At 71.4% G+C, this 55,078-nt stretch carries 53 protein-coding genes and 1 pseudogene; 27 read left to right on the plus strand and 27 right to left on the minus strand.

What is annotated here, in order from left to right; all coding sequences use genetic code 11:
- Window positions 1-64: 64 nt before the first annotated feature.
- Together ACFY3C_RS29975 and ACFY3C_RS29980 are read right to left on the minus strand one after the other, a co-directional pair.
- The gene (locus ACFY3C_RS29975; protein ID WP_390773133.1) at window positions 65-691 is read right to left on the minus strand and encodes a hypothetical protein; all 627 of its coding nucleotides are present in this window, start codon (window positions 689-691) and stop codon (window positions 65-67) included.
- A gap of 114 nt (window positions 692-805) precedes the next feature.
- Window positions 806-1,019, minus strand: a pseudogene (locus tag ACFY3C_RS29980) (UvrD-helicase domain-containing protein); the annotation flags it as partial.
- Window positions 1,020-1,634: 615 nt separating this feature from the next.
- Between ACFY3C_RS29980 and ACFY3C_RS29985 the strand changes: the two are divergent.
- Window positions 1,635-2,192, plus strand: a complete 558-nt coding sequence (locus ACFY3C_RS29985; RefSeq protein WP_390772970.1) for a hypothetical protein — start codon at window positions 1,635-1,637, stop codon at window positions 2,190-2,192.
- Window positions 2,193-2,429: 237 nt separating this feature from the next.
- On the opposite strand, the gene ACFY3C_RS29990 is transcribed toward ACFY3C_RS29985, so the two are convergent.
- Complete coding sequence (locus tag ACFY3C_RS29990) at window positions 2,430-3,608, minus strand: acyl-CoA dehydrogenase family protein (protein ID WP_390772971.1); 1,179 nt, start codon at window positions 3,606-3,608, stop codon at window positions 2,430-2,432.
- Between the two features lie 83 nt (window positions 3,609-3,691).
- Window positions 3,692-4,066, minus strand: coding sequence for a ferredoxin (locus tag ACFY3C_RS29995; RefSeq protein ID WP_386578513.1), 375 nt, complete (start codon window positions 4,064-4,066; stop codon window positions 3,692-3,694).
- A 191-nt stretch (window positions 4,067-4,257) separates the two neighbouring features.
- On the opposite strand from ACFY3C_RS29995, the gene ACFY3C_RS30000 reads away from it, so the two are divergent.
- The gene (locus ACFY3C_RS30000; RefSeq protein WP_386578512.1) at window positions 4,258-4,623 is read left to right on the plus strand and encodes a DUF6479 family protein; all 366 of its coding nucleotides are present in this window, start codon (window positions 4,258-4,260) and stop codon (window positions 4,621-4,623) included.
- A gap of 105 nt (window positions 4,624-4,728) precedes the next feature.
- On the opposite strand, the gene ACFY3C_RS30005 is transcribed toward ACFY3C_RS30000, so the two are convergent.
- Window positions 4,729-5,184, minus strand: a complete 456-nt coding sequence (locus tag ACFY3C_RS30005; protein ID WP_390772972.1) for an RpiB/LacA/LacB family sugar-phosphate isomerase — start codon at window positions 5,182-5,184, stop codon at window positions 4,729-4,731.
- 882 nt (window positions 5,185-6,066) lie between these two features.
- Between ACFY3C_RS30005 and ACFY3C_RS30010 the strand changes: the two genes are divergently transcribed.
- The gene (locus tag ACFY3C_RS30010; RefSeq protein ID WP_390772973.1) at window positions 6,067-7,239 is read left to right on the plus strand and encodes a globin domain-containing protein; all 1,173 of its coding nucleotides are present in this window, start codon (window positions 6,067-6,069) and stop codon (window positions 7,237-7,239) included.
- Window positions 7,240-7,398: 159 nt separating this feature from the next.
- On the plus strand, window positions 7,399-8,532 hold the full coding sequence (locus ACFY3C_RS30015) for a nitric oxide synthase oxygenase (protein WP_390772974.1): 1,134 nt from the start codon (window positions 7,399-7,401) through the stop codon (window positions 8,530-8,532).
- 55 nt (window positions 8,533-8,587) lie between these two features.
- On the opposite strand, the gene ACFY3C_RS30020 is transcribed toward ACFY3C_RS30015, so the two are convergent.
- The 7 genes from ACFY3C_RS30020 to acsA all read right to left on the minus strand — a co-directional run bounded on the left by ACFY3C_RS30020 (window position 8,588) and on the right by acsA (window position 14,967).
- Window positions 8,588-8,920 carry a hypothetical protein gene (locus tag ACFY3C_RS30020; RefSeq protein WP_390772975.1) on the minus strand — a complete coding sequence of 111 codons (333 nt, stop codon included), beginning with the start codon at window positions 8,918-8,920 and terminating at the stop codon, window positions 8,588-8,590.
- A 110-nt stretch (window positions 8,921-9,030) separates the two neighbouring features.
- A complete protein-coding gene (locus ACFY3C_RS30025) occupies window positions 9,031-9,351 on the minus strand; it encodes a hypothetical protein (protein WP_390772976.1) in 321 nt (106 codons plus the stop codon).
- Window positions 9,352-9,454: 103 nt separating this feature from the next.
- A complete protein-coding gene (locus ACFY3C_RS30030) occupies window positions 9,455-9,700 on the minus strand; it encodes an acyl carrier protein (RefSeq protein ID WP_386578506.1) in 246 nt (81 codons plus the stop codon).
- A complete protein-coding gene (locus tag ACFY3C_RS30035; RefSeq protein WP_386578505.1) occupies window positions 9,697-11,085 on the minus strand; it encodes a 2-oxo acid dehydrogenase subunit E2 in 1,389 nt (462 codons plus the stop codon). Before ACFY3C_RS30035 ends, ACFY3C_RS30030 begins: the two co-directional genes overlap by 4 nt.
- Window positions 11,086-11,087: 2 nt before the next feature.
- A complete protein-coding gene (locus ACFY3C_RS30040; protein ID WP_390772977.1) occupies window positions 11,088-12,083 on the minus strand; it encodes an alpha-ketoacid dehydrogenase subunit beta in 996 nt (331 codons plus the stop codon).
- Window positions 12,084-12,085: 2 nt separating this feature from the next.
- Window positions 12,086-13,180, minus strand: coding sequence for a pyruvate dehydrogenase (acetyl-transferring) E1 component subunit alpha (pdhA, locus tag ACFY3C_RS30045; protein WP_390772978.1), 1,095 nt, complete (start codon window positions 13,178-13,180; stop codon window positions 12,086-12,088).
- Window positions 13,177-14,967 carry an acetate--CoA ligase gene (gene acsA, locus ACFY3C_RS30050; RefSeq protein WP_390772979.1) on the minus strand — a complete coding sequence of 597 codons (1,791 nt, stop codon included), beginning with the start codon at window positions 14,965-14,967 and terminating at the stop codon, window positions 13,177-13,179. Before acsA ends, pdhA begins: the two co-directional genes overlap by 4 nt.
- A 625-nt stretch (window positions 14,968-15,592) precedes the next feature.
- On the opposite strand from acsA, the gene ACFY3C_RS30055 reads away from it, so the two are divergent.
- A complete protein-coding gene (locus tag ACFY3C_RS30055) occupies window positions 15,593-16,030 on the plus strand; it encodes an archease (RefSeq protein ID WP_390772980.1) in 438 nt (145 codons plus the stop codon).
- 52 nt (window positions 16,031-16,082) lie between these two features.
- Window positions 16,083-17,510, plus strand: a complete 1,428-nt coding sequence (locus ACFY3C_RS30060) for an RtcB family protein (RefSeq protein ID WP_390772981.1) — start codon at window positions 16,083-16,085, stop codon at window positions 17,508-17,510.
- Between the two features lie 168 nt (window positions 17,511-17,678).
- Here the strand turns inward: ACFY3C_RS30060 and ACFY3C_RS30065 are convergent, their stop codons facing one another.
- Together ACFY3C_RS30065 and ACFY3C_RS30070 are read right to left on the minus strand one after the other, a co-directional pair.
- Window positions 17,679-20,423, minus strand: coding sequence for a cation-translocating P-type ATPase (locus ACFY3C_RS30065; protein ID WP_390772982.1), 2,745 nt, complete (start codon window positions 20,421-20,423; stop codon window positions 17,679-17,681).
- A gap of 189 nt (window positions 20,424-20,612) precedes the next feature.
- Window positions 20,613-21,716 (minus strand): hypothetical protein, encoded by a 1,104-nt coding sequence (locus tag ACFY3C_RS30070; RefSeq protein ID WP_390772983.1) that lies wholly within the window; start codon window positions 21,714-21,716, stop codon window positions 20,613-20,615.
- Window positions 21,717-22,007: 291 nt separating this feature from the next.
- On the opposite strand from ACFY3C_RS30070, the gene ACFY3C_RS30075 reads away from it, so the two are divergent.
- The gene (locus ACFY3C_RS30075) at window positions 22,008-22,235 is read left to right on the plus strand and encodes a DUF1918 domain-containing protein (protein WP_386575503.1); all 228 of its coding nucleotides are present in this window, start codon (window positions 22,008-22,010) and stop codon (window positions 22,233-22,235) included.
- Between the two features lie 402 nt (window positions 22,236-22,637).
- On the opposite strand, the gene ACFY3C_RS30080 is transcribed toward ACFY3C_RS30075, so the two are convergent.
- Window positions 22,638-23,276 carry an MBL fold metallo-hydrolase gene (locus ACFY3C_RS30080; RefSeq protein ID WP_390772984.1) on the minus strand — a complete coding sequence of 213 codons (639 nt, stop codon included), beginning with the start codon at window positions 23,274-23,276 and terminating at the stop codon, window positions 22,638-22,640.
- A 135-nt stretch (window positions 23,277-23,411) separates the two neighbouring features.
- Here ACFY3C_RS30080 and ACFY3C_RS30085 point away from each other — a divergent pair, with 135 nt between their 5' ends.
- The 4 genes from ACFY3C_RS30085 (at window position 23,412) to ACFY3C_RS30100 (ending at window position 27,164) form a co-directional block, all read left to right on the plus strand.
- Entirely contained in the window at window positions 23,412-24,908 is a 1,497-nt protein-coding gene (locus ACFY3C_RS30085) for an ATP-binding protein (RefSeq protein WP_390772985.1), read from the plus strand.
- A 202-nt stretch (window positions 24,909-25,110) separates the two neighbouring features.
- A complete protein-coding gene (gene dhaK / locus ACFY3C_RS30090; RefSeq protein ID WP_386575499.1) occupies window positions 25,111-26,103 on the plus strand; it encodes a dihydroxyacetone kinase subunit DhaK in 993 nt (330 codons plus the stop codon).
- Window positions 26,104-26,149: 46 nt separating this feature from the next.
- Window positions 26,150-26,761: a dihydroxyacetone kinase subunit DhaL gene (gene dhaL / locus ACFY3C_RS30095; protein ID WP_390772986.1), complete on the plus strand. Its 612-nt coding sequence runs from the start codon at window positions 26,150-26,152 to the stop codon at window positions 26,759-26,761.
- Window positions 26,754-27,164, plus strand: coding sequence for a PTS-dependent dihydroxyacetone kinase phosphotransferase subunit DhaM (locus tag ACFY3C_RS30100; protein ID WP_390772987.1), 411 nt, complete (start codon window positions 26,754-26,756; stop codon window positions 27,162-27,164). The genes dhaL and ACFY3C_RS30100 overlap by 8 nt, the downstream gene beginning before the upstream one ends.
- Window positions 27,165-27,232: 68 nt before the next feature.
- Here the strand turns inward: ACFY3C_RS30100 and ACFY3C_RS30105 are convergent, their stop codons facing one another.
- Both ACFY3C_RS30105 and ACFY3C_RS30110 read right to left on the minus strand, forming a co-directional pair.
- Window positions 27,233-27,994 (minus strand): glycoside hydrolase family 75 protein, encoded by a 762-nt coding sequence (locus ACFY3C_RS30105; protein WP_390772988.1) that lies wholly within the window; start codon window positions 27,992-27,994, stop codon window positions 27,233-27,235.
- A gap of 266 nt (window positions 27,995-28,260) precedes the next feature.
- The gene (locus ACFY3C_RS30110) at window positions 28,261-28,509 is read right to left on the minus strand and encodes a hypothetical protein (RefSeq protein WP_390772989.1); all 249 of its coding nucleotides are present in this window, start codon (window positions 28,507-28,509) and stop codon (window positions 28,261-28,263) included.
- An 845-nt stretch (window positions 28,510-29,354) separates the two neighbouring features.
- Between ACFY3C_RS30110 and ACFY3C_RS30115 the strand changes: the two genes are divergently transcribed.
- The 3 genes from ACFY3C_RS30115 (at window position 29,355) to ACFY3C_RS30125 (ending at window position 32,482) form a co-directional block, all read left to right on the plus strand.
- Window positions 29,355-30,470 (plus strand): glycosyltransferase, encoded by a 1,116-nt coding sequence (locus tag ACFY3C_RS30115; RefSeq protein WP_390772990.1) that lies wholly within the window; start codon window positions 29,355-29,357, stop codon window positions 30,468-30,470.
- A gap of 302 nt (window positions 30,471-30,772) precedes the next feature.
- Entirely contained in the window at window positions 30,773-31,759 is a 987-nt protein-coding gene (locus ACFY3C_RS30120) for a fibronectin type III domain-containing protein (RefSeq protein WP_390772991.1), read from the plus strand.
- A 183-nt stretch (window positions 31,760-31,942) separates the two neighbouring features.
- Entirely contained in the window at window positions 31,943-32,482 is a 540-nt protein-coding gene (locus tag ACFY3C_RS30125; protein ID WP_386575489.1) for a hypothetical protein, read from the plus strand.
- Between the two features lie 10 nt (window positions 32,483-32,492).
- Here ACFY3C_RS30125 and ACFY3C_RS30130 read toward each other — a convergent pair whose 3' ends face one another.
- The 4 genes from ACFY3C_RS30130 to ACFY3C_RS30145 all read right to left on the minus strand — a co-directional run bounded on the left by ACFY3C_RS30130 (window position 32,493) and on the right by ACFY3C_RS30145 (window position 36,616).
- A complete protein-coding gene (locus ACFY3C_RS30130) occupies window positions 32,493-33,065 on the minus strand; it encodes a PadR family transcriptional regulator (protein WP_386575488.1) in 573 nt (190 codons plus the stop codon).
- A gap of 30 nt (window positions 33,066-33,095) precedes the next feature.
- On the minus strand, window positions 33,096-35,111 hold the full coding sequence (locus ACFY3C_RS30135) for an FAD-dependent oxidoreductase (protein ID WP_390772992.1): 2,016 nt from the start codon (window positions 35,109-35,111) through the stop codon (window positions 33,096-33,098).
- Between the two features lie 115 nt (window positions 35,112-35,226).
- Window positions 35,227-35,595: a hypothetical protein gene (locus tag ACFY3C_RS30140; RefSeq protein ID WP_386575486.1), complete on the minus strand. Its 369-nt coding sequence runs from the start codon at window positions 35,593-35,595 to the stop codon at window positions 35,227-35,229.
- 136 nt (window positions 35,596-35,731) lie between these two features.
- Window positions 35,732-36,616: a hypothetical protein gene (locus ACFY3C_RS30145; protein ID WP_390772993.1), complete on the minus strand. Its 885-nt coding sequence runs from the start codon at window positions 36,614-36,616 to the stop codon at window positions 35,732-35,734.
- A gap of 285 nt (window positions 36,617-36,901) precedes the next feature.
- Between ACFY3C_RS30145 and ACFY3C_RS30150 the strand changes: the two genes are divergently transcribed.
- Window positions 36,902-38,968 carry a SpoIIE family protein phosphatase gene (locus ACFY3C_RS30150; protein ID WP_390772994.1) on the plus strand — a complete coding sequence of 689 codons (2,067 nt, stop codon included), beginning with the start codon at window positions 36,902-36,904 and terminating at the stop codon, window positions 38,966-38,968.
- Between the two features lie 4 nt (window positions 38,969-38,972).
- Here ACFY3C_RS30150 and ACFY3C_RS30155 read toward each other — a convergent pair whose 3' ends face one another.
- Window positions 38,973-39,758 carry a putative protein N(5)-glutamine methyltransferase gene (locus ACFY3C_RS30155; protein ID WP_386575481.1) on the minus strand — a complete coding sequence of 262 codons (786 nt, stop codon included), beginning with the start codon at window positions 39,756-39,758 and terminating at the stop codon, window positions 38,973-38,975.
- Between the two features lie 324 nt (window positions 39,759-40,082).
- Here ACFY3C_RS30155 and ACFY3C_RS30160 point away from each other — a divergent pair, with 324 nt between their 5' ends.
- From ACFY3C_RS30160 to ACFY3C_RS30170, 3 genes are all read left to right on the plus strand, one after another.
- Window positions 40,083-41,480 carry a hypothetical protein gene (locus ACFY3C_RS30160; protein ID WP_390772995.1) on the plus strand — a complete coding sequence of 466 codons (1,398 nt, stop codon included), beginning with the start codon at window positions 40,083-40,085 and terminating at the stop codon, window positions 41,478-41,480.
- Between the two features lie 64 nt (window positions 41,481-41,544).
- Window positions 41,545-42,798, plus strand: coding sequence for an AAA family ATPase (locus ACFY3C_RS30165; RefSeq protein ID WP_390772996.1), 1,254 nt, complete (start codon window positions 41,545-41,547; stop codon window positions 42,796-42,798).
- Window positions 42,795-44,051 (plus strand): VWA-like domain-containing protein, encoded by a 1,257-nt coding sequence (locus ACFY3C_RS30170; protein ID WP_390772997.1) that lies wholly within the window; start codon window positions 42,795-42,797, stop codon window positions 44,049-44,051. Before ACFY3C_RS30165 ends, ACFY3C_RS30170 begins: the two co-directional genes overlap by 4 nt.
- Before the next feature lie 67 nt (window positions 44,052-44,118).
- Here ACFY3C_RS30170 and ACFY3C_RS30175 read toward each other — a convergent pair whose 3' ends face one another.
- Window positions 44,119-45,201: a hypothetical protein gene (locus ACFY3C_RS30175; RefSeq protein WP_390772998.1), complete on the minus strand. Its 1,083-nt coding sequence runs from the start codon at window positions 45,199-45,201 to the stop codon at window positions 44,119-44,121.
- Window positions 45,202-45,326: 125 nt separating this feature from the next.
- On the opposite strand from ACFY3C_RS30175, the gene ACFY3C_RS30180 reads away from it, so the two are divergent.
- A complete protein-coding gene (locus tag ACFY3C_RS30180) occupies window positions 45,327-45,725 on the plus strand; it encodes a MarR family winged helix-turn-helix transcriptional regulator (RefSeq protein WP_390773127.1) in 399 nt (132 codons plus the stop codon).
- A 7-nt stretch (window positions 45,726-45,732) separates the two neighbouring features.
- On the opposite strand, the gene ACFY3C_RS30185 is transcribed toward ACFY3C_RS30180, so the two are convergent.
- Together ACFY3C_RS30185 and ACFY3C_RS30190 are read right to left on the minus strand one after the other, a co-directional pair.
- On the minus strand, window positions 45,733-46,536 hold the full coding sequence (locus ACFY3C_RS30185; protein WP_390772999.1) for a GNAT family N-acetyltransferase: 804 nt from the start codon (window positions 46,534-46,536) through the stop codon (window positions 45,733-45,735).
- Window positions 46,533-47,459, minus strand: coding sequence for an NADP-dependent oxidoreductase (locus ACFY3C_RS30190; protein ID WP_390773000.1), 927 nt, complete (start codon window positions 47,457-47,459; stop codon window positions 46,533-46,535). The genes ACFY3C_RS30185 and ACFY3C_RS30190 overlap by 4 nt, the downstream gene beginning before the upstream one ends.
- 168 nt (window positions 47,460-47,627) lie before the next feature.
- On the opposite strand from ACFY3C_RS30190, the gene ACFY3C_RS30195 reads away from it, so the two are divergent.
- The 6 genes from ACFY3C_RS30195 (at window position 47,628) to ACFY3C_RS30220 (ending at window position 52,384) form a co-directional block, all read left to right on the plus strand.
- Complete coding sequence (locus ACFY3C_RS30195) at window positions 47,628-48,233, plus strand: sulfite oxidase-like oxidoreductase (protein WP_390773001.1); 606 nt, start codon at window positions 47,628-47,630, stop codon at window positions 48,231-48,233.
- The gene (locus tag ACFY3C_RS30200) at window positions 48,226-48,996 is read left to right on the plus strand and encodes a ferredoxin reductase (protein ID WP_390773002.1); all 771 of its coding nucleotides are present in this window, start codon (window positions 48,226-48,228) and stop codon (window positions 48,994-48,996) included. The genes ACFY3C_RS30195 and ACFY3C_RS30200 overlap by 8 nt, the downstream gene beginning before the upstream one ends.
- 268 nt (window positions 48,997-49,264) lie before the next feature.
- Window positions 49,265-49,849, plus strand: a complete 585-nt coding sequence (locus ACFY3C_RS30205) for a hypothetical protein (protein WP_390773003.1) — start codon at window positions 49,265-49,267, stop codon at window positions 49,847-49,849.
- A gap of 210 nt (window positions 49,850-50,059) precedes the next feature.
- A complete protein-coding gene (locus ACFY3C_RS30210; protein WP_390773004.1) occupies window positions 50,060-51,028 on the plus strand; it encodes an acetylxylan esterase in 969 nt (322 codons plus the stop codon).
- 25 nt (window positions 51,029-51,053) lie between these two features.
- Entirely contained in the window at window positions 51,054-51,458 is a 405-nt protein-coding gene (locus tag ACFY3C_RS30215; RefSeq protein ID WP_390773005.1) for a nuclear transport factor 2 family protein, read from the plus strand.
- Window positions 51,459-51,640: 182 nt separating this feature from the next.
- The gene (locus tag ACFY3C_RS30220; RefSeq protein ID WP_390773006.1) at window positions 51,641-52,384 is read left to right on the plus strand and encodes a GntR family transcriptional regulator; all 744 of its coding nucleotides are present in this window, start codon (window positions 51,641-51,643) and stop codon (window positions 52,382-52,384) included.
- Here the strand turns inward: ACFY3C_RS30220 and ACFY3C_RS30225 are convergent.
- Entirely contained in the window at window positions 52,362-53,132 is a 771-nt protein-coding gene (locus ACFY3C_RS30225) for a class I SAM-dependent methyltransferase (RefSeq protein WP_386575467.1), read from the minus strand. The genes ACFY3C_RS30220 and ACFY3C_RS30225 overlap by 23 nt on opposite strands.
- Before the next feature lie 99 nt (window positions 53,133-53,231).
- Between ACFY3C_RS30225 and ACFY3C_RS30230 the strand changes: the two genes are divergently transcribed.
- Window positions 53,232-53,630: a nuclear transport factor 2 family protein gene (locus ACFY3C_RS30230; RefSeq protein ID WP_386575466.1), complete on the plus strand. Its 399-nt coding sequence runs from the start codon at window positions 53,232-53,234 to the stop codon at window positions 53,628-53,630.
- A 42-nt stretch (window positions 53,631-53,672) separates the two neighbouring features.
- Here the strand turns inward: ACFY3C_RS30230 and ACFY3C_RS30235 are convergent, their stop codons facing one another.
- Window positions 53,673-54,557 carry a hypothetical protein gene (locus tag ACFY3C_RS30235; RefSeq protein ID WP_386575465.1) on the minus strand — a complete coding sequence of 295 codons (885 nt, stop codon included), beginning with the start codon at window positions 54,555-54,557 and terminating at the stop codon, window positions 53,673-53,675.
- 173 nt (window positions 54,558-54,730) lie between these two features.
- Here ACFY3C_RS30235 and ACFY3C_RS30240 point away from each other — a divergent pair, with 173 nt between their 5' ends.
- A complete protein-coding gene (locus ACFY3C_RS30240; RefSeq protein WP_390773007.1) occupies window positions 54,731-55,063 on the plus strand; it encodes a hypothetical protein in 333 nt (110 codons plus the stop codon).
- Window positions 55,064-55,078 lie beyond the last annotated feature (15 nt).

Consider the following 55,078-nt stretch of genomic DNA (forward strand, 5'->3'; position numbering starts at 1 on the left):
TGACCTTGATCACCAAGGTCAGAGTCAGACGAAGATCACCAAGTGGGTCACTTTTGATCCGCCGTCAGAGGGTCAGCGTTCGGCCGTCGTCGAGAACTGCGGCGACGAGTCGCTGAGCCAGCTGTACTGTCATGTCTCGGCCGCATTCGGTTGTCAGCAACAGGGGCAGGGTGACCCGAGCGAATCGCCCAGCCGGTGTGAAGGCTTCCAGGTCCGCCGTGAGCGCCGCAGCACAGACTTCCACCGCATTCTTGGTCGCATCCGAGGTGAGAGGTTCGCTGCGCCGCAGATAGGTGACGAGCGTGTCACGCAGAGCCATACCGATCGCGTCATTGATGTCTAGGTGTTCGGCCAGGTGCCCAGACAGTGCCGTGGCGCAGGCGGCTGCCGGTTCTTCCGGCAGCTGTTGCAGGATCCTGTCGGCGGCAGTCACGAGTTCCGGCTGAACGCCGGCTGCGCTCGCAGCGGCATCCGCGATGGCCTGGGCGGCCATCTCCGCTTCGGGTAGTTGTTGCGTCGCAGGAACCCAACGTGTCATCAGGTTGGCCGCCGCCAGCTGGCATTCTCGGTCGTCGTCTTCCTCGAGGACATGAGCGACGGCTTGGACGAATTGTGTGGCCAGGTAGGAAGCATCGGAGTCCCGGACGCTCTCGCCCCAGCCCGCGGATGGATCTGGTGCGTCGTTCAGCACTTCGAGTGCTACGTGACGGACCGCGTGGCTGGAGGTTGGGCATTCGAGGAGGCCCAACAACACGACTCGGTCCCAGCCATGGCTCTCTTGGTAATTGGTGGTCAGCGCTTACATGCAACCACACGTTGGCCTGTTCGGCGAGAAGAGGGCCGAACCGGAAAGAGCGAGTCAGGCTGAGGCGGGTGGCATCGAAGCCGGTCATGACATCACGTGCCCCACGCCAGCCATAGATGGCCTGCGCGGAGTCACCGACCATGACCAGTTGGGCGTGGGTGCCCTGAGCGGTGAATACCTCTTCCACCACCGAGTTGGTGTCCTGTGCCTCGTTATGGCGACGAGAGTTCGGAGTTTCGACCAGGAGTGCGAATCGTGTCATCCGTGCGAGTGGAAGCCGTGTCACGCCTGAAGCGGCCGTCAGTCGACACCGCTCGGCGGGGGGGCTCATGCCCGTGACACAGGGCACCGAACAGCTCATCAAGCGGGATACTCAGCGCGTGGGCCAGGGCGTGCCACGTTTTGAGGGTCCCAATGGTGCGTGCGCCCGCAGCCCGGCGGGCCCGTCCTCGTTTGCCAGCAGTGCGCCAACGGCGGGCGGCGACTCATCGGCTCCGAAGCGCGGGCCCAGGCCCTGGCCCATCTGGCCCTGCACGTGCGCCGAAATCCACTTCCCGCGCATCTGCGGACGTGTCAGTGCCAGGAGCGAGGCTGCATGTGGCACTCCCGGCACCGGGGCTGCCACGGGCCCATCCAGCTCCTGCTGACCCGCGAGTGCGGTGGACGCCTGTGGCGCCTCACCGACGCGTGCGCCGCATGCGCTGCTGCTACGTCCCAGGCGTCCATCGTCCCCGAAACGGTCCTGGTCCCCGCCGCCCCACCACAGAGCCAGGAACCCGTACGCCGGCGCCCCATCCGAGCGCCTGACAGTCGAACCCCGGTACGGGAGATGCTCAACTACCTTGCCGCCGCCCTGCCCGCCGATATGGGAGCTGACGCCCGGTTGATCGCCCTGCAGTGCGCACTTCGCATGCGCGACACAGCGCAAACGAAGCTGCCTTACGGCGTGCTTCGGAGCCTTCGCCCGGGAGCTGCCGCAGATGCATGGCATGAGCTCACCCAAGCCGGGTGGCTACGCCCGCTCGCGTTCGGCGAAAGCGCAGTAGAGGTTCGGATGGTTGACGTCGCCCTGCTCGCGCAGCATCCTGCCCGGCCTGACCGGCTACAGGCGGCGGACTGGGCGCTGCGCACCGCTTGCCGTACCCATCCGGGCTCCGACTCCCTTTCCGTGCTCGTCACCCTGTGCCTGGCGAGTCACTGCCCGCCTGGCGAACACAGTGGGACCGCCGAGAAAGAGCAACTGGCGCGGGAATGCGGAATCTCCCTTCATGCACTCCACGGCACCCTTGACCACCTGAAGAGAACACACGTCCTGAAGTACTGGGGTGAAGACCAGCTGCCTGACGATTTGCTGTGGACATTGATGCAATCAGTCGTGGCCGTGTGAGCACCCGGAGCACATCGCTGTTTCACGCCCTCCTTGGTCGCTGAAGCCGTGCCACAGAGGGCATGTGCGCACAACACCAGCTGACCGCCGAGCCAGCTGCCTGCCAGCCTTTCACCAAGGTGCAGCGCCACCGTCGATGGCGGCGCGCGTCTCGGACCGAGTACCCTGAGGGCAGTCGGTGATCTTGGTGCCAACTATCCCCGGTTTGTGACAACTAAAGTCTGTGGTCGCAGACGGTCACCGCCGAACCCGCGGCATCCCCAGCCCGATCCACGAGATGATCTCGCGCTGGATCTCGTTGTTGCCGCCGCCGAAGGTGAAGATCACGGCGGAGCGGTAGCCGCGCTCCAGTTCGCCGTGCAGGACGGTGCCCGCCGAGCCCTCCTTCAGCGGGCCGGCGGCCCCGACGACCTCCATGAGCCAGGCGTAGGCGTCCCGGCGGGCTTCGGAGCCGTAGACCTTGACGGCGGAGGCGTCCTGCGGGGTGAGGGTGCCTTCCTGAACGGCCGTCACCATCTGCCAGTTGAGGAGCTTCATGGCGTCGAGCCGGGTGTGGGTCCGGGCGAGCAGGCGGCGTACCCAAGGCAGGTCGAGGACCCGGCGGCCGTCGGCCAGCTTGGTCTCCATCGCCCAGCGCTGCACGTCGTGCAGGGCGCGGATCGCCATGGTGCCGTGTGCGGCGAGGGTGACGCGTTCGTGGTTGAGCTGGTTGGTGATCAGGCGCCAGCCCTGGTTCTCCTCGCCGACCCGGCGCGAGACGGGGACGCGGATGTCCTCGTAGTAGCTGGCCGTGGTGTCGTGCGAGGCGAGGGTGTTGATGACGGTGCACGAGTAGCCCGGGTCGGAGGTCGGCACCAGAAGCATGGTGATGCCCTTGTGCGGCGGCGCCCCCGGGTCGGTGCGCACGGCCAGCCACACCCAGTCCGCGGTGTCGCCGTTGGTGGTCCAGATCTTCTGCCCGTTGACCACGTACTCGTCGCCGTCGCGTACGGCTCGTGTCCTCAGGGACGCGAGGTCGGTGCCGGCCTCGGGCTCGCTGTAGCCGATGGCGAAGTCGATCTCGCCGGAGAGGATGCGGGGCAGGAAGTACGCCTTCTGCTCCTCGGTACCGAACTGCATGATGGTCGGGCCGACCGTGTTCAGCGCCATCAGCGGCAGCGGCACGCCGGCCTGCGCGGCCTCGTCGAAGAAGATGAACTGCTCCATCGCGGACATCCCGCGCCCGCCGTACTCCTCGGGCCAGCCGACGCCGAGCCAGCCGTCCGTGCCGAGCCGCCGGATCGTCTCGCGGTAGAACCGCTTCTGCGCGGCCGGATCCGCGTACCGGGCGTAGGCATGGTCGGGCACCAGCTCGGCGAAGTAGGCGCGCAGTTCGCTGCGCAGTCGCTGCTGCTCGGGCGTGTGGTCGAGGTGCACGGCGCCTCCAGGGTCCCCAAGGGCGGTCCTGACGGCGCACACCGTAGAACGTGTTTCAGAAATAGGGAATGGCGCGCCGGGGCTCAGTTCAGGGCCGCGATGAAGCCCGTGCACGCCTCGGCGCAGGCCCGGCACACTCCCGCGGTCGATTCGGCGCCGGGCTGCCCGGCGAAGGCGTCCGCACAGTCGAGGCAGACCGAGCGGCACCACTCCAGCTGGATCCTGACCCCTTCCTCGTCCTGACGGTCCTGCTCGGACAGCATCCGGCAGGTGGCGTCGCACACCTCGGCGCACATGATGCCCAGCCGGCGCACGCGATCCTGGCGCGGCGAGCCGACCGGATCCAGGAGGCCCGCACGCACCGCACACGCCCTGGCGCACTCCGTGCACGCCTGGGCGCACTCGAAACGGTCCTCCAGGAACCTGTAGAGCTGCTGTGGAGAAGTCGGCGATGTCACACCGGGCGGGTAGCCGGGCGGAAGCGTCGCAAACCCGTTCGCCGGGACGAGGTGATACCGCTCCACGGGACCGGATGACGCCGCTCCGTCGGGACGAGGTGACGCCGCGACCGGGCCGTGTCGCCGTCCATGGAGGCGCGGTCACCCACGGTGTCCGGTTCGTCCCGTTCCGGGCGGGGTATTCCTGTTCTATGAGTACCGCACAGATGCAGCTGGCTGCGGCAAGCGGTCTGATGAGCCTCGTGCTCTTCCTGGTGGCTGTGGCCCTCCTGGCGTTCCTCGCCGGCGGCTACTGGATGACCTCCCGCGTCAAGTACCGGGAGTCCCCGCGACCGCGCCCCGAGGAGCAGCCGCACCTGCCACCCGAGGGCCCGGTGCACGAGGTCCGGGAGAACAGGGAGTCCCAGGAGGTTCCCGAGATGCCCAAGGGCGGTCGCCCGCTCACCCCGTACGAGCTGACCAACATGGACACCAGGCCCAGCGCCTCGAAAGAGCGCCCGCGCTGGAGCAAGGGGTCGAGTGGCTCGTTCGGCGGCGGCGGACTGGGCGCCCACTGACTCCGACCCTACGCCGAACACCGACACCACGCCGAACACCGGACACCACCCACACGACACCGAGCGAACGACCGGCCCTGGCCCGCGCCAGGCCGCCGTACGGCGCTAGGAACCCTTCCTGGCGGCGTCCAGGCGGCCGACGCGGGCCACGTTCCGCACGTCCTCCGGGTCCTGGCTCGGCTCGGCCGTGAACCAGGCGTCGAGGATCTCCGTCAGCACCGGTGCCGAGGTGAGCCGCAGGCTGAGCGCCAGGACGTTGGCGTCGTTCCAGCGGCGGGCGCCCTCGGCCGTGCCGGCGTCCGTGCACAGGGCCGCGCGGACGCCCGGCACCTTGTTCGCGGCGATGGAGGCGCCGGTGCCGGTCCAGCAGCACACGACCGCCTGATCGGACGTGCCCTCGGCGACGTCACGGGCGGCCGCCTCGGAACAGACCGCCCACTGCGGATCGGCACCGGACCGCAGCGCGCCGTACTCACGCACCTCGTGGCCGCGCCGGCGCAGCTCCTCCACGAGGAGGCGGGCGACGGGTTCGTCCATGTCGGAGGAGACGGAGATCTTCATGCGCGGCTCAATCCTCCCGGGTAGGGGAGCCTCGGAGGCCTGGTGACATCTATTGCGGACATCGGTTTCGTCAGCTCTCAGCAACGACCCTATCCGCACGCAGCCCCGGTTTCCCGCAGAGGCGCTTGAAGGCGCCGACCAAGGCTTCCAGGTTCATCGGCAGTCCCTCCGCAGCCCAGGAACCCGAGTGCCCCGGTTATCCGGATTTACCGACAGAGATCATGTTCAGCCCGGTGAATTCACCCCGTATGACGCTGTCGTGAGTCATGCCTTCTGAATGCACCGCAGCTCGCGAAACCGACTGGTTTCGGGTGGGAATTCGGAGCTGCTTCGACACCACACCAGCAGAAGTGGACGCTGATTCCATGGAGTTGCCGGGCTGCGCGCGAATGGCGGCGAGGTCGTGCCTGTCCTTTGGTTGACGGGTGAAGATTGTGTATTAGGGTGAATGCGTTCCTGTCGATCACCACCGAACGGCAGGACGTCCCAGGGAGTTCCGCCCCGTCCGTTCCCAAAGTCGCCAGCGTGCGGCCGAGTTGATCCCTGGCGTCGTGTCGTGACGGCGCCACAGCCGAATGGCGGACCTTTTCTGGGTGCTGGGCGGGCATCCGGCACAGCGGAACGCCGTGCCGGCCATCGGCCTGTCCCCGGCGGCCGCGACCGGTTGTGCAGCGGTCGCGGCGGTCCCCGATCCCCACTGCTCTGACACCGAATTTCCCTGATGGTGATGACGATTCAATCTGAAACGGGAGGCGCCCGGTGATATTTTCCCGTGCGCCGCGAGGACGCCGTGACGCAGCGGATGCCACGGCACAGTCACCGGAATCAGCAGCGCCACCTTCCACTCCCTCGCCCCCGGCGCCGAGTCCGCTGCCGGATCTCGTGCCGCTGACCGCGGAGGAAATCGCCCTGATGCGCGCGAGCGTGGCCGTGGTCGGCCCGCAAGCAGCGGACATGACGGTGTACTTCTACGCCATTCTGTTCGCGCGCCACCCCGAGGTGCGCGAGCTCTTCCCGGAGAACCTGGACGTCCAGCGCGACCGGTTGCTGCGCGGGCTGCTGCAGATCGTCGACCTCGTCGACGACCCGGAGAACCTGATCCGCTTCTGCGGCCGACTCGGGCGCGACCACCGCAAGTTCGGGGCGCTGGACGGCCACTACCCCGCGGTGGGCGAGTGCCTGCTCGCATCCCTGGCCCGCTACGCCGGCCCGGCGTGGAGCCCGGAGCTGGCTGCTGCATGGACGCACGGATACGACGTCGTCGCGCAGGTGATGATGCACGCCGCCGGGGAGGACGCCCGCACGGCGCCCGCGGTGTGGGAGGCGGAGATCATCCACCACCGGCACCGCGGCCATGGCATCGCGGAAATCACCGTGCGGCCCGACGCGCCCTACCCGTACACGGCAGGCCAGTACGCGAGCGTGGAGACGCCCTGGCACCCCAAGGCGTGGCGCTACTACTCCCCCGCGCACGCGCCGCGAGCGGACAACACCGTGACCTTCCACGTGCGTGCGGTCTCCCAGGGCCAGGTCAGCCAGGGCCTGGTCTACAGCGCCAAGCCCGGGGACAAGGTGCGGCTCGGACCCACTCAGGGCGACATGACGCTCGACCCGCGCACCGACCGGGATCTGGTGTGCGTGGCCGGCGGGACCGGCATGGCCCCCATCAAGGCCCTGGTCGAGGACGCGGCCCGCACCGGGAGAGAGCGCTACGTCGACGTCTTCCTCGGCGCGCGGACCGCCGAGGAGCTCTACGGCCTGGACGACATGCTCAGGATGTCCCAGCGGCACCACTGGCTCTCGGTGCGGGCCGCGGTGTCGGAGGAGCGTATTGCGGGGCTGGAGGGCACCCTGCCGCAGGTGCTGAACGAGTTCGGGCCGTGGTACCGGCACGAGGCGTTCCTCTCCGGGCCGGTGGACATGGTCAAGCAGGCCGGCGCCACCCTGGCCCGGCAGGGTATCCCGCAGGAGCGGATCCACTTCGACCCCTTCGACGTGCCCGCACTCGAGGCCGCGTTGCTGCCCCGGCAGTTGCGGGAACCGCCCGAGGACTGAGCGCCCGGCCCGACCCGGCCCAGGCCGTGCGGCCACTCGCTTGCCGCGCCCGCCCGCCGGACTCGGCTTCGACCCGACCGCTCCCGGCCGAGCGGCGCCGGACCACCGCCGGCGCACCGGGCCCGTGTGAGCACCAGACCCCAGGCAGGAGAGAATCCGGTGCAACTCCCCCCATCGCCCGACCCGGCTCGGCGCCGCCCGTCGGCGCACGAGGCCGTCCTGGCGGCCGCCGAGGTGTTCATCCGCCAGTACGCCGCCGAGAACCCGGGCGACGGCGATCCGGGCCGGCGGCTCGCGGAGGTCACCGCGGAGGTGGAGCGCTCCGGCACGTACGAACACACCCCGGCGGAGGTGGCGTTCGGCGCGCGGGTGGCCTGGCGCAACGCGGCGCGGTGCATAGGCCGGCTCTACTGGAACAACCTGATCGTGCGGGACCTGCGGCACGTCACTCATCCCGACGACATCGCCAGTGAGTGCTTCGAGCATCTGCGGATCGCGACCAACGGAGGCCGTATCCGGCCGGTCATCAGCGTCTTCGCCCCCGATCGCCCCGGCCGTCCCGCCGCCACGCTGCTGGGCGAGCAGTTGGTGCGCTACGCGGACGACCCGCGCAGCACCCATCGGGTGGCGCTGGCCAGGGACTTGGGCTGGAAGGGCGGCGAAACCCCCTTCGAGGTGCTGCCGTTGCTGGTACAGCCCGGCTCCGGCCTGGCTCCGCAGTTCTACGAGGTGCCCGAGGACGCCGTGCTGGAGGTGCCGTTGACGCATCCGTGCCATCCAGGGTTCGCCGACCTCGGTCTGCGCTGGTACTCGGTGCCGGCCGTCAGCGACATGTCACTGGAGATCGGCGGGGTCACGTACCCGGCCGCGCCCTTCAACGGCTGGTACATGGGCACCGAGATCGGCTCGCGCAACCTCGCCGACACCGACCGCTACAACCTGCTCCCCGCCGTCGCCGAGCTGTTCGGCCTCGACACCGGCAACGAGCGCACCCTGTGGCGGGACCGCGCCCTGGTCGAGCTGAACCTGGCGGTCCTGCACTCCTACGAGCAGGCGGGGGTGAGCATCGCCGACCACCACACGGAGTCGCGGCGGTTCCTCGCGCACGTGGACCGCGAGAGACGGCACGGGCGCCCGGTGCCGACCGACTGGAGCTGGATCGTCCCGCCCCTGTCCGGAGGAGCGACCGCGGTGTTCCACCGCTACTACGACCCCGAGGATCCCGACCTGCGGCCCGCCTTCGTGCACCGGACCGCAGGAGTGCCGGAGGGATGCCCCTACGGCACGGCCTGAGAAGGAATTCCCTCCGGAGCCTGGTCAACAGCTCCCGCAACCGACCACCTCCCCGTCATACGCGCACCCGCAGGCGCGGCAGCCGCGGGGCCGCCCCCGGGATCGCAGTTCGGCACAGGCTCTCGGGGCCGTCGGCCAGGCGCAGGCCGGGGTGCCGTGCCAGCAGGCTCGTCAGCGCGATCTCGGACTGCAGCCGGAACAGGGCGGCGCCGACGCAGTAGTGGATGCCGTGGCCGAAGCCGATGTGGCCCTCGGTGCCGTCCTGGGGGCGGCGGGTGATGTCCAGCCGGTCGGGGTCGTCGCACAGCAGCCGCAGCTGCTCGGGGTGGGTGAGGAGCGCGGCGATCGCGTTGACCAGGAGCTGGGCCGTGTTGTCGTAGCCGGCCATGACGACGTTGAGGACATCGCGACGGCCTCCTCCTCGATCAGCCGCAGCCTGTCGTCGTCCCAGGCGCCGGCGAGCGTGGTCAGCAGGTCGGTCGGCGACCTCGCGGAGCCCTAAATGGCACCCTCCTGGACGGGATCCCGGGATTCCGGGTGATCTGGATCATCGGCCGGGGCGGCGGCACGCAGCGCCGCCTCAACCCGGCGGTTGCTGGTCATGGTCGACGTGACGGCGGTCATGGCGAGGAGGAGGCCGGCGGCGGTGACGTTGGCGTCGTTCCAGCGGCGGGCGCCCTCGGCGACGTCACGGGCGGCCGCCTCGGAACAGACCGCCCACTGCGGATCGGCACCGGACCGCAGCGCGCCGTGCTCACGCACCTCGTGGCCGCGCCGGCGCAGCTCCTCCACGAGGAAGCGGGCGACGGGTTCGTCCATGTCGGAGGAGACGGAGATCTTCGTGCGCGGCTATGCCCTCTCCAGGTCAGGGAGCCTCGACGGCTCTGTGACATCAATTGTTGCCGTCCACGGGGGGCGCGCGTCACTGCGCGCGGGCGACGAGGAAGTCGGCGCTGCCGGAGAGCGTGGTGAGCCTGGGCGCGTCCTCGTCCTCGATGCGCACACCGGACCGTTCGCTGAGGACCTCGACGAAACTCAGGAAATCCAGCGAGTCCATCTCCAACACGTCGCGAAACGCGTCGTCGGGCCCCAGAGCGGCGACGTCGGCGTCCGGGACGACGGAGGAGATCGAGTCCCTGACCATGCCAAGTGCATCGGTTCGGTTCATGTCCACAGCTGCTCCGGATTCTGCAGGAGGCGGGCGACCGCCGTGAGGTAGCGCGCGCCGACGGCACCGTCGGTCGCCCGGTGGTCGGCCGAGAGGGTCGCCGTGACCACGGGCCGCACGCCCAGCAGGCCGTCGACGGCGCACGGCCGGTCGACCACCCGCCCGAAGCCGACCAGAGCCACCTGCGGCGGGTAGATCACGCCGAAGACGGTTTCCACGCCCTGTTCACCGAGGTTGGTGACCGTGATCGTGGCGTCGGACACCTCGGACCCGCGCAGTCTGCCCGTGCGGGCCCGGGCGACCAGGTCTTTGAGGGCGGTCATCAGCTGTGGGAGTGCCAGGGTGTCGGCGTGGTGCAGCGCGGGGGCTACGAGCCCTCCGCCGCGCAGGGACACGGCCACGCCGAGGTGGACGCCCTCGCCGGCGGTGAAGTGGTCGTCGGTCCAGAAGCCGTTGAGTTCGGGTACGTCCCTGGTCGCCAGGGCTGCTGCCTTGAGGAGCAGGGCCGCGGGGAGCAGCCGTTCACCGACCGGGCTGCGCCGGTTGTGTTCGTGCAGCCAGTCCATCGCGGCGGCCATGTCCACGGTGGTGGAGAGGTAGTAGTGGGGGATGTCCCGGTTGGCGCGGCTCATGAGACCGGCGATCGCCTGACGCATGGCCGCAGCCCGGTCTTCGGACTGACGTTCGCCAGAAGGCCGTACAGCAGAAGGTCGTACCTGGGTCACGCCCGCGGGCGCGGGTGGGGCCGGGGCCGACGGGCCGGGGGCTGCCCGGCGTACGTCCGCGGCACGCACGGCCGACTCCCTTCCCGTCCCCCTCACCGTGGTGAGATCGACGCCCAGTTCGGCGGCGAGCCGCCGGGCGAGGGGGGTGGCACGCACGCGCCGTGGCCGAGCAGCGGCTCGGGCAGCCGCCGCTCCCTCGACATCCGTCCGGGTGACGCGCCCCCCGGCCCCGGAGCCGTGCAGCGTCTCCAGGTCTACGCCGCTGCGCTCCGCGAGATGCCGGACCAGAGGACCGGCCTCGATGTGGCCGCGCCGCCGAGCGGCGGACGGTGCCGGCGCCGGGACGGGAGCGGGTTCGGGTGGCGGGGACGGTGGCTCGAAGGGCTCGCTCTTCTCCGGCACGTGACGGACCGGTCGTCGCTCCTCGGCCGACCCGATCCGCGCGAGCGGCGCGCCCACGGGCACTGTCGTGCCGGGCTCGACGAGTACCTCGGTGATGGTCCCGGTTTCGAAGCACTCCACCTCGATCATCGACTTCGCGGTTTCGACGACGGCAACCGGGTCGCCCTTGTGGACGAGGTCACCGGGGCCTGCCAGCCATTCCACAAGCGTGCCTTCATCCATGTCGGCGCCGAGGGACGGCATGGTGAACTCGCCCATGATCAGTCCACCGTCCGGTGGGCCGCCGCGACGATGTCGGTGGTCTGCGGCAGGGCGGCCTCCTCCAACCGCCGCGCGTACGGCATGGGTACCTCCGCGCTGCACACCCGCTCGACGGGCGCGTCCAGTTCGTAGAACGACCGTTCCGCGATACGTGCGGACACCTCGGCGGCGAGGCTTCCCGTCCGCCATGCCTCGTCGATGACCACCGCACGGTGGGTCCGGGCCACGGACGCCGTGATGGCCGCTTCGTCGAGGGGGCGCAGCGTGCGCAGGTCGATCACCTCGGCGCTGATGTCCTCGGCGGCCAGGTCGTCCGCCGCCGCGAGGGTCTTGGGCAGCGAACCGCCGTACGTGATCAGGGAGATGTCGGTGCCGGGGCGGCGGATCGCGGCGTGGTCGAGGTCCACGGGTTCATCGGGCGGGAGGAGTTCGCCGGAGACGTTGTAGAGGCTGCCGTGCTCGAAGATCAGCACGGGGTCGGGGTCGGCGAGCGCCGGGGCCAGCATGTAGCGGGCGTCTTCGAGGGTGGCGGGGGCGAGGACGCGGATGCCGGGGATGTGCGCGTACCAGCCTTCCAGGCTGTGCGAGTGCTGGGCGGCGAGCTGCCGTCCGGCGCCCGTGGTCATGCGGATGACCAGCGGCACGGGCAACTGGCCGTTCGACATGTGCAGGAGGGTGGCGGCGTTGTTGAGGATCTGGTCGAGGGCGAGCAGGCTGAAGTTGACGGTCATGATCTCGACGACCGGCCTCATCCCCGCCAGGGCGGCGCCGATGCCGGCGCCCACGAACGCGGACTCGGACAGCGGGGTGTCGCGGACGCGTTCGGGGCCGAACTCCTCCAGCAGGCCGAGGCTGACGCCGAAGCAGCCGCCGTACCGGCCCACGTCCTCGCCCATGAGGAAGACACGGTCGTCGGAGCGCAGGGCCTCCCGGAGCGCCTCGCGCATCGCCTCCCGGTAGGTCGTCTTGGCCTCGTGCGTTCCGCCGGCGCCCATGGTCAGCTCACCGCCTCCGCCGAGGAACTCGAGGAACTGGTGACGTGGCGGAGCAGGTTCTCGACCGGCTCCTCGGGTGCCTGTTCCGCCGCTTCCACAGCGTGGTCGATCTCGGCGGTGATCCGCTGCTCCAGCCGGGCCAGTTCCTTGTCACCCAGCTCACCGTTCTCGCGCATGTGGTCCGTGAGCAGGCTGATCGGGTCCCTGGCCTTCCACTGCTCGATCTCCGCCTTGTCTCGGTAGCGGTCCGGGTCGTACATGGAGTGGGCGCGGAATCGGTAGGTGCGCAGCTCCAGGAAGTGCGGTCCGGTGCCGGTCCGGATGCCCTCGACGGCCTGTTGGGCGGCCTGTTCGACGGCCTCGACGTCCATGCCGTCCACGGTCCAGGCGACCATGCCGTAGGAGGCGGCGCGCATGGTCAGGTCGGTGTGTGCCTCGTGTCGCGCCAGGGCCGTGCCCATGGCGTAGAGGTTGTTCTCGCAGACGAGCAGCAGGGGCAGCCTCCACAGCGCCGCCAGGTTCGCGGTCTCGTGGAACTCGCCTTCGGCGAAGGCGCCGTCACCGAAGAAGCAGCAGGTGACGTTGGTCTGTCCGCGCATGCGGTCGGCGAGCGCGAGGCCGGCGGCGAGGGGGAGTCCGCCGGCGACGATGGCGTTGCCGCCGTAGAAGCGGCGGCTCGCGTCGAACAGGTGCATCGATCCGCCCCGGCCACCGCTGCACCCGGTGGTCCTGCCGTACATCTCGGCCATGACGGCCTCGGCCGTGATCCCGCGGGCCAGTGCGTGGCCGTGTTCGCGGTAGGTCGAGACGATCGCGTCCTCAGGTGTCAGTGCCTCGTTGACGCCGACGGCGACGGCCTCCTCGCCGATGTAGAGGTGGACGAAGCCGCGGATCTTTGCTGCGCTGTACAGCTCGACGCACCGCTCCTCGAAGTGCCGGATGCGCAGCATCGCCTCCAGCAGGTCCATCCGGTGCCCGGCGGCCCCTGGCCGGGCCGGAGAGGGGGTGCTCGCGTGCCGCTTGGCCGTCGCGGCTTTCCTGCCGGACTTCGAAGGCGCCGAGTCCTTCCGCGTACGGGTGGGCCGGGCCACGCTCATGCGGATCCCTCCAACGTCGACAAGTCTCCCGTGGGCAAGCCGAGTTCACGTGCGCGCAGCAGGCGGCGCATCACCTTCCCGCTGCGGGTCCTGGGCAGGTTCTGATCGAAGGCGATTTCCCTGGGAGCGACGGCGGGGCCCAGCTTGCGGCGGCCGAAGGCCAGCAGCTCCCGCTCCAGCTCCGGAGTCGGCTCGACCCCGGACCGCAGTGACACGAACGCCTTGACGACGTTCCCGGCGACCGGGTCCGGCCGTCCGATCACTCCGGCTTCGGCCACCGCCGGGTGCTCCATCAGCGCGCTCTCCACCTCGAACGGGCCGATCAGATGCCCTGCCGACTTGATGACGTCGTCGGCGCGACCCACGAACCAGTACCAGCCGTCCGCATCCCGGCGGACGAGGTCTCCGGTCAGGTACCAGCCGCCGGCGAACGCGGCGTCGTAGCGCTCCTTGTCGTGCAGGTAGCCGCGGAACATCGACGGCCAGCCCGGCCGCAGCGCCAACTCCCCCTCCACGCCAGGGGTTTCCACCTCCGTGACCCTGCCGTCGGTGACCAGCGCCCGGCCGTCCTCGCCCTGCTTGAGCACGGTCGCCTCGACGCCGGGCAGCGGACGTCCCATCGCGCCGGGCCGGATCTCGCAGGCGGCGAAGTTCGCGATCATGATGCAGCCGGTCTCCGTCTGCCACCAGTTGTCGTGCACCGGCAGGCCCAGCACGTCCCGGCCCCACACGACGGCCTCCGGGTTGAGGGGCTCGCCGACGGAAGCGATGAAGCGCAGGGCCGACAGGTCGTAGGAGCGCGGCAGGTCGTACGGGCCCTGGCGCGGTGTGGCGCGCATGAGCATGCGCAGGGCCGTGGGGGCCGTGTACCAGACGGTGACCCGCTGCTCGCCGAGGATCCGGTACCAGCGCCGGGCGTCGTAGTCGCCCTCGTCGACGACCACCGTCACGCCGTGCACGAGCGGGGCGATGATCCCGTACGACATGCCGGTGACCCAGCCGGGGTCGGCGGTGCACCAGTACACGTCCTCGCCATGCAGATCGAGCGCGTACGCGGCCGTGGCGTAATGGGCGACCACCGCCTCGTGCACATGGACCGCACCCTTGGGAGTGCCGGTGGTGCCGCTCGTGAAGTGCAGCAGGGCCATGTCGTCGGGCGAGGTCGGCGCAATGGTGAAGGTGTCCGGAGCGGCGGACATCAGGTCGTCGAAGGACGCGGTACCGGGCAGCTCCTCGGCTCCGGGCCCGACGACCAGGACGTGTTTCAGCCCGGGAACCGACGCGCGGCGCTCGGCGACCTTGCGTCGGTAGAGGGCCGCCGTGGTGACCAGGACCCGCGCATCGCCCAGACGCAGCCGCTGCTCCACCGGGTCGGGGCCGAAAGCGGAGAAGAGCGGGCAGAGCACGCTGGTGTTCTTCAGCGTCCCCAGCACCGCCGTGTAGAGCTCGGGACAGCGGCCGAGCAGGGTGAACACCCGGTCCCCGTGGCCGACCCCGAGCGACCGCAGGACGTTCGCGAAGCGGGCCGTACGGCGCCCCAGCTCCGCGTACGTGACGGTCAGGACGGAGTCGTCCCGGGCGACGCATCGCAGCGCGACCTTGTCCGCGTGATCGGACGCCGCGTGCCGGTCGACCGCCTCATGGGCCATGTTGATCCCGCCGCCGGGCAGTCCGGCCAGTGCGGCACGTGCCTGCGACCAGGTGAAGGCGGCGCGGGTCCGGTCGTAGTCGGTGAGACGGGGACGGACGTCCGGTGTGGTGTCCTTGCGGATCGTTTCCCAGTGCATGGGCTGCTCCTCCCGGCACTGCACCCCCGATCTCCAGAGTCGCCGAGCCCGGCCCAGGCCGCATGTCGGCCGCAGGACACGGCCCGATGAGGCGGCGGCGTGCTGCGGTCCGAGGGCCGGGCCTGAGGCGTGGGGGGCTTCGGCCAACCTCGTCGACGCCACTGCGCGAGGCCACACGGGACCACCCCGGCGTCGAGGTACACCGCCGGCCGGTCGAAGGCCCCGCCCACCGGGTCCTCCCAGTGCCCGGTCGCCGTGATCCCTCAGCGTGTCTGAGCCCAGGTGCGACCGATGTCGGAATGGGCATGGCGCCATCTCACAGCATCCGTACCGTGCCGGTGCGAGGTCGCCGACCGGGCAGCCGTCGCTCATGATGGAAGGGGTACCGGGCGCTGCTGCACACCGAGGTGAAGGCCGCGATCGAGGGCTGATCCATCGCTCCTTCCGAAGCGGCACGACCGGCGGGCGCGGACGACTGTTCCTCGGCCCGCACCCATGCGACCACGTGTGGTCACCAGCGGAAGGGGTGGCACGAGGATGTGGTACGACCGCACATCGCTGCACCATGCGACAACGACGCGCCTTCCATGATCGGCCGACTCTTGGTCCAAGGTGTCCTGGCACCATGACCGATGCCGGCCCCGAGCAGTGTCCGCGAGGTCACCGGACTGTTCCGCACACCGGTGATCTGCGGGTCGAGGCGTGGGCGCCGACACGCGAGGAGTGCATCGTGGAGGCGGTGCGGGGCGTGGTCGGCAGCTTCACCGAACTACCTGCAGGCGCCTGCGGCGTTACCCGGGAGTGCGTGGTGTCGGCCGAGGACGACGGCCGGCTCCTGGTCGCCGTACTCGAGGAAGTCATCTACCGCATGGACGCTGCGGACGAACTCCCGGTGGACGTCTCGGTGGCGCCGGAGCCGGGCGGGGTACGGGTGCGATTCAGGATGGCCGACAGCTCGACGGCCACGCAGACCGGGGCCGTGCCCAAGGCCGTCGCACTGCACGGGCTGCGGCTGGCCCGGGAGTCGCAGGGGTGGGCCTGCCGAGTGACGCTGGATGTGTGATGCCGTCCCGGCGTCCCGCGCCGGAACGGCTCGCCGAGGAGGCCGAACCGATATGGACATCCGGCTGGTGGCGGAGGGACCCTGGCGGTTCCGCATCGGGCAGACCGGCGCCATGCGCGTACCCGGAGTCGTCCTCGCCCCACGGGAGCTGCTGCCGGACGAGCCCGGCGACCAGGCCCTTCAGCAGGTGGCCAACGTGGCAACGCTCCGGGGCATCGTCCGCGCCTCGTACGCCATGCCCGACATTCACTGGGGCTACGGCTTCCCGATCGGCGGCGTGGCCGCGACCGACGTCGCCCACGGCGGGGTCATCTCGCCCGGAGGCGTGGGCTTCGACATCTCCTGCGGGGTACGCCTGCTCACCGCGCACGTGGACCGCACCGCCCTGCTGCCGAAGCTGCCCGCGCTGATGGACCGCCTGGACGGACTGATCCCGCGCGGGCTCGGTCGTGGCGGCCTGTGGCATCTGACGGGCCGGGCACAGCTGGACGAGATCCTGCGTGGCGGTGCCCGGTACGCGGTCGAGCAGGGCCATGGGGTGCCGCGTGACCTGGAGCGGTGCGAGGACGGCGGAGCTGTCGGCGACGCCGATGTCACCCGGGTCGGGGAACGCGCGCTGGAGCGCGGCGCCGGTCAGGTCGGCAGCCTGGGGTCGGCCAACCACTTCCTGGAGATCCAGGCGGTTGACGTGGTCTACGACGAGACATGCGCGTGGGCGTTCGGCCTGCGCCCCGGCCTGGTGTGCGTCATGATCCACTGCGGCTCGCGGGGCCTGGGCCACCAGATCTGCTCCGACCACGTGCGAGCCATGGACACCGTGATGCGGCGCTACGGCATCGACGTACCCGACCCGCAACTCGCCTGCGCACCCGTCGACTCGCCCGAAGGCCGCGCCTACCTGGGCGCAATGGCCGCGGCCGCGAACTACGCCCGCGCCAACCGCCAACTGCTCGCCGATGCCGCCCGCAGCGTCTTCCTCGAGGCCACCGGCGAGGGCCTGGACCTGCTCTACGACGTCTCGCACAACCTCGCCAAACTGGAACGCCACAGCGCCGACGGCACAGCCCGGCCACTGCTGTGCGTCCACCGCAAAGGCGCCACCCGGGCACTCTCGCCGGGCCACCCCGACCTGCCCGACGCACTCCGCCCCTTTGGCCAACCGGTGTTCGTGCCCGGCACCATGGGCACCGCCTCGTACGTCATGACCGGCAGCACCGGCAATCGCGCCTTCGACTCCTGCTGTCACGGCGCGGGCCGCGTCTGGAGCCGGCACCGCGCGCACCGCGAGATGTCCGCCCGGCAGTTGCGCCGGGAGCTGGTCGACGCGGGGGTCGCGGTGCGCCCCGCCTCCTGGCGCAGCGTCACCGAGGAGGCACCCGAGGCGTACAAGGACGTCGACGCCGTTGTCCGGGCGAGCGAACACAACGACCTGGGTCGCCTTGTGGCCCGCCTGGTGCCGCTGGGCGTCCTCAAAGGCTAGAAGCGGACCGGAACCGGCTCGCTCTTGTGCATGCTCCAAGATCTCCAGGCGTACGGGCGACTCCTGTCATTGCAGTGCTCGATATTGCAGTGCTCGGAAACGAAGGCGGGGTGTTCGGGATGTGTGTGCCGACGCCGAGCCGGGCGGCCGTCGGCGGCTTCCGGATCGCTATCCCGCCGGGACGGCCCGTCGACGCCGCAGCAGCCGGCGGCGTAGTTCGTCGGCGCCCCAGACGATGAAGGGGAAGGGGACGACGAGGGCGAGCATGCGCGGGGTGAGGGCGGCTGTGCCCAGCAGGGCCTGCAGGGGCGGGGTGTAGATGAAGACGGCGGCGAGGGCGAGTTCGAAGGCGATGCCCCACAGCAGCAAGGGGTTGGTGAACACCCCGATGGAACGCAGCGAGGCGTGCTCCGTGCGGGCGGCGAACGCGGTGCCGATCTGGCCGGCGATCATGCCGAGGAAGGTCATGGTGGTCGCCTGCTGGTAGGCGTGGTGCAGCGGCGTGCCGGGGCCTGTGGGGGCGCCCGGGTACCAGCCGGCGTGCCAGAGAACGGCGAAGAAGCCGGTCAGCTCCAGGGCGGCGCAGATGACGCCGAGGAACAGCCAGGCGCGCAGCAGCATGGAACCGCGGATCACGCCCTCGGAGCGGGGGCGGGGCGGGCGGTCCATCAGCCCTGGCTCGGCCTTCTCCCGGCCCAGAGCGAGAGCGGGCAGAGTCTCGGTGCCGACGTCGAAGGCCAGCAGCTGCAGCACGGTCAGTGGCAGCGGTACGGCACCGCCGGCCAGGGCGAAGACCAGGAACGGGGCGACCTCCGGGGTGGTGTGGGCGAAGATGTAGCAGACGAACTTGCGGATGTTGTCGTAGACGCGGCGGCCCGCGTGCACAGCGGCGACAATGGTGGCGAAGTTGTCGTCGGTGAGCACCATGGTGGCCGCCTCGCGAGCCACGTCGGTGCCGGAGCGGCCCATGGCGACCCCGATGTCGGCCCGCCGCAGGGCGGGTGCGTCATTGACGCCGTCGCCGGTCATCGCCACGACGTGGCCTTCGGCGCGCAGAGCGTCGGCGATCCGCAGCTTGGCCTCCGGGGAGGTGCGGGCGAAGATCAGCTCCCGGTGGTGGCGCAGCAGCTGGTCGAGTTCGTGTTCGGGCATGCGGTCGAGTACGTCGCCGGTGACCACCTTCGGCTCTGGGCCGCCGATGCCGACCTGGCCGGCGATCGCGGTCGCGGTCAGGGCGTGGTCGCCGGTGACCACGATGATCCGGATTCCGGCGCTGTGGCAGCGAGTGACCGCGTCGGCCACCTCGGGGCGGGGCGGATCGGCCATCGCCACCAGCCCCAGGAACACCAGCCGGTCTTCGGCCTCCTCGCGGCGTTCCGGTAATTCCGCCCCAGCGGTCGATTGCCGCTCGGCCACGGCCAGGACACGAAGCCCCTGGAGGGCGAAGACGTCCACCTGTCCGGCGATCGCGCGGCTTCGTTGCTCGGTGAGTGGGCCGACTGTGCCGTCGGCCTGTTTGACGGTGGCGCACAGTGGCAGGAGCGCCTCGGGGGCTCCCTTGGCATCGATCCAGATTCCGTCGTCGCGCTGGTCGACCGTCGACATCAGTTTGCGTACGGGGTCGAAGTGGAATTGGCGGCGGCGCCGGGCATCCCGCTCGTCGGTGCCGACACCGCGACCCAGATGTTCGGCCGCTGTCAGCAGTGCCAGTTCGGTGGGATCGCCCACGGGGCCGCCCGTGGCGTCCAGCTGTGCGTTGTTGCACCACGCCACCACCGTCGCAAGAGCACGCAACGCCGCGTCGTCGGGCATTCCCTCAGTGGCAACGATGTCGGCGAGTTCCCGCTGCCCCGCCGTGGTCCACACGGTGGTGACCTGCATACGGTTCTCGGTGAGGGTGCCCGTCTTGTCGGTGCAGATCACGTCCGTGGAACCGAGCGTCTCCACCGCACTGAGGCGTTTGACGACCGCCCCGCGCCGTACCAGCTCCCGCACACCCAGCGCCAGGGCCAGTGTGATCACCGGCAGCAGTCCCTCGGGCACGTTGCCGACGAGCAGGCCGACGGCGAAGACGACGGCGTCGTGGAACGGCAGCTTCGCCGCGAACATGGCCAAGGGCAGGAACGCGACCCCCATGATCACCGCGATCGCCGCGATCAGCCACGCCACCCGCCGCACCTGCGCCTCCAGCGGGCTGATCTCTCGCTCGACACGCTCTGAGAGCGCGGCGATACGCCCGAGTTCGGTGTGCATGCCGGTCGCGAAGACCACCGCTCTGGCCTCGCCCTCGGTGCACGTGGTGCCGCTGAAGACCAGGTCGCGCGCCGACAGCAGCGGGACATGGACGTCGACCCGGTCGGCCGCACGGTAGGCGGGCATCGCCTCACCGGTCAACGGTGACAGATCGACCTCGATTCCGCCCTCGATCAGCCGTGCGTCTGCCGAGATCCGGTCCCCCTCCTCGATCGCCAGCACGTCGCCGGGCACCAGGGTGACCGCCTCGACCTGGTGAACGTGCCCGTCCCGCACCACGGTCGCATGCGCCGGCAGGTAGGCGGCCAGCGTCTCCACGGCCCGTTCGGCCTGCATCTCCTGGACGAAGGCGAACGCCGCATTCACCACGATCACCATCACGATGGCCACCGCCACCGCCGCGATCCCCGCCCACCACGCCAGCAGCGCGGCCGCCCACAACAGGAGCGCCAGTGGATGGACCGCCTGCCGGACCAACTCGCCCGGCCAGCGTCTGCCGCCGCGTCGCCGCAGCTCGTTCGGCCCGTAGCGCACCAGCCGCCGAGCCGCCTCGCGCGAGGACAGGCCCCTCCGGGTGCTGCGCAGATCCCGCAGCAGCAGGTCCAGGCGCTCCTCCGGATCAAGCTCCACCACCGCGGCCCCACCGGCTTCGGCGTTCATCCCACCCCACCACCCGTGCCCGTCAGCTGATGGTGCTCCGACCCGTCGACCCCGACCACGATCCGTCGGCCGAACGACGCATCGTCGCTCACCACCCACCTCCCGGTTCCTCACGTCGACGCTTCAGCTTTCCCCGCAGCACCCCGGTGACGGCTGCTTGAGTCCTTCCTGCTCACCCGTTTCGCCCCTTCACGCAGGGGACGTGGAGTCGGCGTAGCGCAGCAGTACGCCCACGCCCTCGCTCAACCACAGCTCCTGCTCGGGCACCACGACCAGTTCGGCCCTCGTGCCGACGAGGGCACGGGCCAGGGCCGAATCGGCCCGTTCCTCGCTGACCTCCCGTATGCCGTAGGAGCGCAGTTCCTGTTCGGCGAGGGCGAGTTGGCCGGGCTCCGAGCCCACCCACAGGCGGAACGACGACTCAGGGTGGTCGTTGAGGAAAAGGGCCTTTGCCCTGCCGCGTTGCAGCGCCGACACGGCAGACGCAAGGCCTTCCGCGAACGCTCCGTCGCGGGCTCGCTCGGCCATGAGGGCGTCCAGCAGTGCGCGATCGTGCGCGGCCATGCGCCCTTTGAAGAGGCTTTCAAGCCGCCGCTCCAGCAGCGCCCGCCCGGGCGCGGACTCGCCGGCGCCCTCCACGGTGGTGACCTGCCCGCGCAGGGAGGCCGGAAGCCGGTGGATGAGAATGCCGCGGGCCCAGACGTCCCCGGCGACGACCACCGTCTCGACGTCGATACGCCGTGCGTGACCTTCCAGCTCCCGGCCGACCTCTCCGACAGCGCGGGGCCAGTCGGCCACCGGGATCTCCTCGTCCAGCCGGTGGCCCGGCGTGACCCTGGTCAGCGGCCATGTGCCCGCCTCGGCCTCGATCCGTACGGTGCCGGTGGCGTCCGTCGAATGACGGCCGCCGTAATGCACGTGCACCGCCAGATACGGGATCCCGGGCGCGTGCTGGACGATCAGCGGCATGGTGTCCGGCAACGTTCCGAAGTGCGCGGTGTCCCGTGCGGGCGGTGCGGGCAACTCGTCCAGCAGGGCCAGGTGTCCGCGGGCGGTGAACACTGCTTGACCGTGGGTGCCGGGAACGTCCGTGTCGCTGCCCACTGTGCCCGCCACCGCGGTGATCGAGTCCCGGTCCGCTCCCTCGGACATCAGTGCGTCCTGAAGACGCCGCCAGCGCAGCTGTATGGCGGCATCGGGATCCTCGATGGCGGCGTCGCGGGACGTGTCCACGTAGACGGACGCGAAAGGACCGGGCTGCTTGTAGAGAGGTTCCAGGAAGGAAAGTTTCATGGTCGCTCCCGAGTGGGCTGTCGGCGCCACGTGCCACCACGCCCGGGATGCCGCCCTGTCAGGACACGTTCGGGTTGGCGTGCCGCGGCTTTTCCCATTCCAGGATGCGCCTGCCCGACGAGCCGCGCCCGCTCGTCCGGCGCCGACCTGGTCACGGGCCCGACAGCCCGCCGGAAGTGCCCGAACGGCCCTTCTGCGCCAGCCACCTCCTGGGGTCATCCTGAACGAAGACAGGCAACGAAGACAGGCAACGAGAACAGGCAACGAGGTCAGGGAACGAGGTGAGCCACGATGAAGGCGCATGAAGGTGACGTGCTGCGGTTCACCGGCAGAACCGTGGGATCCGCCGAACACCACGCCACCGTCCTGCAGGTGCTCGGCGAAAACGGCGAACCGCCCTATCGGGTGCGCTACGAAGACGGTCACGAGACAGAGATCTTTCCCGGCCCGGGATGCGTGATCGAGACCCATCCGGCACACGCTGCCTCGTTCGGGCAGCCGCACCGGGAGAGGCGGTGACCGGGCTCGCCGGAGGCGGGAGCGCGTCCGCGCGTCCTGTCTGCGGGGCAAGATTGCCGCGGCGTCGGACGGCGCGGGATGCTCCCGCAACGGGGGTCGAGCACGGCAGGGGCCTGGACGAGCTTGGGTGGTTGCTGCTGGCCCAGACTGGCTGGAGGCGCGTCGACACGATCCGGGTACGCCGTCTGTTCGGCTGAAACGGGCGGGGCGGTGGCGCAACCCGGCTGAAGCACCCCAGGGGTTCCGACTCGTGGTGCTGGGGCTGCCCCGCGGAGTGGTCCCGGTCGCCGCAGAGGTCGCGCGAGTCCTCGGCGCGCCGCCGGCTGTCTGCGCAGCTCCGACCACGATGACCGCTCTTGCAGGCCGATGGCGGATGCCACAGCCGCCCCCGCACCTACACTGTCAGGCCTGCGGGTGATGGTCCACGGCATCGGCCAGAACATATGTGTGCCCCTCACGCCCCCATTCGCCGTACTCGGGCGTGAGACCGGCGTCCATCGCCCGGAGGCACGGGCGGCCGATGTGCGCATAGACCAGGCGTCGGATCCGGTGCCGGGCCGCCTCGCGGGCGATCTCCCGCACCGGGGCATGGCCGCCCACGCCGCCGCGGAAGCGGATGGGGCGGTTCCAGCCGGATGCCTCCGCGAACATCAGATCGGCGTTCGCCGCCCACACCGGAAAGGCCCAGAACTCCGGTGCCCACACCGCCGCCACCGCCCCTGCCTCGATTCGGTATCCGCAGGTCGGGTGGGAGGTGTGCGCCACCGGGAGCGCACGGATACGCAGATCGCCGAGGTCCAAGTCCGCCATGCACGGCACCAGCCCTCGCTGGGCCGCCAGACGCCGTAGGGCCGAGCGCAACTCGGCATGCTCGTCGGTCACCAGCCAGGCTTCCAGCGGGCCCCGGGGCGGCTCGGCCCCCGGTCCCCCGTCGAAGACGACAAACCGGCGGCCGTACGCCAGCAGCAGGCCGGCAGGCGCGAAACGTGGCGACGCCATGGCGCCGATGCCCAGCAGCGTGAGCTGGAGCCGAGGGGCCATGATCGCCACCTCCCGACATGCTCGTGATTGCAGCCTGTGCCAGACCGCGCCCTTTGTCATCCCAGACAAACCGCGTGTCGCGGGGCCTGGCATCCGGCGTTGTACTGGAAAGGGAAGCACCACCGAACGAGGGGAATGGCCGTGCCGTCGTCCGACATCCCTCTCCCGGACAAGCCACACAAGGTCTTCGACCGGGACGCCGAGTGGCAGGAACTCGTCGCGTTCGCCTGTGACAGCCGGCCCGAGGCCCGCCTGGGGGTGGTCAGCGGGCGGCTCCGACAGGGCAAGACGTATTTGCTGGAGGCGCTCACCGGCGCTCTCGGAGGCTTCTACTTCGGGGCGCAGCAGGGGACACAGACCGAATCGCTGAGCCACCTCGCCAATGAGCTGGCCCGGTACACAAACGCGCCGTCCCCACCCCACTGGCACGGTTGGGAGGATGCCACCGACGACCTCCTGGCGCTCGGAGACCGACGTCCGACGCCCATCGTCCTCGATGAGTTCCCCGACCTGGTGCGGCAGAGCCCCTCGCTCCCCTCGATCCTGCACAGCGCCTACCGGCACCACGACGGCGGACGGCCCGGCCATGCACGCCTCCTGTTGACCGGCAGCTCACTGCCCCTCATGCACCGGCTGTTCAGCACCGCCTCCCCACTGCACGAACTGAGCGATCTGCACCTCACCCTGCATCCGTTCGACTACCGCCAGGCGGCACGCTTCTGGGGCATCGACGACCCCGTCCTCGCCCTGCTCGTCCACGCCGTCGTCGGCGGAACCCCTGTGTACCGGCACGACTTCGTCCAGGACGACGCCCCCACAGGGCGGGAGGACTTCGACGCCTGGGTGTGCAGGACCGTACTCAACCCCGGCAAGCCCCTGTACCGCGAGGCGTACCACCTGCTGCAGGAGGAGATCGACCACAAGGACCGCGCGCTGTGCCACTCCGCCCTCGCCGCCGTCGCCACGGGCTGCTCGACCCAGGGCCAGGTCGCGGACTGCCTCGGCGCTCCCCTGACCGACACCGCGCGCTGCCTCGGGCTGCTGCGGGAACACGGCCTGCTCCACAGCGAGCCCGACGCCTTCCGACCCGGCCTCATCAGACTGCGCGTCACCGAGTCACTGCTGGCTTTCGAGCACGCGGTCGTACGGCCTCACCGGTCGGCCCTGGCGCAGCACGACCCCGTCGCGGTCTGGAAGCATGCCCGCCCGGACTTCGACTCCATGGTGGCCCGATCCCACTTCGCTCAGATCTGCCGCGACTGGGCCCTCCACTTCACCGACCCGGACACCTTCGGCGCCCGACCCGGTTCGGCGGCCCACGGGTCAGTGGCCGACCCGGCACACCCCGGAGGCAAGGACATGGCGGCGGAAGTGGTCGTACGCGGCCACGGCGGCGTACGCGACGGCTCTCTGCTGTCCGTGGGCCTGGCCCGGTGGGACGAGGTCATGGACCTGACCCATCTGGAACGTCTCCGCATCCTCCGCGACATCCTCGCCGACCGCGGCGAGGACACCACCCGCACCCGGTCGGCCTGCTACAGCGGCGTCGGCTTCAGCCCCGCCCTCCGCACCGCCGAAGCCCAGGGACAAGTGGTACTCGTGGACATGGACCGGCTGTACGGACGCAGGTAGCCCCTGCGGTGGATCAGCTGCCACCTCGTAGGCAACGGCGAATCCCATGCTGTGTCCGAACAGGGCGAGCAGTGCGTCGAGGGCATCGCCGTCATGCAGCGGAGGATGACCTTCGCTGCCACAGGGCCGATACTGAGGAACAGGACTCCCTTCGTCTGTCATCAAGATCAGAGACCACTTCTAGGCTTCTTAGGAGATACGGATGAAGATGCTGATCAACGTCCCGGAGACCGTGGTGGCAGACGGGCTGCGGGGTATGGCGGCCGCACATCCCGAGCTGACCGTGGACGTGGAGAACCGGGTGATCGTCCGCCGGGACGCTCCCGTGGCCGGGCAGGTCGCACTCGTCTCGGGTGGTGGGTCGGGGCACGAGCCGCTGCACGGCGGATTCGTCGGTCCGGGCATGCTCTCGGCGGCCTGTCCCGGCGAGGTGTTCACCTCGCCGGTGCCGGACCAGATGGCGCGCGCCGCGGCCGCAGTCGACAGCGGGGCCGGCGTGCTGTTCGTCGTGAAGAACTACACCGGTGACGTGCTCAACTTCGACATGGCGGCCGAACTCGCCGAGGACGAGGGCATCCAGGTCGGGAAGGTGCTGGTCAACGATGACGTGGCGGTGACCGACAGCCTGTACACGGCCGGCCGGCGCGGCACCGGCGCGACCCTGTTCGTGGAGAAGATCGCGGGTGCCGCGGCGGCCGAGGGACAGCCGCTGGAGCGGGTGGAGGCCGTCGGGCGCCAGGTGAACGAGAACGCCCGCAGCTTCGGTGTCGCGCTGAGCGCCGTCACCACCCCGGCCAAGGGCTCTCCGACGTTCGATCTGCCCTCCGGCGAGCTGGAGTTGGGCATCGGCATCCACGGCGAGCCGGGCCGGGAGCGGCGGGCGATGATGACCTCCGGGGAGATCGCCGACTTCGCGGTGCACGCCATCCTGGAGGACATGCCCCCGCGCAACCCCGTGCTGGTCCTGGTCAACGGCATGGGCGCCACCCCGCTGCTGGAGCTGTACGGCTTCAACGCCGAGGTGCAGCGGGTGCTCGGCGAGCGGGGCGTGACCGTGGCCCGCACCCTTGTCGGCAACTACGTCACCTCCCTCGACATGGCGGGCGCCTCGGTCACGCTGTGCCAGGTCGACGAGGAACTGCTGCGGCTGTGGGACGCACCGGTGAAGACCCCGGCACTGCGCTGGGGGATGTGACACGGCGTACGAAGCGGTCAACACCCCTACGACGCAAGGAGATCCAGTGCTCGACGCCGATTTCTTCCGCCGTTGGATGACGGCGACCGCCGCGTCCGTCGACCGGGAGGCGGAACGGCTCACGGCCCTCGACTCGGCCATCGGGGACGCCGACCACGGCAGCAACATGCAGCGCGGGTTCACCGCCGTCCTGGCCAGCCTGGAGGAGGAGTCGCCGGCCACCCCGGGTGCCGTGCTGGTCCTGGCCGGGCGCCGACTCATCTCGACGGTCGGCGGGGCGGCCGGGCCGCTGTACGGCACCCTGCTGCGCAAGGCCGGCAAGGCGCTCGGGGACGCCCCCGAGGTCAGCGAGAAGCAGCTGGCCGAAGCGCTCAGGGCGGGCGTGGACGGGGTGATGGCGCTGGGCGGTGCGGCACCAGGTGACAAGACCATGATCGACTCCCTCGTCCCCGCCGTGGACGCGCTCGGCGACGGCTTCGGCGCGGCGCGGTCGGCCGCGGAGGAGGGTGCGGTGGCCACCATTCCGCTGCTCGCCCGCAAGGGCCGGGCCAGCTATCTCGGCGAGCGCAGTATCGGGCACCAGGATCCGGGGGCCACCTCGTCGGCCCTGTTGATCGCCGGACTGGAAGAAGCGGCTTCGGGGGCGTCCGGTGAGTGACGGGAAACTGGTCGGGATCGTGCTGGTGTCGCACAGCGCGGAGGTCGCCACGTCCGTCGCCGAGCTGGCGAAGGGCCTGGCGGGCGGGGCTACCGCGGTGCCCGTCGCCGCGGCGGGCGGCACCGAGGGGGGCGGGCTCGGCACCAGCGCCGAGCTGATCTCCGCGGCGGCCGCGTCCGTGGACCGCGGGGTCGGGGTGGCCGTCCTCACCGACCTCGGCAGTGCGGTGCTCACCGTGAAGGCGCTGCTCGCCGAGGGCGATGACCTCCCGGACGGCGCACGGCTGGTGGACGCGCCGTTCGTCGAGGGTGCGGTGGCGGCGGTCGTCACGGCGGCCACGGGCGCGGACCTCGAAGCGGTGGAGGCGGCGGCAGCGGAGGCGTACAGCTACCGCAAGGTGTGACCGAGCGGGGCGGCCGACACGGTGCGGGCGGCCCAGGGCACGGCTCTGCCGTTCGCGTCCCGTCGGCCTCAGCGCTTGGCCTGCACGAACTGCCGGGCCAGCCGCTCCCCGGTCGCCACCGCCGCACGGTGGTTCTCGATGGGGGTGACCTCGGAGTCCTTGAAGACGATGTACGTGACACCGGAGGGGACTCCACCGTTGCGCGGATCGGGCCGGATGCCGAGGGCCCGGGCGGTGGCGTAGGAGGCCTCGCCGATGATGTCACGCGGGCCTGTGTCGCCGACGACCGCGTACTGCACCCGGTCCCGGTAGATCACGGCCGCCACGGAGCCGCCCCGGACACCGTTCGCGCGGTGGTCCCAGATGCCACTCGGAGCAGGGACCACGATGTAGGGCAGGGACTCTGCGTTCAGGTGGCGGCCGTCGGACTGCTGGTAGGCGGTGGCGGTGCAGAAGTACGGATCGGTGCGGCGGTTGCAGCGGGCGGTGGACCGTCCGTCGCAGTCGACGTCCAGGTCGGCCTTCCAGAACACCGCCTTGCGCGTGCCGCAGACCGGCACGGTCGCGGGGGCACCGCCGTCGGTGCGGTACCGGCCCCGGGAAACCTGGGTGCATCTACGTACCCGGTCCAGCAGGGCGGCGCCGGTCACGGCGTCCTCGCCGCGGGCCACGGGTCCTGGGTCGACAGTGGTCACGGCGTCCTCGCTGCGGGCCACGGGCTCTGGGGCGACAGCGGCGGGAGGCGTCGTCGGGGTGAGCAGGGCGGCGCCGGCCGCAGCCAGCTTCAGCGACTGGACACGGACTCTGAGAGACCCTCTCCTGGAGAACATTTCGGACATATTGCCCAAATCGCGAGTGCAGCCACCCCCATGGGGCTGGATGGAGCATCCCCCTGACACCCTGTGACACGGCCGGCCAGGCACCGAACCGGCATCAGTCAGTTGCACAAGCTCAGGCACGCCTGCCGTGCCAGGATGCCTCCCGGCACGGCAGAGCGTTGCCCATCAGGAGCGGCGCAGGCCCTGCCTTGCAGCGGCCCGCATTCCCTGAACGCGTGGATGTGCTTTACGGTCTCGGAAGCCGCTCACCGTGAACGTCACGGTTGGTTGACGAGTGGAGTCCAGGGCTCGTCCCAGACGAAGGTGCCTCCCTGGATGTCACCGTGCGTCTCATACACCGTGTTGTCGGTGGTGAGCACCTTGGCGAAGGCCGAGTTGCCCTGCGCCGTGATGGATACGGCACACGGATTCGCGGGGTAGCCGGGGTTCGGGTCTCCGTCACTGATGTTCTGCCAGACGTAGGGCCCGGTCGCCTCGAAGGTGATGCCGTCCCCGTCGAGGTCCACGCCGCCGTCGTGGGGCCGACGGCCGACGTGGTAGCTCCCATCGGTGAGGAGTGCCGCGCTGAATTCCTCGGAATTGCTGGGAGCGTAGCTGTCGATGTCGACGCAGGGGCCGGTGGCGCCCGTCGGACCGGTGGGCCCGGTCGGACCCGTCGGACCCGTCGGACCCGTCGGACCGGTCTCGCCCGTCGGACCCGTCGGACCGGTGGGCCCGGTCGGACCCGTCGGACCCGTCGGACCCGTCGGACCGGTCTTACCCCTGCAGTCGTCGTGACCCCCACCGCCGCTTTGGGAAGCACTGTCGGCCTTGCACTCGCCGCCCCCCGCGGGCGTGCTCTTCAGGACTGCTGACGACCGGGGGGTGTAGGTGCCGGCGAGTGCGGGGCTGGAGAGGCCCAGCACCACGATGGCCAGCGATGTCGCCGCGGCTCCGACGAGCCGTCCGCGCCGCTGCGGAAGCGGGCCGAGTTTGAATGGGGCCCTGTTGACAGGACTCATGAAGTGACCTTTCCTGAGTTCGAATTGCTCGTGCACCCGGGGGTGCGAGCGCATGCCCCTTTCCCTGGCCTTGACCTCCACGCTGTGACCGGGGCCGGCGGCAGGGGACAGGGGCTCCGCTTGTCGAGCACCTGTCTGGGCGTCGCTATGAACTGTTGGTCATAATTTGGCCAGTAGTGGGGTGTACGACATCAGGCGCGCTCACGAATCAGCACAACGACCGCCCGAAGACCCCTGAACGGAGCAAACACCGGCGTGCCGGAGCTCTTGCGGGCCCGTCACTTCCTTAAAGTCACCGGCACCTTCACATGGCGAACGGTGATGATGTGAATCCTTCCATTTGCCTTTGCATGATCGTCAAGAACGAGTCGCGCGTCATCGAACGCTGCCTCTCGTCGGTTCGCGACTTGATCACCACCTGGGTCATCTCCGACACGGGATCCTCGGACGGCACGCAGGAGCTGATCCGCGACACCCTCAGGGGCATCCCCGGCGAACTTCACGAGGAGCCGTGGGTCGACTTCGGTCACAACCGCAGCCTGAACATCGCTCACGCGCGCGGGAAGGCTGATTACCTGCTCCTGCTCGATGCCGACCTGGAGATCCGGCAGGACAGCCCCCTGCCGCCCTTGACTGCCGCGTCCTACATGCTGCGACACGAAGGCAAGCTCGAGTACCGCATCAAGCGGCTGGTCAGAGGCGACATCGCCTGGCGCTACGAAGGTGTCACGCACGAGTACCTCACCACCGACGAACCGGCCGATCAGGCAATTCTCGACGCTCTGGTCATCGTGGACCACGCCGACGGAGGATCGCGTCACGACAAGTTCGAGCGCGACGCACGTCTGCTGAGCGCCGAGCTCGAGCGGGATCCCGACGACGCCCGCACCGTCTTCTACCTGGCCCAGACCATGCGTGACATGGGCCGGGCGGAGGAGGCCATGGCGCTGTACGAGCGTCGCGCCGAGATGGGCGGTTGGCCTGAGGAGGTCTACTACTCCCAGCTCCAGGCAGGCATCCTCAAGGCCGATACCGGCGACTGGCCGGGCGCCATGGACATGCTCGTGCAGGCTCAGGAGACCCGGCCCCACCGCCTGGAAGCCTCTTTCGAACTGTGTTCGCGACTGCGTGCCATGGGCCGCTACCAGGCGGCATACGCCTTCGCTGCAACCGGTCTCAACCGGCCTGTGCCGGACGACCTGCTTTTCGTCAGCCCCTGGGTGTACCGATGGGGGATGCTGTTCGAGTTCTCGATCAGTGCGTACTGGGTGGGGGACGCGGCAGGCTCACATCAAGCATGCGACCGGCTCCTCGCCATGCCTGAATTGCCCGCCGCCCGCCGCAGGCAGACGCTCGCCAACCGCGAATTCGCCACCCGGCGCCTTTCCGCCGTGCTGGGCACTCCCCTCGGCGGATCCGCCCGTCGCGGACGGCCCAAGGCCACGACGTCAAAGCGCGGGAAGTAGGGCGGGAGCCTTTCTTCCGGACCCTTCGGGCGAACCCGAGAAAGCAACAGGGGCCGGGGGCCTGAGCCGATGTCGGTCCAGGCCCCCGGCCGCCCATGTCGGCGCGGGTCCGGCGACGACAGCGTTTCCGCGCCACAGGCATGAACTTCCCTGCTCTCTCGGGGAGTTCAGCCCTAGGGAGCCCTCAGCATACGTAACTCCCGCGCATGGTCACCAACACGACCCCCTTGCTTCGGCCGCACATGCCGGGCCATATTGGTCCGGACCTTTGCTCGTGATGCCGTCTCCAGGGAGGCAGCGCCGTGCGACGTGTTCCCCTCCGGCCCGTGCTGGCCTGCGGCGCCCTGGTGCTGGTCGGGTCCTGCGGCTGGAGCGGTGCGGCCGAAGGCGACGGCGGGCGGGCGCCCGGCGCTCCGACGGGTGTCACCGCCGCGGCCGGGAGCGCCACCAGCGTGCACGTCATGTGGAACGCGGTGCCGGACGGGCCCGGGGTCCGCACCTACGAGGTATATCGCGGCCCCACGAAGGTCACTGAAGTACCGGGCTCGCAGCACATGGTGGACGTCACCAGGCTCAGGCCGTCCACCGTGTATGTCTTCACCGTGCGGGCCCGGGACGGGGACGGCCGGCTCGGGCCGCCGAGCCGCGAGGTGCGGGCGCGGACGCCCGCCGTGGTGGCGGCGGACCGCTCGGCGCCGACCCGCCCGCTGCGGCCGGCCGGGCGGGCGGTCGGCAGCCGGTCGGTCCAGCTGTCCTGGGCCGCCTCCCGGGACGACAAGGGCGTGGTGTCGTACGACGTCTACCAGGGCGACGCGAAGATCCACAGCGTCGGCGGCGGCCAGACCGCGACCGTGGTCACCGGGCTGCGTCCCGGCACCCTGTACGTCTTCAGCGTGCGGGCGCGGGACGCGGCCGACAACCTCTCGCCCGCGAGCGCGCCGGTCCGGATCGGTACGCCGGGCACGGACGACGGCCGGGACACCGCACCGACCGGGTTCACCGCCACGACCCACCGGTCCGCCGGGGCCTACTACATCGACCTCGCCTGGGATCCGCCACGCGTGGACGGGATGATCACCGAGTACCGGATCCGGCTGGACGGCACCACGGCCACCTCCCTGGTGTGGGGCGGCGATCCGCCGCGCGGCCGGGCCCGCTACAGCTTCTACGTCGGGCGGGACACGGGGGCGGAGCACCGGGTACGGCTGCGGGCGCGACTGCCGGACGGCACCTGGGGCGGATTCTCTGCGGAGCGGACCGTGACCACTGGCGAGGGCGCGGGCGGCTGACGGTCGGTCGGCCGGAGTCGGCCCGCACCGGACCGGCGAATCCCGTCGGCCCGTCACCTGACCGGGCGCGGTCCGCGTGCGGCGGGGTCCGGGGCCGCGTTTGCTGCCCTTGAGGGCAGCACGGACGTTTCCCGACCCTCGGCGGCGCATGGGACCGCCAACCGTGCCGCCGGAGGCCAGCCAATGCGAAACTCCAGACTCCTCCTCCGCTCCGGCCTGACCCTGGCGGCCGCCGCCGCGCTCCCGACCGCACTCGCCGGGCCCTCGGCCGCGGTCTCGGGCATCTCGGTGAGCACCACCGGGTCCACGGTCTCGGTCGTCACCAGCGCCTGTGTCCAGAACAACGGCAGCTGGGGCACCGCCTCGCTGCTCAGCAGCGGCCAGGCGAACTTCGCCCAGGGCCGCCAGGTGGCCCTGTCGGGCACGACCATCAGCCAGTCCGCGGCCTGGTCGAGCGTGAGCCCGGGCACGTACACGGTCGTGGTGGTGTGCTCCAACGGCGTGACCGCCGGCAGTCAGTCCGTGATCGTGTCGGCCGCCACCACCCCCACGACCTCCTCGACGCGCGCCGCGTCCCCTTCGCGCGGTGTGATGGGCGGCCTCGGCGGCGCGGCCCGCGACTACGGCCCGCTGACCCTGGGCGTCGGCGTGGCCCTGGTGACCTCGGGCGTGGTCGGCACGGCCTGGTTCCTGCGCCGGCGCTCGAAGCCGTACCGCCTCTGAGGCCTCCCCGTCAGCCGGACGTGTCGCCCGTCGGTTCCGGTGCTTCGGCGGGCAGTTCGGCGAACTCCTTCAGGGCGTGGGTCAGCCACTGGGTCCAGAAGGTCTCCAGGTCGATGCCCGCCCGCAGGACCAGATGCCTCAGGCGGTCCTCCGGGGCGGCCCGGTCCGGCGGGAAGTCGCGCCGCTCGATCTCCTCGTACTCGGCCAACTGCCGCTGGTGCAGCTCCAGATGGCGGCGCAGGTCGGCCTGGAGGCCTGCCGTGCCGACCACCGCCGAGGCGCGCAGCCGCAGCAGCAGGATGTCCCGCTGCGGCTTGGGGTCCTGGGAGGCGGCGGTCCAGCGGGCCAGTTCGGCGCGGCCCGCGGGCAGAACCTCGTAGCTCTTCTTCTGCCCACGGGCCGGCTGCTCGGCCGGCAGGGTGCGGATGTAGCCCTCGCCCTCCAGCTTCCCCAGCTCGCGATAGATCTGCTGGTGCGTCGCGGACCAGAAGTAGCCGATCGACTTGTCGAACCGGCGGGTCAGTTCGAGACCCGACGACGGCTTCTCCAGCAGGGCGATGAGGATGGCGTGCGGGAGTGACATGGGCTCATCCTAGGGACCGGCGTACGGCTCCTACAGGGCCGCCGCCACCTCGGTGCCCTGCTTGATGGCCCGCTTGGCGTCCAGTTCGGCCGCGACGTCGGCGCCGCCGATCAGGTGGGCGCTGCGCCCGGCGGCGACCAGCTCCTCGTACAGGCCGCGGCGCGGCTCCTGGCCGGTGCACAGCACGACGGTGTCGACCTCCAGGACCGTGCTCTCGTCGCCGACGGTGATGTGCAGGCCCGCGTCGTCGATGCGGTCGTAGCGCACGCCCGGGACCATGGTCACGCCGCGGTGCTTCAGCTCGGTGCGGTGGATCCAGCCGGTGGTCTTGCCGAGTCCGGCGCCGACCTTGGTGGTCTTGCGCTGGAGCAGGTGGACCGTGCGCGGCGGGGCCGGCCGCTGCGGCGCGGCGAGGCCGCCCGGTGCCGCGTAGTCCATGTCGACGCCCCAGTTGCGGAAGTACGTCTGCGGGTCCTCGCTCGCCTTGTCGCCGCCGTCGGTGAGGTACTCGGCGACGTCGAAGCCGATGCCGCCGGCGCCGAGGACGGCGACGCGGTCACCGACGGGGGCGCCGTCGCGCAGGACGTCGAGGTAGCCGAGGACGCGGGGGTGGTCGACGCCGGGGATCTCGGGGGTGCGCGGGGTGACGCCGGTGGCGACGACGACCTCGTCGTAGCCGGCCAGGTCCTCGGTGGTGACCCAGGTGTCGAGGCGTACGTCCACGCCGTGCTCGTCGAGCTGGTGGCGGAAGTAGCGCAGCGTCTCGTCGAACTCCTGCTTGCCGGGGACCTTGCGGGCCACGTTCAGCTGGCCGCCGATCTCGCTCGCGGCGTCGAAGAGCACCACGTCGTGGCCGCGTTCGGCGGCGCTCACCGCGCAGGCGAGGCCCGCCGGACCGGCGCCGACGACGGCGACGCGCTTCTTCAGCCGCGTCGGGGAGAGCACCAGTTCCGTCTCGTGGCAGGCGCGCGGGTTGACCAGGCAGGAGGTGATCTTGCCGCTGAACGTGTGGTCCAGGCAGGCCTGGTTGCAGCCGATGCAGGTGTTGATGGCCTCGGGCGTGCCGGCTGCGGCCTTGTTGACGAAGTCGGGGTCGGCGAGCATCGGGCGCGCCATGGAGACCATGTCCGCACAGCCGTCGGCGAGCAACTCCTCGGCCAGCTCGGGGGTGTTGATGCGGTTGGTCGTCACCAGCGGGACGGACACCGCGCCCATGAGCTTCTTGGTGACCCAGGTGTAGGCGCCGCGCGGCACCGAGGTGGCGATGGTGGGGATGCGCGCCTCGTGCCAGCCGATGCCGGTGTTGATGATCGTCGCCCCGGCGGCCTCGACGGCCTTGGCGAGGGTGACGACCTCCTCCAGGGAGGAGCCGCCCGGGACCAGGTCCAGCATGGAGAGCCGGTAGACGATGATGAAGTCCTCGCCGACGGCCTCGCGCACCCGCCGGACGATCTCGACCGGGAAGCGCATCCGGTTCTCGTACGAGCCGCCCCAGCGGTCCGTGCGGTGGTTGGTCTGGGCGGCGATGAACTCGTTGATCAGGTAGCCCTCGGAGCCCATGATCTCGACGCCGTCGTAGCCGGCCTGCCGGGCGAGGCGGGCGGCGCGGGCGTAGTCGTCGATGGTGCGCTCGACGTCGGCGTCGGTCAGTTCGCGCGGTGCGAAGGGGCTGATCGGGGCCTGGAGCGGGCTCGGGGCGACCAGGTCCTGGTGGTAGGCGTACCGGCCGAAGTGCAGGATCTGCATCGCGATCCGGCCGCCCTCGCGGTGCACGGCCTCGGTGACGGCCTTGTGCTGTTCGGCCTCCGCCTCGGTGGTGAGCTTGGCGCCGCCCTCGTAGGGCCGCCCCTCGTCGTTGGGTGCGATGCCGCCGGTGACGATGAGCCCGACTCCGCCGCGCGCGCGGGCCGCGTAGAACGCCGCCATCCGCTCGAAGCCTCGCTCGGCCTCCTCCAGACCGACGTGCATGGAGCCCATGAGCACGCGGTTGGGCAGGGTGGTGAATCCCAGGTCGAGCGGGGACATCAGGTGCGGGTAACGGCTCATCGGGCCCTCCGTGCGCGGTGTGGTGGTCTCTGTTGTAGAGGACCCCACAGCCATTGTGCAACTAGTTGCATAAACGCACGGAGGTGAACCCGATCACTCTGTCACCACCGGCACGTCACCGGCTTTCGAGCAGGATGTGCAGCTCCCTTTCCTGGTCTCCCGAGGCCGAGGAGAGGTTGCGCACCGTGAAGAGCGAGTCCAGCGTCCGGTGGAGCCGGTTGATCGCCCAGTAGCTGCCCTGTGCGTCGGCCTCGACGGAGGCGGCGAGCCGGGCGGGCGGCCTGCAGGCGTGGGTGTCGGTGACCTCGAAGGTGCCGAGCCACACCATCGGGCGCGTTTCATGGAGCTGCTGCGGCACGTCCTCGGCGCACCGGTCGGACTCGAAGCACTCGCACAGCGCGTCGAACACGATCCGGGCGTCTTCCTTGCTGCATCCGCTGATCTCCAGGGAGACGGACTCCTCGTGCGATCGCTCAGGGGCCATCGTGATCGCTCCTCTCATGGCGGTGGCGCGATACCGCGGGCTCCCCGCGCACCGCGCCACCTCCCCAGAAAACCACCACTTTCCGGAAACGCACCACCTGTCGCGACACCGGAGGCGGCGGGGGGGGCTCAGCCGCTCAGCCGCGCGCGAACTTGTACGTCTTGCTGTCCGTGAGCACGCAGAACCCGGGCGAGATGACGATCACGCGCAGGATGCCGGTGCGGCGGTCGTAGTCGATGCCCTCCGTCTCGAAGGTGCCCGAGCAGGAGCTGCGCAGCGGCAGCTTGCGCAGGGCGGTGACATGGCCGGAGACGTCTGCCGAGCCCGGGGTCGCGGACAGGTCGATCTGGAGCAGCGGCTTGGTCATGCCGAAGAGGGAGCCGTCCGGGTCGTCCGAGGAGCACAGCAGGGTCGTCGGGCCGGAGAAGTCGCAGCCCTGGACATCGCGCACGGCGTGGTCGAGGTTGACCTTGGAGGCCTGCGGGAGGTTCGCCGAGGGCGAGGTGCTCGGGTTGATGCCGGGGGTCGGGAAGACCAGCAGGCGGTTCATGGTGCCCCACTCCCCCGCCAGCATCCACTGGCCGTCCGGTGAGATCGCGTCCCAGGAGTTGTTCAGGGCCTCGCCGGGGCTGAGCGTGTGGACGAACTCCGACCAGGCGCCGCCCGGTACCCGCACGCGGAACATCTTCGAGTTGCCGGAGTCCTGCTGGTAGGGCTCGATGTAGTAGCCGTTGTACGAGGCGTCGGGGTCGCCGACGTGGTTCCAGCCGCGGCTGGAGACGCCGATGGGGATGGTGCCGATGCCGGTGTACCGGTTGGGGCTGTTCGCCGGGACCTCCACCGAGGTCAGACCCTGACTCTCGGTCAGCGGGTCGGCGCGGTCGGAGCCGGTCTCGGTCCAGGTGTCGGCGGCGGAGGCCGGGGCGGGTGCGGCGAGGGACACGACGGCGGCGGTGGCCAGGGTGACGAGTCCGGCGAGGACGGTGTGACAACGTTGCCGGACGGACGGGGACGCGGGCATGGCCGACTCCTCGAACGGGGGTGGGGCACTCGGTCGGCGGACAGTCTGGCGGGGCCTGATGGTCATGTACAGACCAATGAACGACATCAGCGTGAACTCTCCTGCGCCCGGGGACTTGCCGACCGGTCACGGGGGTGGTTACTTCGGCGGACGTCCGCAGCCGTGTTGAGAGATGGTGGAGATAGTCGGCGGCGGCGTCGGAGAGTCGGGTGTGAGCGCGATAGAACAAGGGGAGTCGGCACGGGGGACGACGTGCCGTGCGGACGGGCGAAGGCGGTGCATGGCATGAGTGCAGCCGGGGCTCCGGTGGCCGAGGGCGGCGGGCCGGTGCGTCCGAGCGGGCTGCTCGACGTACTGAGCGTGGCGTCGGTGGTGCTGGACGCCGAGGGCCGCATCGTGCTGTGGAGCCCCCAGGCGGAGGAGCTGTTCGGCTACTCGGCGCAGGAGGCGCTCGGGGAGTTCGCCGCGCGGCTGATGGTGCACGACGAGCACATCGAGCTGGTCGGCAAGCTGTTCGCCGACGTGATGCGGACCGGTCAGAGCTGGGCCGGGGCGTTCCCCGTCCGGGTCAAGGGCGGCGGCACGCGGCTGGTGGAGTTCCGCAACATGCGCCTGCTGGACGACCAGGGCGACGTGTACGCGCTGGGGCTCGCGGCCGACCGGTCCACGGTGCGCCGCCTCGAACAGGACGTGGCGCTGTCCGAGCGGATGGTGAAGCAGTCGCCGATCGGATTCGCCGTGTTCGACACGGACCTGCGGTACGTCTCGGTCAACCCGGCCCTGGCGGAGATCAACGGCATCCCCGCCGAGGAGCACGTCGGGCGGACCGTCGGCGAGATGCTGCCGCTGCTGGACGTCGACGCCCTGGAAGGCGCGGCCCGCCGGGTCATGGAGACCGGGGTGCCCCTCGTCGCCCAGTCCACCATCGGCCGGACCCCGGCCGATCCGGACGAGGACCACGCCTGGTCGGTTTCGCTCTACCGGCTGGAGGACTCGGTGGGCACGGTGCTCGGCGTCGCGGCCTCGGTCGTGGACATCACCGAGGCCTACCGCGGACGTATCGAGACCGAGAAGGCGCGGCGTCGGCTCGCCGTCATCGCCGACGCCTCCGCCCGGATCGGTACGACGCTGGAGCTGGAGCGCACCGCGTTCGAGCTGGCCGAGGTCGCCGCGCCCGCGCTGGCCGACGTGGCCGCCGTCGACCTGCTGGACGCCGTCGTGGAGGGCCGGCCCAGCACGCTCGGCCCCTCGGAGCCCGCGGTGATCCGGGCCCTGGCGCTGCGCGCCGAGCAGGAGTCGGACGCCGTCCGGGCCGCCGACGCTCCGGGCCGGATCGCCACGTACGGGCCCGACCGGCTGGTCACCGAGTGCGTCCGTACGGGTGAGGCGGTGCTGGTGCCGCATGTCAAGGACGACGACCTGCCGCGCATCGCCCGCTCCCCCGAGTCGGCGGTGCTGCTGGGCCGGGCGGGCCTGCACTCGTATCTGGCCGTGCCGCTGATCGCCCGCGGCGAGGTGCTGGGCGCCCTCGACCTCAAGCGGACCCGCAATCCGGCGCCCTTCGACGAGGACGACGTCCTGCTGGCCCGGGAGCTGGCGGCCCGCGCGGCCGTGCAGATCGACAACGCCCGCTGGTACCAGAACGCCCGCAACACCGCGCTCACCCTGCAGCGCAGCCTGCTGCCCAGCCATCCGCCGGTCACGACGGGCCTGGAGGTGGCCTCCCGCTACCAGCCCGCGGGCGCCACCAGCGAGGTCGGCGGCGACTGGTTCGACGTCATCCCGCTGGAGGGCGGCCGCACCGCGCTCGTGGTGGGCGACGTGATGGGCAGCGGCATCAGCGCCGCCGCCACGATGGGCCGGCTGCGCACCGCGACCACCACGCTGGCCTCGCTCGGCCTCGACCCGGCGGTGCTGCTGGAGCACCTGGACAAGACGACCTCGGCCCTGGACCACTCGATCGCCACCTGCGTGTACGCCGTCCACGACCCGCATCTGCGGCAGTGCCGGATCGCCAATGCCGGCCATCTGCCCCCGGCCCGGGTGCGTCCCGGTCACCCGCCGGAGCTGCTCGACCTGCCCACCGGGGTCCCGCTGGGCGTGGGCGGGGTCGAGTTCTCCACCGTGACGGTCGACTTCGAGCCGGGCGACGAGCTGGTGTTCTACACCGACGGGCTGGTCGAGACCCGCTGCCATTCCCTGGACGAACGCCTGGACTTCCTGCTGTCCCTGCTCGGTGACCCCGCCCGCCCCCTGGAGGAGGCCTGCGACCTGCTCCTGCGGACGCTGCACCACCCCGACAACCACGACGACGTGGCCCTGCTCATCGCCCGGGCCCAGGAACTGGAGTGAGCTGCTACTCCTGCACGCCGATCACCACGTGCGCGTACGCCTCCTCCGCCACCGCCAGACGGGGCGTCAGACCGGCTCGCGTGAACGCCTCCATGGCAGCCTGCGCCTGGCGTTCGCTGGTCTCGGTCAGGAGGCAGCCGCCGGGCGCCAGCCACTGCGGGGCCCCGGCGGCCACCCGGCGCAGCACGTCGAGGCCGTCCGCGCCGCCGTCGAGGGCGGTCTGCGGCTCGTGGTCGCGGGCCTCCGCCGGCAGGAACGCCACCTCGGCGCTGGGGACGTAGGGGACGTTGGCCGTGAGGATGCCGACGCGGCCCCGCAGGCCGGTGGGCAGGGCGTCGAACAGGTCGCCCACGTGGGCCCGGCCGTCGTAGGGGGCGAGGTTGCGGCGGGCGCAGCGTACGGCCGTCGGGTCGATGTCGGCGGCGTGCACCTCAACAGCACCCAGCGCGGCGGCCAGGGCCGCGCCGAGCGCACCGGAGCCGCAGCACAGGTCGACCACGACCCGTGCGCCCGGGGCCTGGGCCAGTGCCTGGTCGACCAGGAACTCGGTACGGCGGCGGGGGACGAAGACGCCCTCGTCCACGGCGATCCGCAGACCGTGGAACTCGGCCCAGCCGAGGACCAGTTCGAGCGGAAGTCCGGCGGCGCGCCGGTCCACCATCGCGGACAGTTCCTCGGGGGTACGGGCGGCGGCGAGGAGCAACTCCGCCTCGTCCTCGGCGAAGACGCACCCGGCGGCGCGCAGCGCGGAGACGACGGTGGAAGGGGAGAGCGGGGGCAGGGAGGGCATGGAAGCCGAGAGCCTTTCGGAGACCTGGAGCCGAAGGGCGCTCTCGCGGTCACCGGTGCCGGTGGTCCGCGCTGTCACAGAAGGCTGTCACAAGGAGAGAGCACCCCAGCTGACACAGCGGTAATGGGTCTCACCTCCTCGACAGCCGGTGGCCGCGTACCGTGCGCGGCCGGACGGCCACCTTACCCCAGTGGCCGCATCGGCCGTCATCCGCGCCGAGTTCGAAACTGCCTGGCGCGGCATGGTGCGGCCGGTTACGATCGCCACGATGACCATTCACTGTGCTGACAGATCGGGGGTCCCGTCCGCGCAAGGTGAGTGCTGATGCTCACTCAGACCGCGTACGGGGATTCCCGACTTTCCTTGTGGCTGCGCGTGCGCGAGTTCGCCGTGCCGCCTTCCATGATCGAGACCGCGACAGTCCGCCGCCGTGCCGGGGACTGGGCGGGGGCGTGCGCCGCCGCCGGTGTCGATGTCGACCTCGATCTGCGTTCGGTCGCCCGCGACCACGGCCGGGACCTCGCGGCCCGGGTCCGCGCCGACCTCCGCCACCTCGCTCCCGACCTGCTGCGCTGGCACATGCCGAGGATCGCGCCCGACGGACTGCTGCGCCCGGGGCTGACCCTCGCCCTGGCCCGGTACGACGACCCGGGGCAGGCCAGGGGCGGCCCGGTGCACCTGGTCGCCCGGACGCCTCCCGCCTGGGCCGACGCCGGTCAGCGGATCGGCCTCGCGCTGTGGGACGGGTCCCCTTCGGGCACCGCCCGGCATCCGCATCCGCGCCCCAGCCGGCGCTACCGGCTCGATCTGCACCGGCACCTGTGGGATGCGCGCCGGGCCGGTGAGCTGCGGGAGCGGTCGGGAGCCGACGGACCGGTGACGGACCCGGAGCTGCCGGACCTGGAGCTGCCGGACCTGGTGCCGCCGGGTGTCGGCTGTGCCTCAGGCCTGTGGGCGGCCGAGGCGGCCGTCCTGCTCGATGCCGAGGGGCGGTCCGCCGGCACCTTCGTCGTGCGGCTCGGCGGCCGGCGCCGACTGGTGCTGGACCTGGTCGCGAACGGCGACCACGGGGCTCCGGCTGCCCTGCGGGTCGCGGCGTCGCTGCCCAAGGGCAGCATGTCCGCGCTGCCCGTCCTGCCGGACGCGGCGACCTGGGTCCTGCCGGATCTGGAGCTGCTGCGGGCCGGTCTGCTCGAACCCGACCGCCTGCACCCGCTGGTCGCGTCCGCACTCGTGCCGGAGCACGCGCCGTCCGGTCCCCCACGCCGTCCCGACCGGGCAGGGGAACCTCGGCTCGTGGAGTGCCGGGGAGCCCGGCACCGGATCGGCCTGGTCGACGGCGTGCTGGCCCCGCTGGACCACGCTCCGGAGGAGATCCGGCGGGAGGACCTGCTGGTCGCGCTGGGCGGACCGCCGCTCCCCTGTCTGCAGGCCATCGACGAGGCGCACCGGCGTCCGGACTGCCTCACGGGTGTCCGCGAACGCCTGGACCACGGCGACACCGCGGGCGCGCTGGCCGTGGTCGAGGGTCTGCTGGGTCCCGACGCGCTGCTGCGTGACGGTTCCCTGCGGGGTGAGCTGGAGGCGGCCGCGGCCCGGAAGATCACGTACGGGCTCTACCGGGCGGGTCTCGTCGGTCCCGGCCCCGCCCCTGTCGATCCGAAACGTCGCGCCGCCCGGCACCACCGCCGACGCCCTCGCCAGGCGACCTTCCTCCGCTGAATTCACGTTCCAGCCCGCTGAATTCATGGTTCAGCCCCCGACTTCACACCCCAGGTGACCACATATGTCCTCACACACTCCCTTCGCCATGCCCGAAACGCCGTCCCACACTTCTCAACTCGACGTCGCCGCAGACCTGTTGGCCCTGCTACGGGACGCGAGCAGCGAACCCCGAGCCGACACCCAGCTGGAGGCGCTGACCCTGGCCGTGGCCGCCGACCTCCCCGTGCTGCTGTGGGGTGAGCCGGGCATCGGCAAGACGGCCGCCCTGACGCAGCTCGCGAGCGCCCTGGACCTGCCGCTGACCACCGTGATCGCCAGCGTCCACGAGCCGTCCGACTTCTCCGGGTTGCCCGTCGTGGGCGACGACCCCGCGGAACAGGGGGTCCCGATGGCGCCGCCGGACTGGGCGGTGCGGCTGGTCCGGGCCGGGCGCGGGCTGCTGTTCCTGGACGAGCTGTCCACCGCACCGCCCGCCGTCCAGGCGGCCCTGCTCCGGCTGGTGCTGGAGCGGCGGGTCGGCGCGCTGCGGCTGCCGCCCGGTGTGCGGATCGTGGCCGCCGCCAATCCGCGGTCCTCGGCCGCCGACGGCTGGGAACTGAGCCCGCCCCTGGCCAACCGGTTCGTGCACCTCCAGTGGACGCACGACCACGACGTCGTCGTACGCGGCCTGGGCGGGACCTGGCCCCGGGCCGCCCTGCCCCGGCTCGACGCGGAGAAGCTGCCGGAAGCCGTGGACTTCGCGCGGCGCGCGGTCTGCGGCTTCCTCACCGCGCGCCCGACGCTCGTGCACCGGCTGCCCAGCGGCGAGACCCGCCGGGGCGGCGCCTGGCCGTCGCCCCGCAGCTGGGAGATGACCCTGCGTCTGATCGCCTTCGCGACCGCCGCGGGCTCCTCCCGCGAGGTGCTGTCCCTGCTGGTCAGGGGGACGGTCGGGGACGGAGCGGGCCTTGAGCTGCTGGCGAGCCTGGACCGGATGGACCTGCCGGATCCCGAGGCCCTGCTGGCCGACCCCGCCGGTGCCGTGCTGCCCGAACGCGGGGATCTGCGGCAGGCCGTGCTGGACGGCGTGGTGGACGCGGTCCGCAAGCGGCCGGAGCGGGCTCGCTGGGACGCGGCGTGGACGCTGCTGGTCCGCGCGATGGAGTCCGGGGCCCCGGACGTGGTGGTCGTCCCCGCCACCACGCTGGCCTCCCTGCGCCAGGAGGACTGGGACGTACCGGAGGCGATCGAGCGGCTCGCCGGCGTGGTCTCGCTGTCCCGGCGCGCCGACGAGGCCGCCCGCCGGTCCGCGGTCGCGGCCGGGGCCCGCCGATGACGGCCGGTGCGCCCGGGGCGCTGGACCTCGGCAAGCTCTTCGCCGCCCGGCTGCACGCGGCCCGGGCGCGGCCCTACCTGGCGACGGCCCTGTTCGCGCTGCACCCCGTCGAGTCGCGGCAGGTGCCGACGATGGCCGTCGACCGGCACTGGCGGTGCTACGTCTCACCCGCCTTCGTGGACCGGACCCCCGTGGAGGATCTCGCCGGGGTGTGGGTGCACGAGGTGGCGCACCTGCTGCGCGACCACCACGGACGCGGCGACCGGGTCGCCCGGGAGCGCGGACTGCACGGCCGCGGGGAGCGGCTGCGGATGAACATCGCCGCGGACCTGGAGATCAACGACGACGTGTACGGCGACGGGCTGGTACGACCGAAAGGAGCCGTCACACCCGGACAACTGAAGCTGCCCGAGGACAAGTTGATGGAGGACTACCTGCGGCTGTTCCGGCTCGGGCCACGGCACCAGGAGCTGGCCTGGCTGGACTGCGGCAGCGGCGCCGACGGCCTGGAACGCGAGTGGGACCTGGGGCCGGACGGCGCCCACGGGCTCAGCGAGCAGGAACGGGACGCGGTGCGCTTCCGGGTGGCGCAGGGCATCACCGGCGCGCCGGGGAACGCGCCCAAGGGGTGGCAGCGGTGGGCCGAGGAGGCGTTCCATCCGCCGCAGCCCTGGCGGGAGTTGCTGGGTGCGGCGGTGCGCTCGGCGGTCTCCGGTGGGGGGTCGGGCGACGACTACAGCTACGGCCGTCCGCCGCGGCGCGCGGCCGGGGTGCCCGGCGTGGTCCTGCCGAGTCTGCGGCGCAGGCCGCCTCGGGTGTGCGTGGTCGTCGACACGTCCGGGTCGGTCAGCGACGCCGAACTGGGCAGCGCGCTCCTGGAGGTTGCCGCGATCTCCCGAGCCGTGGGCGGCCGTCGCGACCTGGTCACGGTGGTGTCGTGCGATGCGGCGGCCCAGACCGTGCACTCGCTGTGCCGGGACGAGGGGATCGCGCTGGTGGGCGGAGGAGGTACGGACCTGCGGACGGGCTTCGCCCGGGCGCTGCGGGCACGGCCGGTCCCTGACGTCGTCGTGGTCCTGACGGACGGACAGACGCCCTGGCCTCAGTCGCGGCCACCGTGCCGGACGGTGGTGGGCCTGTTTCCCCGGCAACGGCAGGGCCGCGGGTCCCGGGCCGAGGACAACCCCGAGTACCGGCCGGACGTACCGCCCGAGTGGGCGCGGGTGGTGACGATCGGGACAGGGAGCCGGTGAGCCCGACACGGCGAGGGGGCGCCGTCCGCCGCCGGACGGTGCGCCCCTTCTCCCCGTACGTCGGCCGTCAGACGCCGACCGTCTCCACGACCTCGACCTCTGCCTCGACCTCTTCGTCGACCGCCGCTTCGGCCTTCTGCCGGGCCGCATCCGCGCTCGGTGCGGGTTCGGCAAGAGCGGCTCTCTGCCTAGCCACCCGGGCCTGCTCGTACGTGGCAGCGATCGCGGTCACCGCGAGGCCGACGAGCAGCCAGACCACGAGCGTCCATACGTTGCGTGCGAGGCCGTCGTCACCGAAGTACAGCAGGCTGCGGACGCCCTCGACGAAGCCGGCGCCGTTCCAGAAGGCGTGCAGGGTGCCGAAGAAACCGTTCTGCAGCTCGGGCCGGAACAGGCCGCCGGAGCTGGTGAAGTTGAGCATCACGAACAGCACCATCATCGTCAGCGTGGTCCACCGCTTGAGGAAGGTGTGCAGGCCGACGCCGATGAAGAGGATGCCCGCCGAGTAGAGCCACGCCATGCCCCACAGGCTCGCGAGGCCGTGGTGGGCGAGGTGGAACACCGGCCCGGCGAGCAGGGCGCCGATGGCGCTGACCACGGCGGAGACACCGAGCGCGAGCAGCGCCCGTATCCGCATCGGGAGCGTGGCACCCGCGGCGCCGAGGGCGGCGACCGAGGCGTAGGAGCCGATACTGAGCGCGATCAGCAGGAAGAACAGGCCCTGGCCGGTGGGGTCGTCGGCGACCGGCGCGGCCACGTCGGTGACCTTGAGCGGGACGCCCTCCTTCGCGGCGACCGGCGTGAAGACCTTCTCGACGGCCGTGGCGCCCATGTCGGAGGCGGCGGTGGCCACCAGCAGCTCGGGCGCTCTGGTGCTCGGCACATAGGCGCCGGTGACGTCCCGGGACTTCAGCAGGTCGACGGCGGCGGCGCGGGTGGCGACGGTACGGACGTCGAGCTTGTCCCCGGCGGTGTCCTTGACGGTCTGCGCGAACACCTTTGCCTGGGGTCCGGCGCCGACGACGGCGACGGGCAGGTGGTTCGGCTCCGGGGTCACGAAGGCTCCCATGTACGCGAGCCCCATGCCCAGACACATCAGCAGCGGGGTGATCAGGTGCGTGAGCACATGGCGGAGCGCTGGTGACCTCATCGGGCGCGACCTCCAATAGTTGGCTTATACAACTTTCGCTTTAAGTTGTACTATACAACTAGAACGGCGGAGGAGGTATTCCGGTGACAGCAGCGGAGACGGCGATCGAGACCATCCAGCGCGAGATGACGACCTTCGCCCGCCGGGCCCGGGCCTCGGCGGGACGTATGCATCCCGAGCTGTCGCTCGTGTCGTACACCCTCCTCGGCCACCTGGAGGAGAGCAGCGGCTGCCGGGCCACCGACCTGGCCGCGCACTACGCCCTGGACAAGTCCACGGTCAGCCGGCAGGTGGCCGCGCTGGAGCGGGCCGGGCTCATCGAGCGGCGCCTGGACCCGGAGGACCACCGGGTCCAGGTACTGCACCTGACCGAGGCCGGCCAGGAGATCCTCGCGCAGGTCACCCGGAGCCGCCGGACTGCCTTCCGGGAGCGGCTCGCCGGCTGGGCCGAGGAGGACCTGACCCGCTTCGCGGCCTACCTGGAGCGGTACAACGCCGGTCCGTCCGGGGCCGACTCGGACTGAGGGCCGGTCACGGCACCGGTACGGCGGCCCGGCCGTCCGACAGGTGCTCGGGGGCCAGGGCCCCGAGGAACGCCGTGCGGCGGCGGAGCCGGAAGCCGAGGGACTCGTACAGCCGGATGGCGTTGGCGTTCCGGGCGCTGGCGTGCAGGAACGGGGTCTCGCCGCGCTCCCGTATGCCGTGCGCGACCGCGAGGATCAGACGGGTGGCCAGGCCCTCGCCACGGAAGGCCGGGTCGGTGCAGACCGCGCTGATCTCGGTCCAGCCCGGCGGGTGCAGCCGCTCCCCCGCCATCGCGATCAGGGTGCCCTCGCGGCGGATGCCCAGGTAGGTGCCCATCTCGATGGTGCGCGGCAGGAAGGGGCCGGGCTGGGCGCGTGCCACGAGTTCGAGCATCTCGGGTACGTCCGCCGGGCCGAGGCGGACCGCCTCCGCGTCCGGTGCGGCGGCCAGGCCCTCGTCCACGAGCTGCACGCCCTCGACGTGGAAGGTCACCTCCCAGCCGTCCGGCACCTCCCCGCAATAGCCGGCCAACGGCACCTCGGTGCCGGGGCCCGCCAGCGCGGCGAGGTCCGCCCAGTCGTCCGCGTCCGGCTCACTGGGCAGGGCCGACCACGGGGAGACGTCCAGCGGGTAGCGCAGCACGCGACCGCGCCGCTCGGCGAAGTGGGCGTGCGGGCCGGTCAGGGAGGCGAGGGCGGGGTTGTCGAGGACGTGCGGGCTCGTCGTCACCTCGCCAGAGACGGTGCCCGTGCCGGTTCCGCTGCCGATGCCGGTACTGGTGGCGGCACGGGGGCCGATCAGGTCGCTCATGCGTTCACCTCTATCACGATCTTGCCCCGGGCGTGCCCGTCCTCGACGGTGCGCAGGGCCTCCTCGGCCCGGTCGAGCGGGAAGGTGCGGGTGACGTGCGGGATCAAAGCTCCGCGCAGGACGAGGTCGGCCACCGTCTGCAGGACGGCGGCGGTGCGGGCGCGGGCGACCCGGGAGCCGCCCAGCTCGGCGACGGTCTCGGGCGGGGCCCCCGCGGTGACCAGCCTGGTCCGGTCGGTGAGCAGGGTGGCCGCCTCGGCGAGCGTCTCGCCGCCCACCATGTCGTACACCGCGTCGATGCCCTCGGGCGTGACGGCCCGCACGCGCTCGGCGAGGCCCGGGCCCCCGGGCACGTGCACGGCGCCGAGCGACTCCACGAACTCCTTCTTGCCCTCGCTCGCCACGCCCACGACCTTCGCTCCGAAGGCGCGGGCGATCTGGACGGCCGCGGTACCGACGCCGCCGCCCGCGCCCGTCACCAGCAGGGTCGCGCCCTCGGGCAGTTCGAGCCGGCGGACGCCGTCGTAGGCGGTGGCCGCGGCGACCGGCAGGGTTGCGGCGTCGGCGAAGGACAGCCCGGCGGGCTTGTGCGCGGTCTGGTCGGCGCGCAGCAGGGCGTACTCGGCGTATCCGCCGTCGACGGTGTTGCCGAACACCGCGTCGCCGACGGCGAACCCGGTCACATCGGCGCCGACCTCTTCGACGACTCCGGCGGCCTCGCTGCCGAAGACCGCGGGAAAGACGTGTTCGGCGCTCTCGCCGGGGCGGCGGAAACCGCCCCGCAGTTTCCAGTCGACGGGGTTCACTCCCGCCGCCCGGACGGCGATCATCAGCCGACCGGGGCCGGGGGTCGGCCGTTCCACGTCGGTCAGCGCCTCGGTCTCCGGGCCGCCGTACCGCGTGAAGACGTACGCCTCGGGCATCGTCTTTCCTCGCTTCCCTCGCGCTGTCACCGGCGCACCGGCCGGCACTCAGCGCCAAGGAGCAGCACGGGGCGGCTATTCCCGGCCCTGCGCAGAGTTCGTACGGCCGCAAGGGCCGGGGCACTGACCTGGGACGGAGCACCCGTGGCGACAGCGTACGGTTGAACCATGAACGTCACCCGAGGCTTCACGGGTCGCCCGCGCGTCACCGATCCAGGGCTGCCACCGGGGCAGTACGACGTCGGGGACGACTGGCCCGTCCTGTCCGCCGAGGTCACCCCCGACCTCACGCCCGCCGACTGGTCCTTCCGCATCGACGGACTGGTGGAGCGGCCGCACACCTGGGACTGGGAGCAGGCGCACGCCCTGCCCGCCTCCTCGTACACGGGTGACATCCACTGTGTGACCAGCTGGTCGAAGTTCGGGGTGCGGTTCGGCGGTGTCTCGTTGGACACGTTCTTCGATGTGGTCCGGCCCCATGTGTCCGCCACCCATGCGATCGCCTACTCGCACACCGGCTACACCGCGAACCTGCCGCTCGCCGACCTCACCGGCGGGCGCGCCTGGATCGCCTGGGAGTACGACGGCGAGCCGCTCGCACCCGAGCACGGCGGCCCGGCGCGGCTGCTGGTGCCGCACCTGTACTTCTGGAAGAGCGCCAAGTGGATCGTCGGCATCACGCTCCTCGACCACGACGAGCCGGGTTTCTGGGAGCGCAACGGCTACCACGAGCGGGGCAACCCGTGGGAGGAACAGCGGTACTCCGGTGACTGAGACGACGGCGACCACGGACTTCACTCCCGCGACCCGCTTCGCCGTGCCCGGCCGCATCGCCGTGAGCAACCAGACGGCGTCGGTGTGGCAGACGGCCACCCTGACGGAGATCCGGCGCGAGACCCCGCACGCGGCCACGTTCCGGCTCGCGGTGCCGGACTGGACGGGGCATCTGCCCGGGCAGCATCTGATGCTGCGGCTGACCGCGGAGGACGGCTATGCGGCCCAGCGCCACTACTCGATCGCGTCCGCACCGGACGACTTCGGCCATATCGAGCTGACGCTGGACCATGTGCCGGGCGGTGAGGTCTCGGGCTGGTTCCACACGGTGGCCAGGCCCGGTGACACGGTCGAGGTGCGGGGCCCGCTGAGCGGCTTCTTCGCCTGGCCGGGTGACCGGCCCGCTCTGCTGCTGGGGGCCGGTTCCGGGGTCGTACCGCTGATGTCGATGGTGCGGCACCACCGGGCGCGGGACCTCGCCCTGCCGCTGCGGATGCTGGTGTCGGCGCGCAGCCCCGAGGAGCTGATCTACGCCGGGGAGTTGGGCGGGGAGACGACGGCCGTGTTCACGCGCAGCGCGCCCACGGGAGTGCCGGTGGGTCGTATGGCTGCTGCACATGTGGCGCCACTCCTGGCCGAGCAGCCTCCGGGTGGGTGGGAGGCCTATGTGTGCGGCTCCAACGGGTTCGCGGAGCACGCCTCCCGCCTGTTGGTCGAGGCGGGCCAGCCGGTCGAGCGCATCCGTATCGAGCGCTTCGGCTAGGGATCGAACGCTTCCGCTTCGGCCGGGGAACGTTCGCTCCGGCCAGGGCAAGCCCTGGGCGCGCGGGTCCCGTGCGCGGCCGCTCGCGCTGTCTCGGGGCGCGTGCCGCATGCCGTGCTCCATGAGGGCTTGAAGTCGCGGTAGGCGGCGTGAGCCGAGGTGCGCCGTACGGGGTACGAGACCGGTGTGGACGCTCGTGTGCGGCGGCGGGAGCGGACGACCGGTGACCCGGCTCGCCCGGCCCTCCGGCTCCGGCAGGGAGGTGGACATGCGTACCCAGGTGCGTGGCTGGCGCTGGCGGCGCAATCCGCTGCGGCGCCGCTCGGACGTCATCGAGGCGTGGGCCGTACTCGTCGTCACCGTCCTGCTGTTCGTGGTCACGCCCCTGGCCGGGGTGGCGGCGGGCCTGCGCGCCCATGAGCAGGCGCGCTCGCTCGCGGCGTCGCAGCGGGCCGAGCGGCGTCAGGTGCAGGCCGTGGTGGTCGCCAACACGCCCGAGCGGCTGCCCACGGAGCAGGGCGACCGTGATCATCCCTACCGTGCCCGGGTCCGCTGGACCGAGCCGGGCAAGGGGACGCGAACCGTGATGGCCCGCGTCCCGGCGGGGACCCGGGCCGGTGACCCGGTGACCGTGTGGTTCGACGCCCAGGGCCGCAGTGTCGCCCCGCCGCCGGACGAGTTCGCGGTCTGGCAGCACACGATCACGGTCGGCGTGTGCGTGACGGGCGGTGCGGCGGCCGTGGTCCTCTTCGGGCACGCGCTGGAGCGCCGGTTCGCGCTGCGCCACCGGCTGGCCGAGTGGGAGCGGGAATGGGCGCGCACGGGACCGAAGTGGACCCAGCCGAGGACCTGACCGGCCGGTGACCCGACCACCGGACCCCCGGCGATCGCCCCACCGGGCCCTCGCAGCAAGCGATTTCGCGCCCTTGGCCAGCGCGGCGACCGCGGGCGAGGGGCCACCCACCGAGTCCGTGCCCGGCACAGGCCTGGCGAGTCATCCGATCACCCACGTACGGTGAGAGCGCAGTCTTCCTTCACGCTCCCTCCGCAAAGGCGGTTGCCGATGGCCCTGTTCGACCTCCCGATCGACGAACTCCGTGCGTACCGCAGCGAGTCCGGGGCGCCCGAGGACTTCAACGCGTTCTGGGACAAGACGCTCCAGGAGGCCCGCGAGCACGCTCTGGACGCCCGCTTCGAGCCGGTGGACACCGGGCTGTCCACGGTGCAGGTGTACGACGTCACGTTCGCCGGGTTCGGCGGTCACCCGGTCAAGGGATGGCTGCGGCTGCCGGCCGATGCCACCGAACCGCTGCCGCTGGTCGTGGAGTTCATCGGCTACGGCGGCGGACGCGGCCTCGCGCACGAGAAGCTGCTGTGGGCGTCCACGGGGCGGGCGCACTTCGTGATGGACACCCGCGGGCAGGGCAGCGCGTGGGGCGGCGGGGGCGGCACCGCGGACCCGGTGGGTGCCGCGCCCGCGTATCCCGGGTTCATGACGCGGGGCATCGACGCGCCCGAAAACTACTACTACCGGCGCGTGTTCACGGACGCCGTGCGCGCGGTGGAGGCCGCCCGTGCGCATCCGCTGACCGACGCGGCGCGGACCGTGGTGATCGGCGAGAGCCAGGGCGGCGGCATCGCACTGGCCGTCGGCGGGCTGCTGCCCGACCTGGTCGCGGTCGCCCCGGACGTGCCGTTCCTGTGCGACTTCCCGCGCGCGACGACACTGACGGAGCGTCACCCGTACCGGGAGATAGGCCTGTTCCTGAAGACGCACCGGGGCCGCGCGGCGGACGTGCTGCGCACCCTCTCCTACTTCGACGGCGTGCACTTCGCGGCCCGCGGCCGGGCCCCGGCCCTCTTCTCGGCGGCGCTGGAGGACCAGACCTGCCCGCCGTCGACCGTGTTCGCCGCGTTCAACGCCTGGGCGCACGAGGACAAGGCGATCGAGGTGTACGACTTCAACGACCATGAGGGCGGCGGGCCGTTCCAGGAGGAGCGGAAACTGCGCTGGCTGAGGTCGTACGCCTGAGGAGACGGGCAGAAAGGGCGGGGGCATGGAGACACAGGAGGCCGCCGAGCGGTTCGTCCGGGTCTGGGAGCGGGCCTGGGCCGCGCATGACGTGGACGCGCTGGTCGAGTTGTACGCCGAGGACTGCGTGCACCGGTCGATGCCGTTCCGCGAGCCGCACCGGGGGCGGGACCAGCTGGCCGCGTATCTACGCTGGTCGTTCGCCGAGGAACGGGTGACCGACGTACGGTTCTCCGCGCCCCTGGTGGGTCCGGGCCGGATCGCGGTGGCGGAGTTCCGGGTGCTGGGCGAGGAGGGCGGTGCCCGCGTCGCCCTGGCGGGCTGCGTGTTCGCGCGGTTCGACGAGGAGGGGCGGGCCGTGGAGACCCGCGACTACTGGCACACCGCCGAGGGTCACCAGGAGCCGGCGGGCCGGCTGTTCCTCCTCTGATCTCCGCTCCTCGCCCTTTTCAGCCACTCGCCGCTCGCCGTGATCCCCGTGACACCGGGATCACGCGGGTGGGTTTCGGCCTAACCGGCAGGACACTCTTCCCTCGTGGTTTAGACCAATGCTAGATCTGGTCGCGCAATGAGCCCGCACGGCTACGTCTTGTCACCAACAGGAGGCGCGGCATGGCCCGCACCACCCCGCACGACCCCCCGCAGACCGACGCCAGACCCCTGTACTGGCAGATCGCGTCGCTGCTCCTCGACGACCTGCACGACGGCACCGTTCCGCCCGGCGAGCGGCTGCCCGGCGAGCGACATCTGGCCCAGCGCTACGGGGTCAGCCGGGAGACCGTCCGGCAGGCGCTCGAGGTGCTGCGCCGCGACGGTCTGGTCGCCACCGACCGGCGGGGCAGCCATGCCACGCTGCCCGGCCGCCCGGTCGAGGACCCGGTCTCGCTCACCTTCCCGGTCGGCGCCCGCCCGGCGGACCTGGGCGCGGCGGACCGGGCGACGGTGATCTGGGAGGCGCCGCCGCCGCAGCACGCCGAGGCGCTGGGCCTGGCCCCGCACCGGCCGACGCTGGTGCACCGCTACCGGTCGGCCACGCCCGACGGCCGGTCGCTGCGTACGGCGGTGACGTCGTTCTCGGCCGTGGCGCTGGCCGAGGTCGCGGAGCTGGGCCGCTACCGCGACCGGGCCGACGGGGCCACTCCCGCGCAGCTGCGCCGGGCCTACGACTGGATGCGCAAGGCCGGTCTGACCCTGCACCACCGGGACTCGATCACCCAGGTCGGCGACGCCGCCTCGGTCCGGGTGACCCGGCGGGTGCACGACCAGTACGCGCGCCCGCTGGAGATCACCGATCTGGTGGTGAACGCCGAACAGGACGCACTGGTCTACGAGTTCACGCTGCCGGCGGCGGGGTAACCCCGTCGGCCCTGCGCGCCGACACCAGCCGGACGCGGGGGCTGCCGTCGCCGCGTCGCCCGAACTCGGGCAGCGCGTGCAGGTCGACCGTGAAGCCCGCGCGCGTCAACTCCCCGAGGACGTCGCCGAGTCGGAAGGCCCGGTAGTACATGACGAAGGGCGGTCGCCACAGGGCGTTGCGCACCCGCATCACCGCGTCGAAGCCGAACAGCATCCAGAACGCGGGGCTGGACGGGCGGGGCGGGGCGAGGACCGGGAAGGCGAACCGGCCGCCCGGCCGCAGCGCCGAGTGGACCTGGGTGAACAGGCCGGGCAGCTCGCGGGGCAGGAAGTGGCCGAACGCCCCGAAGCTGACCACGAGGTCGAAGGCAGCAGTGAACGGCAGGGCCCGGGCATCGGCGCGCACCCAGGCGACGCCCGGCCCCTGTGCCGCCGCCGAGAGCCCCGCGCTCGCGGCCCGGCGCCGGGCGACGTCGAGCATGCCGGCGCTGAAGTCGACGCCGGTGACGCTGCGCCGGCACAGCCCGGCCAGGACGTCCGTTCCGGCGCCGGTGCCGCAGCACAGGTCGAGGCCGTCCTCGAAGGGGCCGAGCGGACCGAGCGCCTTCGCCACCGAGTCCAGCACCGCGTCGGGTGTCCGGAAGGGGGTGTGGTCGAACTTCGGGGCCAGCAGGTCGTAGCCGTGCTCGACGGACGACAGCGCCTGGACGGCTAGCTCACGGAGCGTGGGGCCTTCGGGGCTGAACATCCCGTCAGCCTAGGCGCTCACGCGACTGTGGACACGCCTCCCGCAGCTGACTACTCTCATCCGCAGCTATTCATCTAATTGACTATGCGAGGTGATCCGATGCGCGCGTTCCGCGAGGCGGTCGAGGCGGGAGACCTGGCGGCCGTCGAGGCGCTGCTGGCCGACGACGTCGTCTTCACCAGCCCGGTCGTCTTCAAGCCGTACCCGGGCAAGGCCATCACCGCGGCGATCCTGCGCGGGGTCTTCCAGGTGTTCGAGGACTTCCGGTACGTCCGTGAGATCGGCGCCCCGGACGCCTCCGACCACGCGCTGGTCTTCACGGCCCGGGTGGGCGACCGGCAGCTGACCGGCTGCGACTTCCTGCATGTGAACGAGGACGGGCTGATCGACGACTTCATGGTCATGGTCCGTCCGCTGTCGGGCGCCCAGGCCCTCGCCGAGGCCATGGGCGCGCGGTTCGACCAGATCGTGAAGGAGGCGGAGGCGCGGTCCGCCTGAGCGGTGCGGCTCCGCCCCCCGGCGGTTCTGGCGATCTGAGGGTCAGCCCTTCAACTGCTCAAGCGTCGCCTTGGTGTCCGTCTTCAGCCAGTCGGACACGTCGGTGAGCGCGGGCGGGGTCTTGTCCTGGCCGTAGGAGCTGAGGTAGGCGCTGTAGCTCATCGTGTACGTCACCCAGCCGTCGCGTACGGCGAGGGTGGCGTAACGGGAGCCGCTGGTGGAGCCGCTCGTGGTGTCCTGGCTGACCAGGTAGGCCTCGTCGCCGATGCCCTTGACCGGGCTGACGTCGTAACCCGTGTGGCTGTCGCCGTAGTTCTTCCAGGTGGCGGTGAACTCCGGCCCGGGGTCGGTCTTCCGGTGCAGGTCCACCTGCATGGACAGGTAGGCGTCCGCGTAGCTGGAGCCGGTCTTCTTCAGACTCAGGCTGCAGTAACTCTCGTCCAGCGCCTTGTCCTTGAGGGAGTTGTGCGTCGAGGAGGAGTCGGTCTCGGGGTACTCGTCCTTGAAGGACGAGTAGTCCCCGCCCGAGCACATGTTGGAGGGCGCCGAGTAGCCGCGCAGGTCCGCGCTGTCGCCCATGCCGCCGAGCAGGAACACACCGGCCGCCCACGCGACGGAGGCGACGGCCGCGCCGACGGCGAGCCACAGCACGGCACGCCCGGCACCACCGCCGCCACCGGACGGCGGGGCGGGCACCGGGCCGTACTGGGGCGGCTGTGCGTAGGGGTTCCCCGGCACCCCCGGCTGCGGCGGGGCCGGCTGTCCGACCAGCGTGGGCTGCGCGTAGAAGTTCCCCGACGGGGGAGACTGCGGGTTCGGGTAGGGGTAGGCCGTCGGCTGCGGCGGGACCGCCGGCTGCGGGCCGGGCTGTCCGGGCTGCGGCGCGGGCCGGTCGGCCGGCTGTGGGGGCTGCGGTGGCGTGGACATGTCGTGACGATAGTGGACGGTTGGTGGTCAAGTCCCCTGACGTCCGGGATCGTTACGGTGTGGGGACATCTGGTGCGGGTTCCACTGGTATACGGCTCGGCCGCCCAGGTGCACGGGAAGTGCGCGGACGCTGTTGCGCGTACGGCGTTGGTGATCAGGTTGAGGGTGGTCTCGTGGCCATCGATGATCATCAGGACCAGGGTGCCGATGAGTTCCTGCCGGCTGAGCCGGTCGCCGTCCTCGTCGCGGGCGGGGTGTTCGGTCTTGGCGGCAGCTATCCCGGCCAGGACGGCGACCAGTTCCCGGTTGGCGGCGACCGCCTCGTCCGGTTCGATGTCGGTGGCCACGACCTGGCTGGACAGGTGGTGCAGCCGATCGCGGAACTCGGTGTCCACGCCGAGGAGTTCGCTGATGACGCCCCTGGGCAGGGGCAGCGCGAAGTGGGTCACACAGATCGGCGACCTCGTCGCCCCGTCCGCACCACCGGGAATGGCTCGCGCCGTTGACGTGTTGGACGGATC

The sequence above is a fragment of the Streptomyces sp. NPDC001410 genome, assembly GCF_042895235.1.
Classification (GTDB): Bacteria; Actinomycetota; Actinomycetes; order Streptomycetales; family Streptomycetaceae; genus Streptomyces.

Bases quoted from the DNA above. Each gene is read 5' to 3' on its own strand.
- ACFY3C_RS30115 (WP_390772990.1), top strand. From the start codon at position 29,355: ATGATCGTCAAGAACGAGTCGCGCGTCATCGAACGCTGCCTCTCGTCG.
- ACFY3C_RS30065 (WP_390772982.1), bottom strand. From the start codon at position 20,423: ATGAACGCCGAAGCCGGTGGGGCCGCGGTGGTGGAGCTTGATCCGGAG.
- ACFY3C_RS30215 (WP_390773005.1), top strand. From the start codon at position 51,054: ATGGAGACACAGGAGGCCGCCGAGCGGTTCGTCCGGGTCTGGGAGCGG.
- ACFY3C_RS30060 (WP_390772981.1), top strand. From the start codon at position 16,083: ATGGACATCCGGCTGGTGGCGGAGGGACCCTGGCGGTTCCGCATCGGG.
- dhaK (WP_386575499.1), top strand. From the start codon at position 25,111: ATGAAGATGCTGATCAACGTCCCGGAGACCGTGGTGGCAGACGGGCTG.
- ACFY3C_RS30080 (WP_390772984.1), bottom strand. From the start codon at position 23,276: ATGGCCCCTCGGCTCCAGCTCACGCTGCTGGGCATCGGCGCCATGGCG.
- ACFY3C_RS30225 (WP_386575467.1), bottom strand. From the start codon at position 53,132: ATGTTCAGCCCCGAAGGCCCCACGCTCCGTGAGCTAGCCGTCCAGGCG.
- ACFY3C_RS29985 (WP_390772970.1), top strand. From the start codon at position 1,635: ATGCTCAACTACCTTGCCGCCGCCCTGCCCGCCGATATGGGAGCTGAC.
- ACFY3C_RS30025 (WP_390772976.1), bottom strand. From the start codon at position 9,351: ATGGACGAACCCGTCGCCCGCTTCCTCGTGGAGGAGCTGCGCCGGCGC.
- ACFY3C_RS30160 (WP_390772995.1), top strand. From the start codon at position 40,083: ATGCTCACTCAGACCGCGTACGGGGATTCCCGACTTTCCTTGTGGCTG.
- ACFY3C_RS30155 (WP_386575481.1), bottom strand. From the start codon at position 39,758: ATGCCCTCCCTGCCCCCGCTCTCCCCTTCCACCGTCGTCTCCGCGCTG.
- ACFY3C_RS30075 (WP_386575503.1), top strand. From the start codon at position 22,008: ATGAAGGCGCATGAAGGTGACGTGCTGCGGTTCACCGGCAGAACCGTG.
- ACFY3C_RS30020 (WP_390772975.1), bottom strand. From the start codon at position 8,920: ATGGCCGGCTACGACAACACGGCCCAGCTCCTGGTCAACGCGATCGCC.
- ACFY3C_RS30070 (WP_390772983.1), bottom strand. From the start codon at position 21,716: ATGAAACTTTCCTTCCTGGAACCTCTCTACAAGCAGCCCGGTCCTTTC.
- ACFY3C_RS30005 (WP_390772972.1), bottom strand. From the start codon at position 5,184: ATGAAGATCTCCGTCTCCTCCGACATGGACGAACCCGTCGCCCGCCTC.
- ACFY3C_RS30195 (WP_390773001.1), top strand. From the start codon at position 47,628: ATGAACGTCACCCGAGGCTTCACGGGTCGCCCGCGCGTCACCGATCCA.
- ACFY3C_RS30085 (WP_390772985.1), top strand. From the start codon at position 23,412: ATGGCCGTGCCGTCGTCCGACATCCCTCTCCCGGACAAGCCACACAAG.
- ACFY3C_RS30035 (WP_386578505.1), bottom strand. From the start codon at position 11,085: ATGGGCGAGTTCACCATGCCGTCCCTCGGCGCCGACATGGATGAAGGC.
- ACFY3C_RS30140 (WP_386575486.1), bottom strand. From the start codon at position 35,595: ATGGCCCCTGAGCGATCGCACGAGGAGTCCGTCTCCCTGGAGATCAGC.
- ACFY3C_RS30030 (WP_386578506.1), bottom strand. From the start codon at position 9,700: ATGAACCGAACCGATGCACTTGGCATGGTCAGGGACTCGATCTCCTCC.
- acsA (WP_390772979.1), bottom strand. From the start codon at position 14,967: ATGCACTGGGAAACGATCCGCAAGGACACCACACCGGACGTCCGTCCC.
- ACFY3C_RS30190 (WP_390773000.1), bottom strand. From the start codon at position 47,459: ATGCCCGAGGCGTACGTCTTCACGCGGTACGGCGGCCCGGAGACCGAG.
- ACFY3C_RS30220 (WP_390773006.1), top strand. From the start codon at position 51,641: ATGGCCCGCACCACCCCGCACGACCCCCCGCAGACCGACGCCAGACCC.
- pdhA (WP_390772978.1), bottom strand. From the start codon at position 13,180: ATGAGCGTGGCCCGGCCCACCCGTACGCGGAAGGACTCGGCGCCTTCG.
- ACFY3C_RS30150 (WP_390772994.1), top strand. From the start codon at position 36,902: ATGAGTGCAGCCGGGGCTCCGGTGGCCGAGGGCGGCGGGCCGGTGCGT.
- ACFY3C_RS30230 (WP_386575466.1), top strand. From the start codon at position 53,232: ATGCGCGCGTTCCGCGAGGCGGTCGAGGCGGGAGACCTGGCGGCCGTC.
- ACFY3C_RS30170 (WP_390772997.1), top strand. From the start codon at position 42,795: ATGACGGCCGGTGCGCCCGGGGCGCTGGACCTCGGCAAGCTCTTCGCC.
- ACFY3C_RS30175 (WP_390772998.1), bottom strand. From the start codon at position 45,201: ATGAGGTCACCAGCGCTCCGCCATGTGCTCACGCACCTGATCACCCCG.
- ACFY3C_RS30185 (WP_390772999.1), bottom strand. From the start codon at position 46,536: ATGAGCGACCTGATCGGCCCCCGTGCCGCCACCAGTACCGGCATCGGC.
- ACFY3C_RS30145 (WP_390772993.1), bottom strand. From the start codon at position 36,616: ATGCCCGCGTCCCCGTCCGTCCGGCAACGTTGTCACACCGTCCTCGCC.
- ACFY3C_RS30040 (WP_390772977.1), bottom strand. From the start codon at position 12,083: ATGGGCGCCGGCGGAACGCACGAGGCCAAGACGACCTACCGGGAGGCG.
- ACFY3C_RS30105 (WP_390772988.1), bottom strand. From the start codon at position 27,994: ATGTTCTCCAGGAGAGGGTCTCTCAGAGTCCGTGTCCAGTCGCTGAAG.
- ACFY3C_RS30235 (WP_386575465.1), bottom strand. From the start codon at position 54,557: ATGTCCACGCCACCGCAGCCCCCACAGCCGGCCGACCGGCCCGCGCCG.
- ACFY3C_RS30205 (WP_390773003.1), top strand. From the start codon at position 49,265: ATGCGTACCCAGGTGCGTGGCTGGCGCTGGCGGCGCAATCCGCTGCGG.
- ACFY3C_RS30000 (WP_386578512.1), top strand. From the start codon at position 4,258: ATGAGTACCGCACAGATGCAGCTGGCTGCGGCAAGCGGTCTGATGAGC.
- ACFY3C_RS30130 (WP_386575488.1), bottom strand. From the start codon at position 33,065: ATGTCACTCCCGCACGCCATCCTCATCGCCCTGCTGGAGAAGCCGTCG.
- ACFY3C_RS30180 (WP_390773127.1), top strand. From the start codon at position 45,327: ATGACGACCTTCGCCCGCCGGGCCCGGGCCTCGGCGGGACGTATGCAT.
- ACFY3C_RS30165 (WP_390772996.1), top strand. From the start codon at position 41,545: ATGTCCTCACACACTCCCTTCGCCATGCCCGAAACGCCGTCCCACACT.
- ACFY3C_RS30210 (WP_390773004.1), top strand. From the start codon at position 50,060: ATGGCCCTGTTCGACCTCCCGATCGACGAACTCCGTGCGTACCGCAGC.
- ACFY3C_RS30135 (WP_390772992.1), bottom strand. From the start codon at position 35,111: ATGAGCCGTTACCCGCACCTGATGTCCCCGCTCGACCTGGGATTCACC.
- ACFY3C_RS30125 (WP_386575489.1), top strand. From the start codon at position 31,943: ATGCGAAACTCCAGACTCCTCCTCCGCTCCGGCCTGACCCTGGCGGCC.
- ACFY3C_RS30055 (WP_390772980.1), top strand. From the start codon at position 15,593: ATGACCGATGCCGGCCCCGAGCAGTGTCCGCGAGGTCACCGGACTGTT.